Raw genomic sequence first — 57,671 nt, 5'->3', positions numbered from 1 at the left:
GATCGTTCAGTTGATGCCAGTCTTTATAAGGCTTGCTCTCGGTGGTCAGGATGCCGAGCACTTCGGTATTCACCGGATCGGTGAAGTCCACCACTTTCATGCGATCGGCATTGCGCGTCATGCCGCCCATCACCGCGTCAATCTTGTCCGACAAAATAAACGGAATGCGATCGTTTGAACCGATAGCCACCAGCTCCAGCTTCACCCCCAGCGAATCGGCAATCTTGTGCGCCACGCTGGCGTCAAACCCGGAAATTTCGTTCTTTTCGTCATAAACCCCCAGCGGCGGCAAGTTGGGATTCACGCCAATGATGATTTTCTTTGAATCAAGTATCTGCTCCAGCGAGCGCGCATTGGCCTGCGTGGCGCCAAACAGGGCGCAGGCAATGCAGCTAACGGCCATTAACCGGCTGAACGTTCCGGATCGCTTCATGTGTGTAATCCCCAGTCAAAGTGTGAAGTGTGGCAAGACCGCGATAAGGCGAGACAAATATCGCCGTTCTTTCGCATACTTTACGTATACGATTCGTATATGATACTATGCTGAAAAACTTGTCAAGCATCATTGGTCAGTTTTCACACCGTTTAGAGGACGTGCCCATGCCAAATTCCACACCCAAAGTCGTCGGCTTCTCTTTTGAAGGGAAGCCCTACTCCGCCCTGCCGGGCCAGAGTATCGCCGCCGCCCTGTTTTCGCAGGGTGTCAGAACATTGCGCTTCAGCCCGCAGCAACGGCAGCCACGCGGCATGTTCTGCATGATGGGGTCGTGCCAGGAATGCCTGGTCATGGTTAACGGTAGCCGAGTACTGGCTTGCAAGACCGAGGCCAAAGCGGGGCTGACCATCTCTCAGGTACCGGATGTGAACCGCCATGAATGACTTTGACATCATCGTAATCGGCGCGGGCCCGGCCGGTATCAATGCCGCCCTGACAGCCGCCGACGCCGGGCTGCGCGTGGGCTTGTTTGATGAAAACGGTGCGGCGGGCGGCCAGGTTTACCGTGCCCCGGTAGTCGCTGCCGATAATGAACGCAACGCCGATTTTCTGGCAGGGGAAAGTTTGCGCCATCAACTGGCAAAAAGCCCGGTGCGGGTGTTTATGGGGCACCAAATTTGGGCAATCACCGAAGACTACCGCATCGATGCCCTCGGCCCGCAGGGGCCAGCCAGCTATCGGGCGCGTATTTTGATTGTCGCCGCCGGCACCACCGAGCGGGTCGTGCCGTTTGAAGGCTGGACGCTGCCGGGCGTCATCGGGCTGGCTTCCGCCACTATCCTGTTGAAATCGCAGAAAACCCTGCCGGGTAAAACCACGCTGGTGGCCGGCTGCGGCCCGCTGCTGGCGGCAGTGGCCGGCGGCACATTAAAAGCCGGCGGCGAAGTGACAGGCATCGTGGATATCGCCGGCATCGGCGACTGGCTGCGCACCGCGCCGGCGATGCTGGCACGGCCGGACATCCTGCGCCAGGGCGCCGGCTATGCCTGGGCGATCAAAAAAGCCGGCGTGCCGATCTTTTCACGCCACACGCTGGTGCGCGTCAGCAGCGCCGGGGAGCAACTGTGTGCGGAACTGGCCCCCTGCGATGCGGCCGGCCGGCCGATTGCCGGTGAGAGAAAACGCATCCTGGCGGACTGCGTGGCCGTGGGCCACGGGCTCACCCCGTCGACCGATATTACGCGCCTGCTGCACGCGCAGCATCGCTATTCCCGCCGGGCCGGCGGCTGGATTGCCGTTACCGACGCCAACGGGCAAACCTCGCGCGAACGTCTGTTTGTGGTCGGCGATGCCGCCGGCATTGCCGGCGCCGGCGCCGCAGGGATTCACGGCACGCTGGCGGCACTGGCCTGCATCCAGCAATTAAAACCCGGTGCGCCTTCGGCTGGGCTGGCGGCATCCGCGCGAGCGGCCGGCAAGCAATACGCGCGCGCCGCCCGCTTCGGCCGCACCATGGCGGGGCTGATGGCGCTGCGTGAAGGCCACGTGGACAGCATTGAACCGGCAACCGTAGTCTGCCGCTGCGAAGACGTCACCCGCGCCGATATCGAAGCGGCTTGCAACGCGGGCGCCCGGGATGTCAACCAGTTGAAAGCCTGGACGCGCTGCGGCATGGGGCCGTGCCAGGGCCGCACCTGCGGCGATGTGGCGGCCGAACTGCTGGCACGCCAGCAGCAGGCGCCGCGTGAAAAAGTCGGGGTGTTCTCCGCGCGCACGCCGCTGCGCCCACTGACGATCAAAGCCCTGACCGGCGACTTCGACTATGACGACATCCCGATTCCCAAGGCGGCCCCACTGTGAATATTTCAGTCAATAACAGCCAAAACGTCGACGTGTGCGTCGTCGGCGGTGGCGTCATGGGGTGCAGCACCGCCCTGTTTCTCGCCAAAGCCGGCATGCGCGTAACCCTGCTCGAGCGCCACGCGCTGTGCCGCAGCGCCTCGGGCGTCAACGCCGGGACGCTCACGCTGCATATGACGCGCGCCGCCCTGGTGCCCTACGCCATCAAGGCCTGGGATATGTGGATGAACCCCGGCGCCTGGCTGGGCAACGGCGTGCTGGCAACCGCCGCCCCCGGCCTGTCGCTGGCGTTCACGGAGAACGAACGGGAAATGCTGGCGGCTCGCGCCGCCGCCCGCCGCGAATATGGCGCCGATATCAAGCTGCTCACGCCGCAGGCCGCGCGGGCCATTGAACCCGGCCTGAATCCGGCGGTGCTGGAAGCCGCCTACTGCGAGATCGACGGCTTCGCCAGTTCCTACCTCACCGGGCGGGCGTTCCATGCCGCGCTGCGCGCCGCGGGCGTCACGATTGCGGAACACACGCCGGTCAGCCATATCGCCCGGCACGGCAGCGGCTATCAGATCCGCTCGCAGGACAACCAATACAGCATTAACGCCGCGCGCCTGGTATTGGCCGGCGGCGTGTGGCTGGAGCCGATGCTGGCGATGCTGGGCGTGACCATCCCGGTGAAAACGCTGATTAACCAGTTGATCGTCACCGAAAGAATCCCGCCGGCGATGCGTTCCGTACTGAGCATCGCCAACGGCCTGCTGTCGATGAAGCAGTTCGCCAACGGCACGGTGGTGATCGGCGGCGGCTGGCAGGGCCGCGGCGACCGCGAGCGCGGCGGGGTGGAGACCATCCCGGACAACCTGATCGGCAATCTGCGGCTGGGCCAGCATGTGATTCCGGCGCTGGGCGATGCCCGCGTCGCCCGTATCTGGCTGGGGCTGGAATCGGAAACCGCCGATGCGATGCCGATGATCGGCGAACTGCCGGATCACCCCAACGCCTGGGTCATCGGCTGTGTTCATTCCGGTTACACCAGCGGCCCTTATATGGGCAAGCTGCTGGCGCAGCAGATACTCGGCCAGCAGCCTGAAATGCCACTCTTCGATCCGGCCCGGCTGTATCCATCCGGGGCAAATGGTCAACATACCAAGACAGAGGCCAAGACATGTTAACAGCACATCCTTTTCATGGCGTCTATGCGGCGACGCTGTGCCCAATGGACGCCACCGGGCGCAACATCGACGAAGAGAGCCTGGCGACGCATATGCAGGAAATCTCACAGGTTGAAGGCATCCGCGGCCTGTTGATTAACGGCCATGCCGGGGAAAACTTTGCCCTGACGCGGGCGGAGAAACGCCGCGTAGTGGACATTGCCCGCCAGGTGTGCCCAGCGCACAGCATCCTGATTGCCGGGATCAACGCCGAAGACAGCTTCGATGCCCAGGCCCAGGCCGACGACGCCAAACAGGCCGGCGCCAACGCCCTGCTGCTGTTCCCGCCGTACTCCTGGACGCTGTCCACCGACGCCGCCACGGTGCTCAATCACCACCGCATCACCAACGCCAACGCCCAAATGCCGATGATGCTTTACCAGTCCGGCGTCGGCACCGGCGGCATGGCCTATACGCCGGACATCCTGCGGGCGCTGGTGCAGTTGCCGAACATCGTCGCGGTGAAGGAAGGCAGTTGGGAAACCGCCGCCTACGACGCCAACCGCCGCCTGATGCAGCATATCGCCCCGCACGTGGCCGTGATGGCTTCGGGCGACGAGCACCTGTTCACCTGCTTTGCGCTCGGCACCGACGGCAGCCTGGTCAGCCTGGCCGCGGTGATCCCGGATCTGGTGGTGGCGCTCTACCGCGCCGTCCAGGCGATGGATCTTGGCGAAGCGCGCCGGCTGCATGAATACATCTACCCGCTGGCCAAGGCGATTTACGGCACCCAGCCCGGCACCCATGCCAATGCCCGCCTGAAGGCCTGTTTGCATATGCTTGGGCGCTTTCCCTGCGCCACCACGCGCGCGCCGATCCCGCCCCTCGATCGCGCACAGTACCAACACCTTGAAGCGGCACTGGCCCACGCCGGTGCTTACCAACGCCCCAACACCCCAGAACGGAGGTTATAATGTCTTTGACCCTGATACGCGGTGGCCGCATCGTTACCGCCGTAGACGACTATGAAGCGGATATCCTGATCGACGGCGAACGGATCGCCTGCATCGGCCTTAATCTTCCCGCCGCTGAAGGCACCAAGGTGATTGACGCCGCCGGCATGCTAATCTTCCCCGGCGGGGTTGACTGCCATACCCATATGGAAAACACCTTCGGCCCATCGACCACCGCCGATAATTTCGATTCCGGCACCCGTTCGGCCGCCTGGGGCGGCACCACCACCATCATCGATTTTGCGTTGCAGAACCCCGGCACCACGCCGCTGCAGGCGATTGAACGCGCACAGTCGAAGGCCGACTGCGTGGCCAATATCGACTACGGCTTTCATGTCATCGTCACCCACGTTGACCATCAGGTGCTGGAAGATATGCGCTACGCGATCCGCCACGAAGGCGTCTCCAGCTTCAAAATGTTCATGGCTTATCCGGGAACGGTAATGTCCGACGACGCGGCGATCTTCCAGGCGATGCGGATGGTCGGCCAGCACGGCGGCATGGTCGCCCTGCATGCGGAAAACGGCACCGTGGTGGAACTGCTGATCAAAGAAGCGCTGGCGCAGGGGCACACCTCACCGCGCTACCACGCCCTGACGCGCCCGGCGATCCTTGAAGGCGAGGCCACCCACCGCGGCATCAAGCTGGCCGAACTGGCGGAAGCGCCGGTCTATTTTGTTCACCTTTCGGCGAAAGAAGCACTGAAACACGTGATCGAAGCCCGCGATTTGGGTATCCCGGTGTTTGCCGAAACCTGCCCGCACTATCTGTTCTTCGATGAATCGGCCTATGCCGACAGCGACGACGAAGACAGCTTCGACAACGCCCGCTTTGTCATGAGCCCGCCTCTGCGTTCGAAAGAGTCGCAGAACGCGCTGTGGACGGCGCTGAAAACCGACGATCTGCAGCTGATCTCCACCGATCACTGCCCCTACTGCATGAAAGAGGGGCACCAGGGCAAAATCAACCAAAAACCGTTCGGCGCGGACGACTTTTCCAAAATCCCGAACGGCATCCCGGGGGTGGAAACCCGCATGACCGTGGTGTATGACGGCGGGGTACGCACCGGGCGCATCTCGTTGAACCGCTTTGTGGAGCTGATGTCCACCGCGCCGGCGAAACTGTTTGGGCTGTTCCCGCGCAAAGGCACCATCGCCGTTGGCAGCGACGCCGATATCGTGATCTTCGATCCTAACGAAACCCAGACCATCAGCGCCGAAACCCAGCACAGCGACTGCGATTTCACGCTGTTCGAGGGCCGCCAGGTGCAGGGGAAAGTGAAACAGGTGCTGCTGCGCGGCCAGTTGCTGATCGACGGCGGTCTGTGGCTGGGCAAAAACGGCCAGGGGCGCTTTGTGCCTCGTGGCGAGCTGGGGAAATACTGGTGAGGTAACGACGATGCCGTTCTATGAATATGCCTGCGAATGCTGCGGCCTGTTTGAATGCCGGCGCCCGGTGGCCGAACGGGATGCGCCGCTGGCCTGCCCACAGTGCCAACGCCCCGCACAGCGCAAGGCCAACTATCAACCGGTGCTGCTGCGCCGGCAAACGGCGCCCACGCCGCCGCCGGCCATCAACCCGCATGGCGCAGGCTGCAGCTGCTGCGCGCCGGCCTACCGGGTGAATAAAACGCCCAGCCGCTAAACCAAGCGGCGCGGCCAGAAAAAAGGCGGCATCGTAGGAGGCCGCCTTTTTCATCGCCATAAAAACCTGCGTTACAGACCGCCGCTCAGGCGGTTTAACACAAAGCTGCTCAGGTTCTTCAGGTGAGTACGCACCGCCTCACGGGCGGCTTCCGTATCACCGGCCAGATAAGCCTGCAGGATAGCCAAATGCTCCTGGCGATCCTCTTCAATGCGGTTAAACGGGCTAACCAGCTCGAACAGCCGGCTGTGAGTGCGCGCCTGGGCGATCATGCGGGCCAAAACCGGGTTGCCGGAGGCGTCGGCAAACAAGGTGTGCACCTGATCGTCCACCTGCCAGTGGGCGTTTTCCTGCTGCCCCTGGCTCAACCCGTTGATCTTTTCAATCAACGCGTCGATCTCGCTTTTATCAATTTTATGCATCGCCATCGCGATGGCTTCCGGCTCCAGCAGTTCGCGTACTTTCATCAGTTGAAAATATTCCTGCGCACTGACGAAACGCACGGAATAAGAACGCGCGCCGGAGCGAACCAGCAAACCTTCGCCTTCCAGGCGCAGCAATGCCTCACGCAGCGGCGTTCTTGAAATATTCAACTCTTCGACCAGCCGCCCTTCCACCACCGGGCCACCGCTACGCAAAGTTTTTTCCAGAATCATTCTGTGCAAGGCCTGATAGGCCAATTCCCCAAGTTTTTCCGGGGGGTTAGTGTTGTTAGCAGCCACCTGATTACCAACCTTTATGGAAACGTTCGGGGAAGTATACATAATGTGTACAGAAATGAAAACTGAACCGAGCCATAGCAAAGCGGCTCCCCCACCCCTGTTGGTTTGGGGTGGGGGAGCCGCAGGCAACGGTTAAAGCGCTTCGCCGTTGGAGGCGATCACACCTTTATACCAATAGAAGGATTTTTTCGGCGTGCGGTTCAAGGTGCCGGTGCCGTCATCGTGCTTATCCACATAGATAAAGCCGTAGCGCTTCGCCATTTCACCGGTGGTAAACGACACCAGATCGATACAGCCCCAAGGGGTGTAGCCCATCAGATCCACACCGTCGATCGCCACCGCCTTTTTCATTTGCTCAATGTGCGCGCGCAGGTAATCAATGCGGTAATCATCTTGGCAATAGCCGTTGGCATCCGGCTTATCGGCGGCACCCAGACCGTTTTCCACGATGAACAGCGGCACTTCATAGCGTTCATACAGCGTCGCCAGCGCATAGCGCAGGCCGGTTGGGTCAATCTGCCAGCCCCAATCGCTGGCCTGCAAATAGGGGTTTTTCACCGAATACGGCGAGCTGCCATCCATACTTTCCGCCGTATTGGTGTTGGCCACATCCGCCTTCACCACATTCGACATGTAGTAGCTAAAGCCGAGGTAATCCGCCTTGCCTTCACGCAGGATCTGCTCGTCTTCCGGTTCCATCTGGATATGGTAGCCCTTGGCCGCCCACTCTTTTTTCGCGTAGGAAGGATAGTAGCCGCGGATGTGTACGTCGGAAAAATAGAACCGATCGCGCATCGCGACTTCGGCCAGCATCACATCGTCGGGATTACAGGAGTACGGGTAGTAAGGCACGAACGAACACATACAGCCGATGCGTAGATCGGGATTGATTTCATGGCCCTTTTTCACCACCAGCGCGCTGGCGAGGAACTGATGATGCACCGCCTGATACATCGCCTCTTCCGGCTTCGGCTTTTGGGTAAACTTCACGCCCGAGCACATCCAGCCAAAAATATCGGCATCAACGTTTTTCTGATTGTTGATTTCATTAAACGTCATCCAGTATTTCACTTTGTGTTTGTAGCGCTCAATCACCGTTAGCGAGAACTTCACAAAGAAATCGATGGTTTTGCGGCTCATCCAGCCGTCGTAGTGGGTTGCCAGGTGGTACGGCATTTCAAAATGGCTGAGGGTGATCACCGGCTCGATATTGTATTTCAGCAGCTCGTCGATCAGATCGTCATAAAACTGCAGCCCGGCTTCGCAAGGCGCATTTTCATCACCGTTGGGGAAAATACGCGTCCAGGCGATGCTGGTACGAAAGCATTTGAACCCCATTTCCGCGAATAGCTTAATGTCCTCTTTATAGCGGTGGTAAAAATCGATCGCCTGCTGGTTCGGGTAGGCTTCACCGTCGAGCACACCATCCGTGATCTTTCTCAGCTTGCCGTGGGCGCCGGCGGTCAGCACGTCCACCACGCTCACTCCTTTGCCCGCCTGATCCCAACCGCCCTCCAACTGGTGCGCGGCCACGGCGCCGCCCCACAAGAAATTATCCGGTAATTGGCTTTTCATCTTTTTTCTCCCTTACTTAGAGCCTATCCCAGTAGGCGTTATTGTCGCAGCCAGTTTGGACACGGACAGCGCGCAGACAACATGCCGCGCATGTTGAACGGACTTCAGTCCGGCCCGTAGGGCGAGCGCAGCGAGTAAACCGGAACGTACACGGAGTACGTGAGGATTTCGAGCACTGCCCAGGGCCAAAATGGCAAGTAAAATAGCCCTAATGGTAAGGCTCTTAGATAACATTCATTAATGGCTGCCCACAACTAACCGGCCCCTGTGGCCGTTCCTGGGTCAGCGTGAAATCATCGCTGTTGACCACCAGCACCGGCGTGGTCAGGTCGTAGCCTTCACGCGCGATCGCCGCCAGATCAAAGGCCAGCAGCGGCGTGCCCGCCTGCACGCGATCGCCGGCTTTCACCAGCGGACGGAAATATTTTCCCTGCAACGCCACCGTATTCAGCCCAACGTGGATCAGCAGCTCCGCGCCGTTATCGCACGCCAGGCCAATGGCATGGTGTGATTCAATCAACGTCATGACGGTGGCATCGCACGGGGCGGTTATCGTGCCCTGGGTGGGCTTGATCGCCACGCCGTCGCCCAACAGTTTCTGGGAAAAGGTTTCATCCGCCACGCTTTCCAGCGCCACCAGTTCGCCGCTGACCGGGCTTAACAGTGAAATACGCTGGTGGCTAAGCGGTGCCGCAGCGGGCGCCGTTGGCGCGCCAACCGCCGGGCCGGCTTCGTTTTCGTTTTCGTTTTGCGGATCGTCAAAGCCGACGATTTGGATCAAGCCGATGCTGACCACCATCGCCACCGCGCTGCCGGCAAGCTCGCCGATAAACGACATCGGCGCCGCCGGGCTAATGGCATTCACCAACGTAAACAGGCCAGGCAAGGCGGCATAGGCGTAGTACAGCGAGCCAAAGAAGCTGGCGACGACGGCGCCGATCGCCCCGCCGATACAGCCGCAGATAAAGGGTTTTTTCAACCGCAGCGTCACGCCGTAAATCGCCGGTTCGGTAATACCGAATATCGCCGTTACCCCAGCCGACAGCGAGGTGGTTTTCAACTGCCGGTTTTTGGTTTTGATAAAGCAGCCGAACACCGCCGCCATTTGCGCCACCACCGCAATGGTCTGGTAGGCCTGGAACGAGTCATAGCCCTGGGTATCAAAGTTGGCCATCACCACCGGCGTAATGCCCCAGTGCACGCCAAAGATCACAATGATCTGCCATACGCCGCCAATCACCGCCGCTGCCAGCGCCGGGAAGGCGTTAAACAGCGCGTTGTAGCCGCTGGCGATGCCCAGCGCGGCATAGGTGGTTATCGGGCCGATCACCAACAGCGTCAGCGGCACGATAATCAGGAAACAGATAAGCGGGGTAAACAGGGCGCTGACCACTTCCGGAATGGCTTTTTCCACCCGCCGTTCCACCCAGGATAACGCCCATACCAGGAACAGCGGCGGCAACACGGACGAGGTGTAAACGGTTTCCGCCAGCGGGAAAAACAGAAAGTGAATACTCTCTCCCTGCGCAATCCGCCCGGCCATCGCCGTCCATTCCGGGTTGATCAGGGCGCAGCAGCACAGCACGGCAATATAGGGGTTGCACTTGAAATGGCGCGCCGCGGTGATGGCAATAAACACCGGCAAAAAAGCGAACGGAGTCCAGGACATAAAGTTCAGCACGCCGTAGGTGCCGGTGTCTTTGAAGGTTTCGGCAAACAGCGTAATCACAATCAGCACGCCCTGCAGAATACCTGCGGCGGCCAGGATATACACAATGGGGGCGAACACGGCGGACATGGTGCCGATCACCGCGTCCAACCAGCGCTGTTTAGGCGCCGCTTGCTGTTGGCGCTGCGGATCAACCAAACCGGACATGGCGTTGAACACATCGGCAACGTGGGTGCCGATCACCACCTGGAACTGCCCGCCGCTTTCCACCACGGCGATCACGCCCGGCAGGCTCTGGATCGCCTGTTTGGCGCTGGCCGGGGTTTCATTCAGTACCAACCGCAGCCGGGTTGCACATCGGGAAAAACCAGCAATATTTTTTTCACCTCCGACTTCCCGGAGGATATCTGCCGCCAACTGAACGTAATCCCTGATTGCCGCCATCATGTCACCTCTGAGTGGTTACGATGCATCCCCAATGGGTATCAATCACAAATGAAACCGGTTTCAGTAACAGGATTGCGCAAAGCGCACCGCGTCTGCAACCGGTTTCAATCAGCAATGCGGGCTAGATCACAACGTGGCAAGCAGGCTAAAAAATGGGATGAAAGTCGCCGTTTTTGTACGGCAGACAATATATTTTGTTAGCAGATAATATTATTATCGGCCAAGATGAGATCGCAATCACACTTAATGGCCAGAAAAGTGTGATCCAACCGAAATTAATCCCCTACAGCCGCCAACCTTTTAATCTTGTCCCAACCACGGGACAGTTTTTAGTATTGTTGTTATTTACGCCAACTTCTATATTCATTATTACGGAAAAGCGGTAAGCAAGAGCGAATGGACATTTAATGAATAATAATTAACATCTTGTATATACCCAAAATAATTCGAGTTGCAGGACAAAAACGCAAAAGCGTTTTTGAACAGCGCTAGCGCTGGCCCCGTAGGGGTGAGGCCGAATGGCCGAATCACGCGGCAACGCAGCGAATCCCCAGGAGCTTACTGAAGTAAGTGACTGGGGTGAGCGAGGAAAGCCAACACACCTGCAGCTTGAAGTATGACGGGTATAGCGAAGCATAAAAGGGTTATATTATGCACCCACTTACCTCGCGACAGAATAGATTATTGAAATATTTGCTGCGACACCAAACGCATATACCGGTTAAAAATATTGCACAGTATCTGGCTGTCTCAGAAAAGACCATTCACCGCGACATGCAGTTTATTGAAGATTTCCTGGCGGCCTGGAATATTTATCCGGAAAAGAAGGTGGGCGCAGGGATTTTGCTGATCGCCGAAGATGCGAAAAACCTGATTCAACTGGAGCAGCAACTCGCCGCTGACGATGGCTATTCAGACGCGCTGGCCAACAATGCGCGCCGGGTGAAAATCGCCTCGCAGTTGCTCAGCGACACGCCGATGGAAACCTCCATCAGCAAGTTAGCCGAGCGCTACTTTATCAGCAATGCCTCGATCGTCAACGATTTAAAGATTATCGAAAGCTGGATCCAGCCGCTGGGGTTAACCCTGATCCGCAGCCAGAGCGGCACCCATATCGAAGGAAACGAAAACCAGGTGCGCCAGGCGATGGCAACGCTGATTAATGAAGTGATGAACCACAAAGAACCGGGCAGCCTTAACCACTCGCGCCTTGATCCCGGCAGCTACCATGCGCTCATTCACTATTTTGGCGAGCCAGACGTGGTGTTTGTTCAGCAGCTACTGCAGGAAATGGAACAGCAGCTCTCTTACCCGCTGGGGGAGCCTTATTATATTAATATCTTCACCCATATATTAATTATGATGCACCGTATGGCGTTGGGGAATTCCCTGCCGCTGGGCGAAGAAACGCTGAAAAACCAGGTTGACCGCCCTATATTCAATATTGCGGAAAACATGGTTCAACAAATAGAGCAGCGTATTAATAACCGACTGCCCAGTGATGAAGTCTGGTTTATTTATCAATATATTGTTTCTTCCGGCATCGTTATTGAAGAGCATGGCGATCATTCCGCCGCCAGGCAGCAATTATCCAATGGTGAATCGCGGCGCATGACGCTGAGCTTGATTGATATCTTCTCCGATATGATAAATATCGATCTGCGCTCAGACACATTATTGTATGACGGCCTGCTGATTCATATTAAGCCTCTGCTTAACCGCCTGAAATACCATATTCGCATCCGCAATCCGCTGCTGGAAGATATAAAAAACGAGCTGCACGACATTTATCACATTACCGAACGGGTGACGCAGCAGCTGTGCCAACGTTTTCAACTCCAGCCGATCGCCGAAGACGAGGTGGGCTATCTGACGGTGCATTTCCAGGCGGCGCTGGAGCGGCAAATCGCCCACCGGCGCATTCTGGTGGTGTGTTCCAGCGGCGTGGGCACCTCGCACTTGTTGAAAAGCCGCATCCTGCGCGCCTTCCCGGACTGGATCATCGTCGGCGTGGTTTCGGCCAGCAATATGGCGGCGTTTTGCCTGCAGGAACAGGTGGATTTAGTGATATCCACCATCCACCTGAAAGAGCAGCAAACGCCCATTGTCTATGTCTCGGCGTTTTTTAATGACGACGACATCAAGCGCGTCACGGAAAAGGTGATTACCAGCCAACTGCATCAGGCGGTGAATTTACTCCCGGCGGCTGAATACTAGTTCCTTTAATTGTTTGAGGTGAAGTGGATGGACATTAACAAGATTCTCAATGCCAATCGCGTCAAATTAGCCATGACGGCGAAGAATAAAGAAGAAGTTATTCAGGAACTGACCGAACTGCTGTATCAGGACGGCGCCATTACCTGCAAAGACGCCTTTATCCGCGATGTTTGGCTGCGCGAAGCCGAAGGCTCCACCGGTTTTGAAAATCATATCGCCATCCCGCACGGAAAATCCGCAGCGGTGACTCAAACCACGCTGGCCATCGGCCGTACCCGCCAGGACATTCCCTGGGAAACGCTGGACGGCAGCAACGTCCGCTGCATCATTCTTTTCGCCGTGCGCCTGGAAGACCAGAACACCACGCATATCCGCCTGCTGTCGCAGGTTGCCAGTGCGCTGGCCGATGAGCAGGTCATTGCCCGGCTGCTAGACGAGCCCGACCCGGAAAAAATTATTCAACTGTTCAGCCTGTACGCGGAAACAGACCTCTGCTAACCCGGAAAAGACGAGGCATAACATGAAAATAGTTTGTGTAGCCGCCTGCACGGCAGGCATCGCGCATACCTATATCGCGCGCGAAAAACTGATCAAGGGCGCCAGAGCGCTGAATCACGACATCAAGGTGGAAACCCAGGGCACCATCGGCACGGAAAACGCGTTATCCGCCGAGGATATCGCCGCAGCCGACGTGGTGATCCTGGCCATCGACATCAAAATCAACGGGGAAGAAAGGTTCAAAGACAAACCTGTCGTGCGGGTAAAAACCGACGTGGTGATTAAGTCACCGGTGAAGTTTCTGGAAAAAGTGGCAGGCTCGCTGGAGCGGGCCTGAAAATTAACTTTTCAGGATATATAGCCAAAATAATTCGAGTTGCAGGAAGGCGGCAACGCAGCGAATTCCCAGGAGCTTACTCCAGTAAGTGACTGGGATGAGCGAGGAGAGCCAACGCACCTGCAACTTGAAGTATGAAGGATAAACATATTATGAAAGGCAATAATAAACTAGGCCAGGAAATAAAGGGGCACCTGCTCACCGGTATTTCCTGGATGATCCCGCTGATCGTCGCCGCCGGTATCTGTATCGCCCTCGGTCAGGTGATTGGCGGCACCAACGTGGCGGAAAAAACCGGCAGCTTCGCCTGGATGCTCAACCAGATCGGCGGTTGGGGCATGGGGCTGATCGTGCCGCTGATCTGCGCGGCGATCGCCTACTCGATCGCCGATCGCCCCGGCTTTGCTCCCGGGCTAATCGTCGGCTTTATCTGCGGGCAGATCCAAACCGGCTTTATCGGCGGCATCCTCGGCGGCTTTCTGGTGGGCTACACCGTGCTGCTGCTGCGCCGCTATATCAAACTGCCGGCCTCGATGCAGGGGCTGATGCCGGTGATGATCCTGCCGGTGCTCAGCACCATCATCGCCGGCTTGTTGATGATGACGTTTATCGGCCAGCCGATCGTCTGGCTGCAAAAGGCGCTGATCCACCTGCTGGAATCCATGCAGGGCGGATCGAAGTTCCTGATGGGCGCGATCCTCGGCGCCATGGCCACCTTTGATTTTGGCGGCCCGGTGAACAAGACCATGTCGCTGTTCGCCGACGGCATGCTGGTGGACGGCATCTACGGCCCGGAAGCGGTGAAGTTTGTCGGTTCGATCATCCCGCCGTTCGGCATCACCCTCTCCTTCCTGCTGACGCGCCATAAATACACCAAAGCGGAGAAAGAAGCGCTCAAGGCCGCCTTCCCGATGGGGATCTGCATGATCACCGAAGGGGTGATCCCGATCGCCGCGCGCGATCTGCTGCGCGTCGTCGCCAGCTGCGTGGTCGCTTCGGCCATCGCCGGTGGCCTGATCATGGTCTGGGGGGTGGAAGCGCCAGTGCCGCACGGCGGCATGTTCGTGGTGCCGTTGTTCACCAAACCGCTGATGTTCTGCCTGGCGTTGGGCATCGGCACGGCGATCTGCGGCGTGATGCTGTCGCTGCTGAAAAAACGCGTCACGCAGGCGGACGAAGAGTTCGACGATACCGATGACAGCAGCGTGCGCGATGAAGACATCAAATTCACCCTCGAATAACAGGAGTGGCTATGTACGCCTCAATGAAAGCTGTTATTGCCGACGCCTATCAACGGCGGTATGCCGTGCTGGCGATCAACTGTTTCAACCTGGAAACCGCGCGGGCCGCCATCAGCGCCGCCGAGCAACAACGGGCGCCGCTGATCCTCAACGTTTACCAGGGGCACAGCGCGCACTTTCCGCCTCCGGTCGCGGTGGCGGTGGTCAGCGCGCTGGCGCAGCAGGCCACGGTGCCGGTGGCGCTTAGCCTGGATCACGGCAACGCGTTTGATCTGATCGGCCAGGCATTCCGCGCCGGTTTCAGCGGCCTGATGATCGATGCCTCCAGTCACCCGTTGGCGGAAAACATTCGCCAGACCCGCCAGGTGGTGCAGATCGCCGCCACCGCCGAGGTGTGCGTGGAAGGCGAACTGGGCCATATCGCCGATGCGCCGGTTTACGATCTGGCCGATGCCGCCGTGAAGATGACGCAGGTGGCGGACGTGCAGCCGTTTATCAGCCAGACCGGTATCGATCTGCTGGCGGTTTCGGTCGGCACCGCGCACGGGCTGTATCCGCCGAACGTCACGCCGCAGATTAACTTTGAGCGCCTGGCCGCGCTGCATGAGGCCTCGTCGGTGCCACTGGCGCTGCACGGCGGCAGCGGCACCCGCGCCGAAGATATTCGCCGCGTCAGCCAGCACGGCGTGGCGAAGATCAACGTCGGCGCCGCGGTGTTCGCCGCCGGCAAAAGCGCGCTGCAACAGGCCCTGCAACAACACCCGGCCAGCGAACTGGCCGATCTGATGGCGGTAATGGAATCCGCCTGCCGCGAAGTGGTGTTCGAGTACCTAAGCTGGTCCGGCTCCGCCCAACAAGCCTAAGCCGCGTTTCACACGTTCACGCAAGACCATCGGTGCCCCGCACCGGTGCGGGAAAGCTTTACCCTTAATCAGACACTGAAGGAGAGTAACATGTTGATTTCAATGCACGAAATGCTAAAACCCACCCGCGAGCACCATTTCGCCATTGGGGCTTTCAACGTGGCGGACAGCTGCTTTATCCGTGCGGTGGTGGAAGAAGCGGAATCCACCCATACCCCAGCGATTATTTCGATCCACCCCAGCGAACTGGAATTTGTTACCGACGAATTCTTTGCCTACGTTCGCGAGCGCACGCTGCGCAGCCCAGTGCCCTTTGTGATCCACCTGGATCACGGCGCGTCGATCGCCCATGTACTGCGTGCCATCCAGTGCGGCTTCACCTCGGTGATGATCGACGGCTCACTGTTGCCCTATGAGGAAAACGTGGCGCTGACGCGCCAGGTGGTGGAGCTGGCGCACGCTGTGGGCGTTTCCGTGGAAGGTGAACTGGGCACCATCGGCGATACCGGCACCACGATCGAAGGCGGCGTCACCAAGGTGATCTATACCGAGCCGGCGCAGGCGGAAGATTTCGTCAAACGCACCGGCGTGGATACGCTGGCGGTGGCGATCGGCACTGCACACGGCATCTACCCGAAAGATCTGAAGCCGGCGTTGCAAATGCACATTCTGCGCGACATTGCCGAACGGCTGTCGATCCCGCTGGTGCTGCACGGCGGCTCCGCCAACCCGGACGCTGAAATTGCCGAAGCAGTCACGCTGGGCGTGGGCAAAATCAACATTTCCAGCGACATGAAGTACGCTTACTTCCAGAAGGCGCGCGAAATCTTAAGCCGTGAAACCTGGTGGGATCCCAACGCCATCTACCCGGAACCGATCAAGGCGGCCAAAGCGGTGATCCGCCACAAAATGGCGCTGTTCGGCTCCACCGGCAAAGCCAGCCTATACTAAGCCAGCGAAACCCTGGGCAGGCAATCCGCCGCCTGCCCTCTACAGGAGGAAAAAATGCTGCATTTAGGCCTGGATATCGGCGGCACCAAAATCGCCGCCGCGGTGCTGGATGGGGATGGCGCGCTGTTGCTGCAACAACGCACCGCTACCCGCAAAGAGAGTTACGCGCAGTTCCTGCACGACGTTTGCCAGTTAATCACCACGCTGCAGGGCAAGTTTAACGTTCCGTTATCGATCGGCATTGCCTTGCCGGGCAGCATTTCGCCGCAAAGCGGTTTGATCAGGAATTCCAACATCCTGCCGCTCAACGGCCAGCCGCTGCAGCAGGATTTGCAGCAGCGGCTAAAGCAGCGCGTCGCTATCGCCAACGATGCCAACTGCTTCGCCCTGTCTGAAGCCACCGACGGCGCCGGCAAGGGCCACAATAGCGTATTCGGTGTGACGCTCGGCACCGGCTGCGGCGGCGGGCTGGTGATCAACCAGCAGTTGATTACCGGCGGCTACGGCAACGCGGCGGAATGCGGGCACAACCCGCTGCCGGGGTACGATCCGGCCAACGATGGACCGCCCGTCCGCTGCTATTGCGGGCAGTTCAACTGCGTGGAGTCTTTTGTTTCCGGCACCGGACTGGCCGAACGCTATAAGCTGGCGACCGGCCGGCAAGCCACGCCGCAGGAAATTATCGCGCTGGCGGAAAGCGGCGAAGCCGAAGCGGTACAACAATGTGCGCACTATCGCGATCGCCTGGCCAGAATGCTGGCGACGATCGTCAACCTGATCGATCCCGGGGTGATCGTCATCGGCGGCGGGCTTTCCAACGCGCCGGCACTGTATCAGGATCTCGCCCCTTGCGTCGGCGCCTATGCCTTTACCGACCGGTTTTGCACCCCGATCGTACCGGCACGGCATGGCGACAGCAGCGGCATGCGCGGCGCCGCGTGGATCGGCGCGCAGACGGGCCAATGAACTCACGCAGTAGATGTTGCGGCCACCGATGACGGCGGCCGCAGCAGCCTCGATCAACGGGATGCCAACGACAAAATGGTTTCCTGATCCGCCTCTTCCCGGTCAAGAATGCCAGTGATACGCCCTTCATGCATGACCATCACACGGTCGCTCATTCCCAAAATCTCGGGTAATTCAGAAGACACCATAATGATGGCGACGCCGCGGTTCGCCAGTTCACTGATCAGGTGATAAATTTCCGCCTTTGCCCCTACGTCAATGCCACGGGTTGGTTCATCCAGGATCAGGATTTTCGGCTGCGCCAATAGCCAACGGGAAATTAACACCTTCTGCTGGTTACCGCCGCTCAGGTTATTAATGATCTGATCCATGGTCGGGGTTTTTATATTCAGCCGATGGATTTGGTTCATGCAGTCCTGGGCCATTTTCACGTGTTTGATAAACCCGCTCTTGCCGACATATTCCGGCATATTGACGATACTCATGTTCTCTAATACCGACAGCACCAGGAATAAACCGGACTTTTTACGATCCTCCGTCAGCAACGCCATGCCGTTATCAATCGCCACCGAAGGGGAATCAATATTGACCGGAACACCATCAATCAGCACCTCGCCGCTGTCAAAGCGCTCCATGCCAAACAGGCTTTCCATCACCTCAGTACGGCCGGCCCCCACCAGGCCGGCGACGCCGAGGATCTCCCCGCGCCGGACGCTGAAGTTGATATTCTGGAAATGCTCTTGGCGGCAAAGATTACGTACCGTCAGCACCTCTTCGCCAATGGTGTTATTAAATTTGGGGAACAGCTGGGTTAATTCACGGCCGACCATTTGGGTGATCAGCGACTGGCGAGTGAACTCCGAAGTCTGCCTACTGCCGAGCCAGGCGCCATCGCGAAAAACGCTGATTTCATCGGTAATGGTAAATATTTCATCCATTTTATGGCTGATATAGATAATGGCTTTTCCCTGCTTGCGTAAATCACGAATAATATTGAAAAGGTGAACAACCTCGCTTTCCGTTAATGCAGAGGTGGGTTCATCCATAATAACCACGTCCGCATCCCATGACATCGCTTTGGCAATTTCCACCATTTGCTGGGCGGCGATACTCAGCTCGCCCACCATCTTCTGCGGCGATAAACGGATATTCAGCTTATCCAGCAGTTCCTTGGTCTGCTGATTGAGTTTGCGGTGATCGACAAAACCATACTTCGTGGGCTCACGCCCCAGCCAGATATTCTCCGCCACCGTCATATGGGTGACCAGGTTTAACTCTTGGTGAATCATCGAGATACCGGAACGCAGGGCGTCCATCGTATCCTGGAACTTCACCGGTTCGCCCTTGACACGAATAGAACCGGTGTCGGGATGGTATATCCCGATCAGGCATTTCATTAACGTGGATTTACCCGCACCGTTTTCGCCCATCAGGGCATGCACCGTTCCGGGGCGCACGCGTAATGACACATTATCAAGCGCCTTCACGCCGGGGAAAAATTTACTGATGCCTTCAGCTTCAAGGGCAAAAACGTTCATGGTTCAACCTCCGCATAAATCAATGAGCAATGATGATTCTGGTCGAGGTAACTAAACTGAAATCGGTAATCGCCAATAACATCGTGAGAATAAATGCCGAGAATACAAATTGCAGTTACACGGCCCTATTGCCCATCCGTTGATAAGACAGCGGTGCTGCGGGATATTTTTCTCACTGTCAAAGAAACATAAGCAATCAACCCGTAACGCAGGCTGATAACATCAACCTCAGAGCGGCACCGCGGGCGCCGCCGCCTGATCGTATCCGCCCCAGACCGACTGATCGAACTCCACCACCGAGCCGGTCATCAAACCGGACTCGTCGCTCGCCAGGAATGCCACGGCGCGCGCCACCTCTTCTGGCTGGATCAACCGGCCAAACGGCTGCGCCGCCGCCGCTTTCTCCAACCAGTTATCCTCGGCATTGTGATACGTCTTCATGATGCGGTCTTCGCCTTCCGACGCCATCCAGCCGATATTCAACCCATTGACACGGATGCGGTTGCGCAGCAGCGCATAGGCCGTATTGCGCGTTAGCGTCGCCAGCGCCCCCTTCGAAGAGCAATAGGCGGCAATAAACGGCTGGCCGGCGAGCGCGGACATCGAGCAGATATTCACGATGCTGCCGGTAATCTTTTCGCGCCGCATGACCTTAATCGTTTCCTGCATCAGGAAAAAAGGGCCGCGCACGTTAGTGGCGAAAATGCTATCAAACAGCTCAGGTTCGGTATCAAGAATCGTGCCGCGGTCGGTCATACCGCCGGCGTTAACCAAAATATCCACCCTGCCATACCGCTCATCTGCCGTGGCGATCACCCTGCGGCAATCTTCAACCTTGGACAAATCCGCACGGACGAAAGCGACGCTGCCGGCGTTTTCATTATTCAGCCGTTGCGCGATCTGTTCGCCCTTCTCCTGATTACGCCCGCAAACGATCACTGCGGCCGCACCCTGTTGTGCAAAATGGCGCGCTATCGCGGCGCCGAGTCCCTGCGTGCCGCCGGTGACGACAGCGACTTTACCGTGCAACTGCCCCATTAGAATGCTCCTTTAATCAGGGTGTACCCTGCTTTGTCCAACGCAGAACAAAGCGTCTTATAACCGATTTGCGCATACTCCAGCGGCGGCGCCTTGGCCGGATCCTGCTCCGCTTCCACCACGAACCAGCCCTCATAGCCTATTTGCGCCAGCTTGTTGATAATGGCGCTGAAATCAATCATGCCGTCGCCGGGCACGGTGTAAACGCCTTTTAAGACGGCATCCAGGAAGGAGTCACGCTGCCAGTTCAACGCTTGCAACACCGCCGCGCGCACATCTTTGGTGTGGACGTGATTAATACGCGCGCCGTGTTTTGCCAGAATGGCTAGCGGATCTACACCGGCAAACACCAAGTGGCCGGCATCAAACAGCAGCCCCACCTCCGCCGAGGTGGCCGCCATTAAACGATCGATGTCGTGTTCGTCTTCAATGGCAGTGCCCATATGGTGATGGAACGCCAGCGGGACGCCAAAATCACGACAAAATGCGGCAAAGCGCGACAATTTTTCCGCATATGCCTGCATCTGTTCATCGTTAAGACGACGGCGCTTCGCCAACGGCACATCCTGCCGATTCTGTATGGTTCCGGCGGTTTCGCCGTAAACCAGGCACGCCGCGCCGCAATCGCGGAATAACTGCAATTGCGGCAACGCCTTTTCAATCTCTTCTTCGACGGTATTGTCCAACAGCGTGCCGGAGTACCAGCCAGAGACCAGCTCAAGCTGATATTCGCGCAATACGGCGGACAGTTCGGCCGTGGTTTTGGGGAATTTCCCGCCCGTCTCAACGCCCTGGAAACCGGCCTGGCGACTCTCCGCCAGACAGGTGATCAGCGGCGTGTCGCCGCCCAGTTGCGGGAGATCGTCGTTAGACCAGGCGATAGGGGCGATACCCAGTTTTGCTTTAAGCACCATATGAGGCTCTCCCGATTAAATACCTATACGTTGTTTTTGGCGGCCTTGAAGATGTTCCGCATACGCCTGACTCACGCTTTCGCGGGCGCTGACCTCAGGTACGCCGACATCCCACCACGCGTCGCCCGGCGTCCAGTCGGCCGGATGGGTGGCAATCGCAATCACCGTCGTGCGATCGTTGCCTTTCGCCCAGCGGATCGCCGCCTCCAGCTCATCCAGTGAGGTGACTTTCCGCGCCAGCGCCCCCATGGCCTGCGCATGGGCGACAAAATCAACGTGGAACGGCTCCTTCACGCGGCAATCTTTCAGCAAGTTGTTGAACGACGCGCCGCCTTTGGCGTTCTGCAGGCGGTTAATCACGGCAAAGCCGCCGTTATCGCACACCAGCAGAATGAATTTATGGCCGGCCAGCACGCTGGAATAGATATCGGAATTCATCATCATGTAGGTGCCATCGCCAATCATCACGAAAACATCCCGATCCTGCCGCGCCATGGCCGCCCCCCAGCCAGCGGAAAGCTCATAGCCCATGCAGGAAAAACCGAATTCGCAATCGAAGGTGCCGGCATTTTTCACCCGCCAGCCTTTCACCAGCTCCCCCGGCAGGCCGCCTGCCGCGCTGATGATGTAGTCTTCCGGCGCGGCGACTGCATTCACCACGCCAATCACCTGCGCATAGGTAGGATCGCCTTCCGTCACCGTGCGCGCCTGCCTTTGCGCAATCAGCGCATTCCATTTGGCGAATTCCTCACGCCCCTTATCCAGCCAGCCATCGCCGGCCTGCCACTGCCCTAACGCCTGGTTCAACTCGGCAATCCCTTCGCGGGCATCGCACACCAGGGGGATGGCAAAGTGTTTATGCGCGTCAAAACGGGCCGCATTCAGCGAGATAAATTGTGCTTTATGATCAAAGACCGTCCAGGAACCGGTCACGAAGTCCATCAGCCGCGTCCCCACGGCGATCACCACATCCGCGCTGGCCGCCAGGGCGTTGGCCGAGGTGGAGCCCAGAATGCCGATCGGCCCGATATGCACCGGGTTATCGTGCGAAAACGTCCCCTTTCCGGCGATGGTTTCCGCCACCGGAATGCCGTGGGCGACAGCGAACTGTTCCAGTTCAGCCTCGGCCTGCGAATAACGCACGCCGCCGCCGGCAATAACCAGCGGCCGCTTGGCGCGCTTCAGGCATTCCACCGCGCGGGCAAGCAGTAAACGGTCAGGCCGTGGGCGCGGCATCAGGTGCTGGCGCGGTGCGAAGAACGCTTCCGGGAAATCCCATGCCATCTCCTGCACATCCTGGCAAACGCCGATAAAGGCCGGGCCGCAATTCCCCGGATCCAACAGGGTTGCCACCCCCTGCGGCAGGGAAGAGAGAATTTGCTCGGGATAAGTGATGCGATCCCAATAGCGCGAAACGCTTTTAAACGCATCGTTGACGGTTTGCGTCGGATCGCTGAAGTGCTCCACCTGCTGCATAACCGGATCGGGATGACGGCGGGCAAAGCTGTCGCCGCAAATCATCAGCAACGGCAGGCGGCTGGTGTGCGCGACGCCTGCTGCGGTCAACAGGTTGGTGGTTCCAGGGCCGATTGACGCCGTCACCACCATAATCTGCCGGCGAACCATCGCTTTGGCGAACCCCACCGCCGCGAATGCCATCGACTGTTCATTCTGGCCACGCCAGGTCGGCAACTTGTCCTGCGCGGCTTCCAGCGCTTCACCCAAACAGGTCACATTACCGTGGCCAAAAATGGCGTAAACACCGGGAAATAGCGGCACTCGCTTGCCGTCTATTTCGGTAAACTGGTTGCTCAGATAGCGAACTATTGCCTGAGCCGTCGTGCAACGAATCGTAGCCATATCTTCACTCACTCTTAGTAGATGCCATGCAGCAGCATCGCGTTTCGATCGGCAACATAAATTGCCGAATACTAGACACGGCAATAAAAGTTGCAATTTCTGGCGATAAAGCTCCCGCATGAGCGCGGGCGGGAGCGGTTAAGACGGATTACTACGTTTGCGTTTGCGCTGGGTTTCCGCGCGTTTTTCGCGTTCCGTAATGGTTTCAATGCGCGGCTGCGTGCCCGCAGGCTGCAGCACCGCCGCCAATGCCATCGCAATGCTTTGCACCAAACAAACCGGCGCCGCCAGCGAACGTGAGAAGCTGTACTCCTCTTCCGGGATGGTGAACAGCACCTTGGCGTTCTTCGCCAATGGCGATAACGGGCTGTCGGTGATCGCCACCACCGGTATGTGGCGGCCGCCGGCATCATCGGCAATGGCGACCACCTCTTTGGCATAATGACGAAACGCAATGGCGATCAGCACATCGTTGTCGCGCATACATTTCGCCATCTGCGGCGCCAACCCGCCGGCGGAATCCAGCAGGATCACCTGGCGATTGAGCATCGTCAGCAGATAGCGCAACAACGAGGCGATCGGCTCAGAACGCAGTTGGCCAGCGATATAGATAGTCCCTGCCGCCTTCAGCAAGGCGGCGGTGGTATCCAGATCGGCCTGCGTCACGCTACCCAGCAGTTCCTGCAACGTTGCGATATCGCGGATCACCAGGCTTTGCAGAAAACCATGGCTTCCCTTTTGTTCATTCTTGCGCAGGTCATTTTCCAGCGCGGTAATCCGCTCGTTATACCCTGGCGCGGCGGTTGCAAGGCGCGTCTGAAAGACGCTTTGCATCTGCTTAAATCCGCTGTAGCCAAACACCTGTGCAAAACGCACCAGCACCGAAGGGTGCACGCCGCATTTCGCGGCAACGGCATTGATCGACTCCAGCGCCACGGTGTTCGGGTTCTGGGTGATGTACCGCGCGGCCTGCTGATGGCGTACCGACAGCTGTGGATAGCGCTGAGTAATTTCATCCACAATCTGCTCGTAGTTTTCATGGGGCAGTGATTTCGCTACGGCCTCACGCTTCTCGCTTTTACTCATCAATCATTCCTTTGCAGCTCAACTGCTCAACTCACCGGCCCGCAAACGCAATAAAAATTGCAATTTAAAGTTTTATGCAATTAGTTCTAACGCATTTGCAACAACCTGGGAAAAACTCTTCGCGATATTTGTGATTCGCTTCTAAAAATTAACATTTCATTATCATTTTTATGCCAAATCGGGCCAATAAAAATGACGTTATCTATTGATTATTAAAGGTAAAAAATCAAAACACCTCAATTTGACCTCATCGACCACACCACGTTGCAATTTTTATTGCCAAGAAACTAGTATTGCAACTATTGATGCTTTTGCGGTTTTTTTGCTCAGTCGGCGAACCCCAACAGCGAACCCGTAGTCAGGTTTACCGCATATCGGCTACGCCTGAAACAGATGCCGGAGGATCGAAACATCATGTATCAAGATTTTGGACAATTCATCAATGGTCAGTGGTGTACAGGCAGCAGCCAAGAAGCCGTGATCGTGACCGATCCGGGCAATGGCAAATCGCTGGGAGAGATTCCGGCGGCCACCGCTGCGGATACACTGAAAGCGCTTGCCAGCGCGGAACACGCCCTGGGCCGTTGGAAGGCGACCCAGCACTGGGCGCGCGCCGATTTACTGCAAGACGTGGCGCGCCACATGGCGCTTTGCACCAACGATGCTATTGAGGTGATATCGAAAGAGAGCGGAAAACCGCTGGCACAGGCCAAACGCGAGTGGGAATTATCCATCGATCAGTTCGTTTGGTACGCCGAAGAGGCTCGCCGCATTTATGGCCGCATAGTTGAAAGCCGCGCGCCCGGCGGGCGTTGCGAGGTGCTACACGAACCGGTCGGCGTTGTCGCCGCCTTCACCGCCTGGAATTTCCCGGTGGTGCTGGTGGCGCGCAAGCTTGCCCCCGCGTTGGCGGCCGGCTGCACGGTGGTGCTGCGCCCGTCCAGTGAAGTGCCCGGCTCCGCCATGATGATTTTTGAATGCCTGCGCAAAGCCGGCCTGCCCGCCGGCGTGGCGAACCTGGTGGTCGGCGCCACGGCGGACACCTATGAACCGCTGATCGCCTCCCCGATCGTCAAAAAAGTTTCATTAACCGGTTCCACGCAGCTAGGCCAACAGATGATCCGCGATTCGGCGGCCACCATTAAGCGCCTAAGCATGGAGTTAGGCGGCAACGCACCGGTCATCATCTATGAAGATGCCGATCTGGAAACGGCGCTGGATCTCTCCGTCGCAACCAAATTTGCCAACTGCGGCCAGGTTTGCGTCACCTGCGATCGCTTTTATGTCCATGCAAGCCGTTATGACGACTTTGTGCAGGGCTTTGCCGAACGTGCCAGCAAGCTGAAAGTGGGTTACGGCCTGAAAGAAGACACGCAGGTGGGGCCGCTTATCAATCTGCGACGCCTCAAGGCCATTGAAGCCATCGTCGAAGATGCCCGCAGCAAGGGGGGCCGCATCGTCACCGGCGGCCAGCGCATCGCCCTGGAGGGAGGGTTCTTCTATGCCCCCACGGTGATTACCGACGTGCCGGACGACGCGCTGGCCATCGCGGCGGAAAACTTCGGCCCTATCGCCGCCATCACCTCATTCAGCGACAGTGAAGATTTATGGCGCCGGGTGAACAACTCCGAGTTTGCCCTCGCCGCCTACGCCTTCACCCGCGATCCGGCCCGCATCCGCGAAACGGTCGCACGCCTGGAATCCGGCATGGTAGGCATCAACAGCTATGCATTGGCCGCCGCCGAAGTGCCTTTTGGCGGCATCAAAGCCAGTGGCATGGGGCGCGAAGGCGGCAGTGAAGGCATTCATGACTATATGAACGTCAAGCTGGCCCAAATCGTGGTGTAAGGAGCGGGTGATGAAACAGAACAACATCAAAACATGCTGGAATGACGGGCGCACAGTGCTCAACGGCTGGTTGAGTATCGCCAGCGCCTTCACGGCAGAGATCATGGCGGAACAGGGTTACGACGCGCTCACCATTGATTTGCAACACGGTTTCGTCGGCTACGAGCAGGCGACGCATATGCTGCAAGCCATGCGCGCCAGCGGCGTGGCGCCAATGGTGCGCGTGCCATGGCTGGAGCCGGGCATCATCATGAAAGCGCTCGACGCGGGCGCCTGGGGCATCATCTGCCCGATGGTGAACACTGCGCAACAAGCCCAAACGCTGGTTTCCTGCGTGCGCTATCCGCCCACCGGCAGCCGCAGCTTCGGGCCAACGCGCGTCAGTTTCTCCGCCGGCCAGGATTACGGCCAACACGCCGACGATCAGGTGGTGTGTTTCGCCATGATTGAAACCGCCGAAGCAGTGGCAAACCTTGACGAGATCGTCGCCACGCCCGGCCTTGACGGCGTGTATATCGGCCCTGCCGATTTAACACTGGGACTGACCGGGCGGAAATACCGCACGGGGTTTGACCGCACGGAGCCGGAAATCGTCGAAACCATCAAACATATCCTGCACACCGCGCACCGCGCCGGCAAAAAGGCCGGCCTGCACAACGGTTCGGCGGCCTACGCCGCGCAGGCGGCGGAATGGGGGTTCGATCTGGTCACGCTCTCTAACGATGTGCAACTGCTGCGTTCCGCCGCCGCGGCCAGCGTACAGCAATTTCGCGAACGCAACGGCAACGGGCCTGTGGCCGGCCGGCATGACCAGCCGGGAGGATACTGAGATGGCTAATATTCTGGTCGCCGGCAAAATCCATCAGGCCGGCCTTGAGATTCTGCACAATGCCGCGGGCTTCCACATAAAACAGGTTTCAGAAATCAGCGTGGATAGCTACACGCCGTTCCTCAACGACGCCGATGCGTTACTGATTCGCACCCAGCCGTTAACCGCGCGCGAAGTCAACGCCGCGCCCAAGCTGCGCATCGTTTCCCGCCACGGTGTGGGCTACGACTCGGTGGATGTTGACGCCTTAACCGCCCGCAATATTCCGCTGACCATCGTCGGCGACGTCAATTCGCTTTCGGTGGCCGAACATACCCTGTCGCTGCTGCTGGCGCTGGCAAAACGCGTCTGCTATTTCGATCGCAGTGTCCGCGAGGGGCATTGGAATCGCCGCAACAGTTTTTCCGCCGTTGAACTGGCGGGAAGAACGCTGTTTATCCTCGGCTTTGGCCGCATCGGCCGGGAGGTAGCGAACCTGGCAAAAAATTTCCGCATGCAGATCATCGCTTACGATCCCTTCCTGCCTGACTCGGTGTTCGCCGAGCACGGCGTAAGGCGGATAACCGAGATCGCGGCCGGCTTGCAGCAGGCCGACGCCGTGACGGTGCATCTGCCGCTGAGCGGCGATAAACCCCTTATCGGCGCGGCGGAACTGTTGCAGATGAAGCACGGCGCGCTGCTGATCAACACCGCACGCGGCGGGATTGTGGATGAAGAGGCGCTCGCCAGGGCGTTGCAAAATGGCGCGCTTGGCGGCGCAGGGCTGGACGTATTGCAGGACGAACCGCCCCGCCTGCACTCAGCCCTACTGGCGCAAACCGATCGCCTAATACTCAGCCCGCATTCGGCGGGCCTGACCGAAGAAGCGGCGATCCGTATGTCGGTGTGTGCGGCGACAAACATCGTCACGTATTTCAACGGCCAACTGGATACTGAACTGGTGGTGAATAAGCAGGTTCTGCAGCTTAACAAGCTGATGAGTCAACAGCCCTGAGAACAATAACGCCTCTTACCGGAGAATATCATGCTCAAGATTGCCATCCTCGGCGCCGGCCGCATCGGCCAGGTACATGCAGCGAACGTTGCACGCCATCGCGATGCTCAACTGGCGCTGGTTGCCGATCCCTTGATCGACAACGCCAGAGCCCTCGCCGCGCACTATGGCGGGACGGCGGTGAACAACCCGCTTGATGCGATCAACCATCCCGATATTGATGCGGTGGTGATCTGCTCCCCTACCGATACCCACGTCGAACTCATGTTGGCGGCCGCCAGCGCCGGCAAAGCCGTGCTGTGCGAAAAGCCGGTCGATCTCGACATCGGCAAAGCCCTGGAAGCCGAACGTGCGCTTGGCCAGCACGCCCGGCGTGTCATGCTGGGGTTCAACCGCCGCTTTGATCCCGGTTTTAACGAAATCCATCGGCGTATCCGCAACGGCGACATCGGCGATCTGCATCAGGTGATCATCACCAGCCGCGATCCGGGCCTTGCGCCGATGAACTACCTGAAACACTCCGGCGGCATCTTCCGCGACATGGTGATTCATGATTTCGATCTGGCGCGCTGGATACTCGGCGAGGAACCGGTAGAGGTATTCGCCACCGGCAGCCGCCTGTTCGAGCCGGCGCTGGAAGCATTAGGCGACTACGACACGGTGATGGTGCAGTTGCGCACCGCCTCCGGGAAACAGTGCCAGATCAACTGTAGCCGCCGGGCGGCGTATGGTTATGACCAACGCCTGGAGGTTTTTGGCGCCGGCGGCATGATGCTGAACGACAATCAGCGCGAAACCACCGTGCGCCACTTCGGCGCACAGACGACGGAAGCCCGCGGCCCGCTGCTTAACTTCTTTATGCAGCGCTATAGCGAGGCTTATCAGCTTGAAATGGAATCATTCATTTCTGCCATCGGCAACGATGGCGCGGTACCGATAACCGTCCACGACGGTTGTCAGGCGTTAAAACTGGCGGATGCCGCGCAGCGCTCTGCGGACACGCTTACGGTTGTCAACGTGAATTGAGGAACACCACGATGCGCAAGTTAGGTATTGGCCTGATTGGCACGGGCTTTATGGGGCGTTCACACGCCATGGCATGGAAATCGGCCGCTTCGTTTTCGGGCGATGTGCAACCGGTGCTGGTCAGCGTGGCGGACATTGATAGCGACGCGGCACAGCGCGCCCAGCAACAGTTCGGCTTCCAGCGTTGGACGAATAACTGGCAGGATCTGATTCACGATCCGGAGATTGACGTCATCTCCATCACCACGCCCAACCGTTTCCACGCCGAACAGTCTCTCGCCGCGATTGCCGCAGGCAAACATGTGCACTGCGAAAAGCCGCTGGCGCCGGACAGCACCACCGCGGAACGCATGTACCGCGCCGCCGAGCAGGCCGGCGTGGTCACCCAGGTGGGGTTTAACTACATCAAAAACCCGCTGCTGAAGCTGGCCAGGAAGATGATCGCCGAGGGCGAGCTGGGTGAGATTACCGGCTTCAGGGGCATTCATGCCGAAGATTTTATGGCAAGCCCGGCGGTTCCGTGGTCGTGGCGGGTCGATCCGGCCGGCGGCGCAGGCGCGGTTGCCGATCTGGGCAGTCATATTCTCAGCATGGCGCGTTTTCTGCTCGGCCCGGTGACGGAACTGTTCGCCGATCTGGAAACGGTGATCACATCGCGCCCGGAAAGCCCCGGCGCCACGGTGCGCAAAGCGGTGGAAGTGGATGACATCGCCCGGCTGACGGTGAAATTCGCCCGCGGTTGCGGCGGCCATATCGAAGCGAACTGGATCGCATCCGGGCATAAAATGCAGTTGGGCTTTGAAATCACCGGCACCCAAGGCGCGCTGATCTTCAATCAGGAACGCTTCAATGAATTGCAATATTTCCGCTTCTCAGAAACGGAAAATACAAACGGCTTTATCACGCTGGTTGCCGGGCCGGAGCATTATCCTTACGGCCTGTTCTGCCCGGCACCGGGGCATCAGCTTGGCTTTAACGATCTTAAAACGATTGAAATGCTGGAATTTATTCACGCTATCACCGATGGCAATATCGCCGGCCCGGACTTCAAAGAAGCCTTTGAAATTCAGAAACTGGTTGATGCCGCGATTGCTTCTTACCGAGAAAGAAGCTGGATAACCCTCTAATTCACGCATCACGTCAGGCAGGGAGGTCTGGCTCTGGCTTTATGCTTCTGCGTACTGAAAGAAATACGAGGAGAATGTTATGTCTGACAGTAATTCAACTGAAGTCAATGAAGTAAAACCTTCATTTAACTGGCAGTCTTTGCGCCGTAGCCTGCCGAAAGATACCGGCATATTTGTTGTTATGGTATTAATCGCTCTCGTATTTGAATGTGCGGGATGGTATTTACGCGATCAATCTTTTCTGCTGAATACCAACAGATTGCTCCTGATTATTTTGCAGGTCGCCATCATCGGCATTATCGCCGTCGGGGTGACTCAGGTCATTATTACCGCCGGCATCGATTTATCCTCAGGCTCATTGATTGCGTTAACGGCAGTTATTTCCGCCAGCCTGGCGCAAACCTCTGACAGTATTTCTCCGGTTTATCCTTCACTGGTGGACTTACCCGCTATCGTTCCGATCGCGGCCGGTATTGGCGTTGGGATTATATGCGGATTTATCAATGGAATATTAATTACCCGAACGGGCATTCCTCCCTTTATCGCCACCCTGGGGATGATGGTTTCCGCCCGCGGCCTGGCGCAATATTATACCCAGGGCAACCCGGTCAGTTTTCTTTCCGACAGTTTTACCGCCATTGGTCAGGGTGCGATGCCGGTGGTGATATTTCTGCTGGTGGCTTTCGTATTCCATGTGGCGCTGCGCTCCACACGTTACGGGAAATACATCTATGCCATCGGCGGGAATATTGTTTCGGCACAGGTTTCCGGCATCAACGTGAAGAAATACCTGGTGCTGGTGTATACCATTGCCGGCGGGTTAGCTGGTTTAGCCGGCGTAGTGCTTGCCGCACGCGTCAGCAGCGGGCAATCCAGCATGGGGGTTTCCTACGAGCTTGATGCGATCGCCGCCGCGGTGATCGGCGGCAGTAGCCTGATGGGCGGCGTTGGGCGCATCACGGGGACGCTGATTGGCGCGTGCATATTGGGTTTAATTAAGAGCGGTTTCACATTTATTGGTATTGATGCTTATATTCAGGACATTATTAAGGGGATGATTATTGTGAGTGCAGTCTCTGTTGATATGTATCGTAACAAGAAAAATCGCTAAGTCGTCGGCATTGTAATCAAAGCAGTAAACCCTACTAAACGTATTTTGATAATAAAACCTGAGACGTCAGATCTATTCTGGCCTCCATAATCACGGTAGATAACCATCATGAAAAGATCAATTTTATTTTGTCTTATTCTCTTATCTCTCAGCCCTGCTGTATTTGCAGTACAAGTCGGCGTCAGTATTGCGCAAATGGATGATGTGTTCCTTTCCCGCCTGCGTGGTTACATTATCGAGCAAGGGAAAACATATCCTGACATGAAAATTCAGTTTGAAGATGCACAGGGCGCCGTCGATAAACAGCTAAGCCAGGTACAAAACTTTATTAATGGCAAGGTGGACGTGATTATTGTTAATCCAGTTGATACCCAAGGCACCAAAAATATGACCGATGCAGCGCGTGCGGCCAAAATCCCGCTGATATATCTCAACAGGATGCCCTCCGATTCGAAAATGGGCAATGGCGTAAGCTACATCGGTAGCGATGAAATTGAAGCCGGGCGCCTACAGATGCAGTACCTGGCCGATAAAGTGAAAGACCGAAAAAGTGTGAATGTCGCCATCATGAAAGGGTTGTTAAGTAATGATGCAACCCGCTTCAGAACCCAAGGCGCAAAAGAAGTGATTGCCAAACACCCGAATATGCACGTGATTGTTGAAGATACGGCGAAATGGATGCGTGAAGACGGGATGAACCTGATGAATAACTGGATTTTATCAGGCGACAAAATCGACATTCTTTCCGCAAACGCCGATGAAATGGCTATCGGCGCAGCCATGGCGATAAAAAGCAACGGCATAAAAATCGGCACGGATATTTTAGTCGGCGGTACCGATGGCGGCCCGAACGGTCTGCAGGCGATAAAAACCGGGCTATTAACCGTTACCGTGTTCCAGGACGCCAAATCACAAGCTTATGGCGCGGTGGATATGGCGGAGAAAGCCGCCAAGGGCGAAAGCATACAGGATATCCACTTTATTCCGTTCCAACTGGTAACACCGGAAAACTACCAGAAGTTTATGACCAATTAACCAAGGTGCGTTCTGCGGCCTGCGCAACAGCGTGGGTTGCAGCACCTGTTTTGACTTAGGAGAGGTTATGAAAACGGTTAAAGGCCCGGCGGTTTTCCTGGCGCAGTTTGCCGGCGACGAAGCGCCGTTTAATACCCTAAGCGGCATGGCCGCCTGGGCGGCGGAAAAAGGCTTTAAAGGCGTGGAAATCCCCAGTTGGGATACGCGGCTAATCGATCTGAAAAAAGCGGCGGAAAGCCAGAGTTACGCCGATGAAATTATTGGCACGCTGCGGGAACACGGGCTGGCGCTCACCGATCTCGCCAGCCATCTGCAGGGGCAACTGGTGGCCCTGCACCCGGCGTTTGATTTGCCGGCGGATAGCTTCGCGCCGGCCTTCATGCGCGCTAACCCGCAGGCGCGCCAGCAGTGGGCAACGGAACAACTGTATCTCGCCGCGCGGGCATCGCGCCGCCTGGGGCTGGCAAAGCACGTCACCTTTTCCGGTACGCTGCTCTGGCCGTATCTTTATCCCTATCCGCAATGGCCAGAGGGCTTAATTGATGAAGGCTTCAATGAGCTGGCACGCCGCTGGACACCGCTCCTGAACGCCTTTGATGAACAGGGGATCGATCTGTGCTACGAAATTCATCCCACCGAGGATCTGCATGACGGCCTGACGTTTGAGCGTTTCCTGGAAAAAACCGGCAATCATACACGCTGCCAGATTATGTATGATCCGAGCCACCTGGTACTGCAGGGCATTGATTATCTGGCCTATATCGATCACTACCACGAGCGCATCAAAGCCTTTCACGTGAAAGACGCCGAATTCCGCCCGAACGGCAAGACCGGCGCCTATGGCGGCTATCAACCCTGGAGCAGCCGTGCCGGCCGCTTCCGTTCGCCCGGTGACGGGCAGACCGACTTCACCGGCATTTTCTCAAAACTCACCGGCTACGGCTTTGATGGTTGGGCGGTGCTCGAATGGGAATGCTGCTTTAAAAATCCGGAAGATGGCGCGCGTGAAGGCGCGCAATTCATCAGCGATCACATTATTCGCGTTACGGATAAGTCCTTTGACGATTTTTGTAAATCCTATGCGGATCGCTCGCTCAACAGAAAAATATTGGGTATTGAAGGAGGCAGCAATGAGTAAGTCATCACTGAAAGGCCGGCGTATCCGGCTGGGGATGGTCGGCGGCGGTACTGGCGCTTATATTGGCGGGATCCACCGCTTCGCCGCCCGCCTGGACGATCAGTTCGAGCTGGTGGCGGGCGCATTCGATGTTGACGCCGAGCGCGGCCACCGTTTCGCCGCGCAGAACTTTATCGCGCCGGAACGCGCCTACGATGATTACACCGCCATGATCGCGGGCGAAGCCGCGCGCGACGATGGCATTGACGTGGTCGCCATCTGTACCCCCAATTTCACCCACTACCCTATCGCCCGCGCCTTCCTTGCGGCGGGTATTGATGTGATTTGCGAAAAACCGCTCACCACCACCTTACAAGATGCTGAAGCCATGGCGGAAATGGTGAGCCAGACGGGGCGTTTTCTTGGCGTAACCTACACCTACTCCGGCTATCCGCTGATCATGGAGGCCCGTTCACGCGTTCAGGCGGGCCTGATCGGCAAGGTGCGCACCGTGCAGGTAGAGTATCCGCTGGAATGGATGGCGACCGGCGTTGAACTGAAGAACAATCAACAAGCCGCCTGGCGCGTTGATCCTAAAAAGAGCGGGCGCGGCGGCGCTATTGGCGACATCGGCACCCATGCGTTTCATCTTGCCGGCTTTGTCACCGGCCTGAAAGTGGACAGCGTGATGGCGGATCTGGCCACTTTTGTCGAAGGGCGGGCACTGGATGACAACGCGCATGTTCTTATTCGCTATGAAGGCGGCGCCCGCGGCATGCTGTGGGCATCGCAGGTGGCGATCGGTTGTTCGAATTCGCTGCGGCTGCGCGTGTTCGGTGAAACCGGCAGCCTGACCTGGGCGCAGGAACAGCCCAACGAATTGCTCTACACGCCACTGGAAGGCTACACGCAAATCATCAAGCGCGGCCGCGACGATCTTGATGCGCTGACCCAAGCGCGAACCCGCACGCCGCCGGGCCATCCTGAAGGCTATATCGAGGCGTTCAGCAATCTCTACAACGGCTTCGCCGCGGCGCTCCGCGCACGCGATGCGAACCAGGCTCCGCAAGGCATCGGCGCGGTGATCCCGCAAATCGCCGATGGGTTGAAAGGCGTTGCTTTCGTGGATGCAGTCGTCGACAGCCACGAACAAGGGGCGGTGTGGATCAAACCCAAGTATGGCTAAATGCCGGCAACAGCATAATAAAGCCTGATTTATCAGGCTTTTTCATTCAGGCATACATATTAAAGCGCATGATGATGTTAATGCGGGAATACGAAGCATGGTTGCTCTCGGCAGGCAAAAAACCATGAAACTCCAGCAGGGTTTTAAACGCGTGCTGTGCATCAAGCTGCAGATTATGGTCGATCAGCGCATCGATTTTCCCCGCCTGCATTAATGCTCTATTTTCACGATCGAGATCGTGGCCGATAACGGCTTTTAGCTGAATATTCCGCTCGCTAAAGGCACGCAAGATACCACTGTTGCCGCCGCCGACGGTGTATACCGCATCAATCTGGGGGTGCTCACGCAGGAACGTTTTTAAGCACGCGTACATCAGGTGATCGATGCCAAATCCATCGGCAATGATCTTGATTTCACTCTGTGGCGCAAATGTCTTCATCCCTTCCACAAAGCCCTGGATCCTTTCCTGCTCGCCGATGAAATTCTGGCTGCCGGTAATGGCGGCAATTGTGCACTTATCGTTCGCCAGCCATTTGGCCATCAGAAACGCGGAAGATTTCCCTGCGTTAAAATTATCCATACCGATATAACGCAGCCGGGCGCTGCCGATGATATCCGTCACGATAGTCACAACCGGGATGCGTTGTTTAATCAGGTTATTAATCACCGGGATGAGCTTTTCCGAATTCATCGCCTTCAAGATGATACCGTGCGTATTTAACGAGCATTTTTTTAATAACTGCTCGGCCTCGTCCACCGACATATGTTCACTGCAGTGAAAACGCAGCTGAATTTTAAATGAATTAAAACTGGATATCTGGCTGCTGAACGCCGCTCTCACCAGTTCGCTGAACCGCTCGGGGGCGTGAATGATCACATCAAAATAGAGGGTTCTTCCCTGCGCCAAGCTGATTTTTTGCTGCAATTCAAGATCGACTATTGCTTGCTGAATGCGGTGCAACGTTTGTGGATGCACGTGCCCGCGGTTGTGCAACGCGCGATCTATGGTCGCCAGGCTTAAGCCTGACTGAGCGGAAATCTGTTTCTGCGTAAATTTAGGCATAGATCACATGACGTATTGATGAGGTTTTTTTGATTTAATGTTAAAAGAATGTAACTGCTAATGTTGTAGACATCAATCCTGTCATGCCGCTGAAACAGCCTTCCACGGCGCATGATAAATTTCATTTTATCTAATAAATATCAAAAGGATGAGGTCATTATGACAGCGCTCTACTTTATGCATGAAGACCAGATCTCTATTGAAGATTTCAAAGCCTTTTGTGATCAAAGTGTCAATATTTCAGAGTATCCTTTGGCGAGCGAAGCCGTATCCGATGTCCTTATTTATAATCAGCTAACGTTGGCGGCGGCGGCTAAGCGGGATAAAAAAGCGGTCTTAAGCGAACTTCACCGAGCGCTCTCTTATGGCCCAGGCGTTTTTATTGTGCGCGGGTTGTACGGTGATGAAGAAAGCGTTGATCGCACTTCACGCGTCTTTGAAGAGATTATGCGGGCGGAAGCAAAAGCGAAAATTCGGGCCAATCGTTTCCCGCAGGCTGGTAATAGCCAACGCATCTTGCAGGCGCTGCAAAAACTGGCCGCAGCCAGCCCCGAAGCCTTCGTCGACTATTATGCCAACCCGATGTTGAACTTGATTTGCCAAGCATGGCTCGGCCCCACCTGGCTCATGGCCTCGCAGGTGCATCAGGTTCGCCCTGGGAGCGCGGTGCAACTGCCGCAGCGCGATGCTCACCTCAGCATTCAGCAAAGCGCATTTGCCGCGGAATTCCCCATTCCCGTGCAGCTTCTGTCGCAGTATCTGACGCTACGGGGCGTGATTGCGCATACTGATGTACCGCTCGCCTGCGGCCCTATGCGGTTGCTGCCCTGGTCGCATCAATACGAACTGATCTATATGGCGTATCACCGCGCAGATTTTAGTGAATATTTCACCGAACATTTCGTACAAGTGCCGCTCAATAAAGGTGACGGTCTGTTTTTCAACCCGGCGCTATTTCATACCGAGGGCAATAATGCCACTACCGATCGGGTGAGAACGGCCAACCTGTTGCAAGTGTCTTCTGCCTTTTGCGTTCCGCGGGAAGAAATTGACCATGAGCAAATCCTGCACAACATCTACCCGCTGTTAAAAAACAGCACGCTGACCGCAGATGCGCTCGATAGCGTGATCAACACTGCGGCGCGCGGATATGCCTTCCCCTCCAACTTCGACGCCGAGCCGTCGTTAGGCACCCGAGAGCCTAAAAACCAGCAGGCGTTGGTACGCGAAGCCCTCAGTAATGCGTGGAGCCTGGAAAAATTCCAGCACAAGCTGGCGGAAAACAGCGAAAAAAGGGCCATGTAAACTCACTGCCTGAAAGCCACCGGCCCGAGACAAGCCAGCACACAGAAAGCAATAATCGATGCAGTTCGATGTTTACAAGCGTAATGAGAGAGATACGAACATCCTTCTGGCCAACGCGTGATACTTGCGTAGCCTACTTCTTAATTTCCTGGATTTGTTGATGGCCGGCATTTAATAGACGCCCTCTCGGTATTTTCCGGGCCTGCCCGCTCCCTGGCATAGGGCTAACGACACGATGCTATCATTTTGAGCAGTTCAACGCGGTTGCGCAGGCCTAATTTCCGCCCGGCGCTGCCCAAATGGGCATAGACCGTTTTTGGGTTCAGGTTTAATCGCCGCGCCACGGTGGCGACATTGGCACTACGGGATACTTCAGAAAGCACCAGCGCTTCGCCACGGGTGATGGCAGCGGGCTTCGGCATCCCCCATAACCGGCCGCCGCCCGCCGGTTTCCTCTGCTGCAACAGCCCAAGGCAGGCATCGCGTACCGTCGGCAATTTTTCCCCCTTGTGCAACAGGGCGTCCGGTGAGGTTCTGGCAATCAGCGACAGCGCCAGTGGAGAGGCATTATCGATAAAAAATAACGTTTTAAGATTCGGATTACAGCAACGGAGATAATTTAAAAATAGAACATACTCATTGAAAAGATAAATTTTCCGAGGGAAATCCATAATCACCAATTCGGGTAATAAACCCAGAGAGTTTAACTGATTAACACTGGGGAATGGCAAGGAAAATACTCTTCGCGGCAATAACGATTTTATTCCATACCAACATAACGGCGATTGATCAACATAAATAACGCTCATATTGGATCTCCTATCCAAATATTTAAAACACTCCTTCATAACCCATTATTATGCTTTCTGTCATGGCTCATTTTTGGGGACATTATCCTGAACACAAAACATTAACAATCACCTTTAAAATTATCATTTTTTTAACAACCAGAGCACCGATAAAATCGGACCTAAAATAGTACGAATGTTTCAAAATATTTCACATCGATAAACACAGAGCCCAATAAAAACGTAACGTAGTGATATAGATCTATTTTTTCCATTCACAACACCAGTGCAAATGTAACAAAATGTTACATTGGTTTGTGTTGATTTCACATGCTAAAAAAATCAAGTTTTGGGAAAATTCTCATTCTGCTAAGATGCTCCTGCATTCCGCATGAACAAACATATACGTAACATGCTTTATATAAATGCATACACGACAGTATAAAAACACTGTCAGGACTGCTTTCACAAAAAGTAAATTAAAGGGTATTTCTCATGAAACTGAAATTAGTTGCACTCACCTTGATCGCGTTCTCTGGCGCCGCTTTTGCAGACTCTGCAAACACGGTTCAATTTAAAGGCGAGGTCAGCACTCAGACCTGTTCTGTTAATATTAATGGCAATGAATCTAACCCAGTAGTATTACTGCCAACGGTTGCCGCAAGCACTCTGGCTACCGCAGGTACATCGAATGGTGATACTACTTTCACGGTAAACGTAACGGGTTGTACTGCTAATGCAACTAGCAGCACGGCGATTAAAACGGTATTTGCCGGCAACAACGTCACCAGCAACGGCAACCTGGGCAACACCGGTACCGCCTCGAACGTATCTATCCAACTGCTGGATAGTGACGCCTCCACACCGTTGTCCTTCTCCTCTGGTTCCGTTGCAACCAGCAGCGCCATGACGCTGGCTTCAGGTACGGATACGTCCACCTCACAGAACCTGGTTGCCCGTTATTACGCGGAAAGCACCGGCGTGACCGCGGGTTCAGTTATTGCGACAGCGCAATACGCCATCACCTATCAATAATACGCAAATTAATAATAACGCCAGCGCTGCCTGCCCCCTGTGGGCAGCGTTGATTCATTAGCTTCACCAATCGGTTTATTTTATGGCGCACACAGCACGCACAGCTACTCATCTGGTGGTACTTCTGTTATGCCTGCTATTTACCACTTTAAATACCGCTTCCGCCAGCGTAACCCTGCTCGGCAACCGGGTGATTTACCCTGCCCAGGCACGTGAGAAAACGCTGCAATTCAGCAATGACGACGCCACGCCGGCGTTGATCCAGATCTGGCTGGACATCAACAACCCGAAGTCCACGCCGGAAACCGCAGACGCCCCTTTTATTGCCTCGCCGCAGATCTTCCGTATGGAACCGCACAGTGGGCAGATGGCTCGCCTGGTGTTTAGCGGGCAAAAGACGCTGCCCACCGATCGCGAATCGCTGTTCCATCTTAATTTTCTACAGGTGCCGGCAGTGAAGCAAACAGACAGCGATAAAAACAAGCTGATGCTGCTGCTGACCAACCGGCTGAAAGTTTTTTATCGCCCTGAAGGGCTGGCCGGAGAAGCCAATCACGTCGTTGACCAATTAACTATCCAACGTGCCGGCAAGGCGCTGCGGGTCAGCAACCCGACGCCGTATTACGCCAACATCAGCTATGCCGCGGCCGAAATGGGCGGCAAGCACGCCAAGATCCCGCAGGCGGAGATGATCGCGCCCTTTTCAGAAGCCACTTGGCCGCTGGCGCAGTTTCCGGCGGGGGAAGTAAAGATCACGCTGCGCGTGGTCAACGATTACGGAGTTGAGGTTACGCGCACGCTTACACCATCACACTAAACAAGGACAGGGACGTTCTAATGATTATGCTTAACACAAGGTTATCGTTGCTTGCCCGCAGCCTGTTTTTAGCATTGCCTTTCAGTTGCCTGGCGCAGGCCGCCGATGACGGTTACACATTCGACGCTTCATTGCTGCGCGGCAGTGTACTCAGCAACAGTGAACTCAGCCAATTTAACCAACAAGATACGGTAAAACCGGGCCACTACCTGGTCGATCTGTTTATCAATGGCGTTTTCATTGAACGCACCCGGGTGCAGTTGGTGCGCGGAAAGGAAGAAAAAGTTCAGCCCTGTTTTGATCCCAGCCAGTTGGCGCGCTTCGGGCTGAAAAAGCAGCCCGAGGCGGCGGAGAACACCTGCCTGCAACCCGGGCTGGATTTGAAAGACATCACCGCGCAGGTGAATATTGCCCAACTCCGCCTGGATCTGAGCATCCCGCAGGCGATGATGAACCGCCCGCCGCGCGGCAGCGTTAGCGCCGATAGCCTGGACAGCGGCGAAACCATGGGTTTTTTCAACTATAACGCCAGCCAGTATCACGTCAGCTACCGGCAAACCCAGGCCAGCGATCTGGACTCCACTTACGCCAGCCTTAACGGCGGCCTCAACCTGGGGCTATGGCGCTACCGCCAGCAATCCAGCTTCCGTTATGACAAGGAAAACGGCAACCACTGGGACACCAGCCGCCGCTATGTACAGCGCGCCATTCTGCCCTTGCGCAGCGAAATCCTGCTGGGTGAAGGCTTTACCAGCGGCCGTTTCTTCTCTGGGCTTGGGTTTCGCGGCCTGCAGCTAAGCTCGGACGATCGCATGCTGCCGGACTCCCTGCGCGGCTATGCGCCAGTGGTGCGCGGCATCGCCAAAAGCAACGCCCGGGTAACGGTGTTGCAGGGCAAAAACACCTTGTATGAAACCACCGTGGCACCCGGCCCTTTCAGCATCAACGATCTGTACGCCACCAACTATGCCGGCGATCTGACGGTGGTGGTCACCGAAGCCGACGGCAGCAGCAGCACCTTTACCGTGCCTTTCGCCGCCGTGCCGGAATCCATTCGCCCTGGCCTTTCGCGCTATGCTGCCACCCTTGGCCGCTCTCGCTACGTCGGGGATAACGATTTGTTCAGCGAAATCACCTGGCAACAGGGGCTGACCAACGCGCTAACCTTCAACGCCGGCAACCAACTGGCCGACGGCTACCAGGCTTTCATGCTGGGCGGCGTTTATAGCAGTTGGCTGGGGGCGTTTGGCATGAACACCACCTATTCGCACGCCAGCCTGCCGGATGGCAGCACCAGCGGCTGGATGATGCACCTGTCCTACAGCCGGACGTTCACGCCAACCAACACCACGCTCTCTATCGCCGGCTACCGTTATTCCACTGAAGGGTTCCGCGATCTGAACGACGTGCTGGGCGTACGCCATGCCGCCGCCTACGGCAAGAGCTGGACATCCGATACCTATCGCCAGCGCTCGCGCTTTGAAGTGGCGTTCAACCAGGGGATCGGCCCGCTGGGCAACCTGATGCTATCCGGCTCGACCCAGGATTACCGCGACAAGCGCGGCCGCGATAACCAGTTACAGTTCGGCTGGAGCAAAACCTTCAGCAATGGCATGGCACTTAACCTGTCCGTGACCAAAACGCGCACGCTGAGCAACAGCTACAACACGGGTGCCTATAGCTATGACAACATCTATGGCAATTCGCAGACCAGCACCACGAAACAGACCGTTACCGCGCTGACGTTCAGCTTCCCGCTGGGGCGTTCATCCTCGGCGCCAAATGTTTCGCTGCTGGCTAACCATAGCCAGGGGCAAAGCAGCAACTACCAGGCCGTGCTTTCCGGCAGCGTTGGCGAGGAACAGCCCGTCAGCTATGGGCTTAACTTTTCCACCGACGACGATACCCGGCAAAACCTGTGGGGCGGTAACCTGCAAACCCGCCTGCCATACGCCAACGTGACCGGTTCCGCTTCCACCTCGCGCCAATACTGGCAGGGCTCGGCATCGCTACAAGGCGCCGTGGTGGCGCACCGTGGCGGCGTAACGCTTGGGCCGTACGTGGGCGACAGCTTCGCGCTGATCGAAGCGCCGGGCGCCAACGGTGCGAAGGTGATGGATGGCCAGGGTGCACGAATCGATCGTTTCGGCTATGCGTTGGCGCCGGCATTAACCCCTTATCACTACAATACCGTGGCCCTGAACCCAGAAGGGATGAACAGCAAAGCAGAGCTGGCAGACGGGCAAAAACGCGTGGCGCCCTATGCCGGCGCTACGGTAAGGCTCCACTTCAACACCGTGCGCGGCCAGGCGCTGCTGATTACCGCGCAGCGCCCCGACAACGGCACCATCCCAATGGGAACCGCCGTGTTAGATCCCACTGGCGAGAACATCGGTATGGTGGGCCAGGCCAATCAGCTCTATCTGCGCAGTGACAAAGCCGAGGATACGTTGACGCTGCAATGGGGCAAACAGGCAAACCAGCAGTGCAGCCTGCATTACCACGCACCTGCGGCGGAAGATGCGCCGATCCAACGGTTGAGCGCGCCATGCCGATAAACCGTCAATACCAGGAGAGATTGATCATGAAAATTATTGCCTACCTGCGGGCGGGGTTATTGTTTCTGCTTCCTTTCGCTGCGGCGCCTACCTTTGCCACCTGCACCCGCGTCTCGCCGGCGATCGACGCTGGGTGCGACGCCTGCGGTGTGGGTATCGGGCTTGGCCGGGTGAACCTGACCAGCACCTATCTGCAGCCGGTGGGGACGCCGCTCGGTAGCAGCGTGTTCAACTTTACCACCGGCGTGCGCTATCCCGATCCGGAAAAAGTGCTGTACGAGTGCGACGCCAGTGACGCCGGCGATATCTATGAAGTGTTCGCCACCAACGGTGACGATCGGGTGGGCGGCTATTACGATCTTGGCGCGTTGGACGGCTACCCTAACTATTTCGCCACCTATTTTCCTTATGTCGGCATCAAGCTGACCCATTTGAATTCGGGCCTGGAGTTCACGCGCTACTGGCAACAAACACCGATCACCAGCTACGTGACCACCGACGCCGGCAAGATCCAGATCCGGGTAAAAGACCTCAGCCCGATCCGCGCCGATCTGATCAGGATCAGTTCCCTGCCGGGCCAAGGTGCCAGCTATTATTGCGGCTACAGCGCATCCGATCCCACCTACGGCATGGCCTCTACCAGCGCGGCAGCCAGCTATAGCTGCACCCAGCCAAACGGCTATGTCCTGTTTAAAGGCCCCGGCATCGCTGCAGAAACGATCGGCAGCGATTCGGCCACCAACTTCACTACCTGGGGCACTGGCCGCTGGAACGCCATGGGAATGGGCACCTCACCGGTCTCAACGCTTTCCTATACCGCCACCTGCGTGGCGCGCAACGTCACGCCTCTGGTACTGCTGCCCACAATTTCCGTCAGCCGGTTGAACGCAGGCGAGACGTCTCAGGCGCCGTTCACCATCAATATTGAATGCGATAACGCTGCGGTTTCCGGCGTCGCTTCCGATGGCACCGCCCTCGGCCTGCAAGTGCCTTATGACGCCTATACCAAAGCGCAAGAGCTTGGCCTGGTTAACGCCAGCGGCGGGGTGAGCTACCTGCTCTCTACCGGCTATGGCACCGACAGCAGCGTCGCCACCGGCGTTGGCATTGCGCTTTCCAACGCCAGTACCGGCTCTGCGATGAATTTTGTCGGCTGGCTGGCCAGCAATCCCGCCAGCCCAAGCGGCAACGCCGGGGGCTGGTATTCGGTGCTCGACGGCGCCAGCAGCAACGGCAGCACCACCTCCGGATACACTCACTACACCACCCAACTGACGGCCACCCTGACCCGCCTGCCGGGGGAAACCGTTACCGCAGGGAGGGTGGATGCCAAAGCCTATGTTTGGGTTAAGGTGCAATAAACGATGGGTATGATGAAAAAAATAAGCGCACTGCTGCTGTGCGCGCTGTGCGTAATCAGCGCCGGGGCCAAAGCGGGGATTATCGCTTCGGCAACACGGGTGGTGTTCAACCAGGGTGAAAACGAAAAAAGCCTGATGCTGGTTAACACCAATGCGTATCCGATCATGGTGCAAACCTGGGTGGACAACGGCGACGTTAACGCAGCGCCGGAGCTGTCGAACGCACCGTTTGTTTCTCTCCCCAGCGTGTTTAGCATGCAGCCCGGCACCTTGCGCGGGCTGCGGCTCATTTACGGCGGCCAGGCGCTCCCCACCGACAGGGAATCGGTTTTCTGGCTGAACCTGTACGAGATCCCCCCGAGCCAGCCGATTACGCCGCCGCAGAAAACGCGCGTAACTCTGGCCATGAATACGCAAATGAAGATCTTCTACCGGCCGAAAACGCTGGCAGGCCAGGCCGCCAGCGCGCCGGACAAGATCACCTTTACGCTAAGGCAAGCCGGCAAGCATTATGAATTAATCTGTAAAAACGCCTCTGCATTTTATCTTTCTTTCGCGCAGCTTAGCGTGCGCCTGGGGAACAAAGATTATCCGGTGCGCCAAGAGAGCGACATGATGACCGCGCCGTTTAGCAGCAAACGTTACGTTATTGATAACGTCAACGGCGCTGCCGCCTTGCCGGGCACCACCGTGAAAGCGGCGATCATTAACGATCTCGGCCACCAAATAAAAAGGCAATATTTCACCCTTTAGCCACTATAAGAAGTATCATAGGAATTTTCTTACTATGGATAGGGTAAATAATGAGTCAGAGCCGATTTAAAATACAACGTTATCTCGAACAGTCCGCCAATGACATTAGAGAGTCAGCGCTATTTCACTCTGCGATTATTAACCATGGTAAACTAATAAAAGATGCTTATAAAAAACACCCATTATTCTATAAAGTTATTTTCAGGAATAGCAGATTCATTATCTGCTCAAGCATTCTTTCAATCTATTTCACCTGCCCCAATGCCAGGCTGAAAGATATCAAGGAATTTTTTAAAGGCAAAGACATCGTCAGTGAGAATTCACTGGATTCTTTTCTGTTGTTTTTGCGTGTCGGCCGGCGGTTGGAAGTCAGCCGCATCGCTCAGGACAAGCGCCAACTGTACTTCAAACCAACGGACAGCGCACTGCGCGAAACCCACGCACTGATAAGCTCAGTGGCGCGGCCCTACCAGATGATATTTCCTGATATCCCGGTCGCCGAGCTGCTCGAGCTACCGGATTTTATCCCGGTATTTTTTGGCACTTATGGTCAACTGATGATTAAAGAAATTTATTTGATCGAACTGGTGCCACAAGCGGCGCTTTTCATCAGTAAAGATGCCGGCCATATGGTATTGCTGATGCTGTTAACAGAAAGCATAAAGCAGAATTCACATACGCTGCTGCTTTCCTCCGCGACGATTGCAAAATTCTGCGCCGTTTCCCGTGCGCATATCAACCGCATGCTGCTGGCGGCAGAAAAATGCGGCCTGCTGGTGACCACCAATAATGTGATGATAGAGTTGAACAGTTCGTTCTTTATTATGGTAGAGCGTTATTTTAGTTTGTACTTCGCCATGGTGGGGTTTGGTTTGAATGCCGTTTGGCAGCACTACGTGGCCGCAGACAGCAAACCAGAGGCCTGCACGCCAGGCCTGTGACCAGTCCAGGCAGCGTACCCACCGGCTTTGACATAAACAATAAGTTAATTTCAAAGACAATATCATTGGTGAGTGGAGCACTGGGGTTGAAGCCATTGAAGGCGCCGAACGGCGGAACGCAGCATAGGCGAAACCGCCAGGACGGCGGTTTCAGGCGAGACAGGCAGGGACGCCTGTCGTAGCCGGCCGTGATGCGAAGTGACACAGTGAGGGCAGCCGCGCAGCGGCCGCCTGATATGGCGCAGGCGCGGGGTCGTTAGGGGCCGCGCCCACGGCCCCTAACTCGGGCGCGGGCTACGGTGCTACAAAAAACGACCGAGTTATAGCGACCGAAACCCTCCCCGAATCCAACAAAAAACGTTGATAAAACCATACTCTGTAGCCCACTGTGCAAGTGGAATTGCCTTAATCGTACTGTGTTTCTTTGCAGCCATTGCACACGGCAATTGTCAGGGCCGAAGGCCCGGCCCCGACACCCCGGCCTGCGCTTAACATGGCCTGCCCGCTACGCGGGTACCCTCGCCGCGTCCCCGTCGCCGGGCGGGTCGGCTACGACAAACATCCCTGTTTGTCTCGCCTCAATCGGCCTTCCGTGGCCGATTGCCCCTGGCAACGGTGCCTTGCTCGGCAGCCCAAGATGCGCGCTAAACGTCAACACCCCAATCTATCGCCACCGGGCAACCTAACCTTCGGCGTTGACATAAGTTAATCCCAAAGACAATGCCATTGGTGAGTGGGGCACGGGTGTTGAAGCCATTGAAGGCGCCGAACGGCGGAACGTAGCATAGGCGAAACCGCCAGGACGGCGGTTTCAGGCGAGACAGGCAGGGACGCCTGTCGTAGCCGGCCGTGATGCGCAGTGACACAGTGAGGGCAGCCGCGCAGCGGCCGCCTGATATGGCGCAGGCGCGGGGTCGTTAGGGGCCGCGCCCTGTATGAACCGGGCACATAGGTTACAGATCTGACCAGCCTCATAGGTAACGCATTTATTCTTTAATCAGCCCGGATTATACGATGGTTCTGTCTATCGTACCGGGCCAATACCAACTCCCCGAACCCTATTTCGTCCGTGTCATCGTCAACTTCTTTCATCCACACCCATTCATACCTGAGGGCCTCCGATAGGAAGATTCGTCGGCCGTTGAACCATAAATCACCTTTCACTTCCACACGCAGTAACTTCGCCCCCTTTGGTACCGGCATCTCCTTTTGTGCCCCAGTATAAATCCGGGGGGAAGGACACCAGACTGATTGGGGCGTTTTTCCTCCCAGAGCCTTATGTGGCCGAACTTCATTAAATTCTTTTCTCCATGTGTTTAGCCATGTCTGTTGTTCCTCCAGAGAGGCAAATTTATGACACTGTTTCATTCCCTCTTTCATTGTTCTGTGCATTCTTTCATGACGTCCATTCTCTGTCGGTTTCCCTGGGCGAATTCGCTCGGGAGTAACACCACATTTGATTAGCCAGATAGACATCTGGCTTAATCCCCACAGCCCGGCACCGGCAAAAGGTGGACCGTTATCGGTGCGTAGAACCTGGGGCAAACCACATTCGTGGAAGACTCGCTCGAGGCAGGGAATGACAAATTTCCCATCGGGTAAATACGTGGCATCACAGGCAAGTACCATTCTGCTGTAGTTATCCGTCAGTGTGAAAGGATGACACCAACGTCCGGTTGTATGGGTGAACTTGCCTTTGAAATCCGCGCTCCAGACATCATTTGGCTGGTTTATCTTATGGAGCACATAAGACCGTTTGGGTTTGTATTTCAATCGATTACGTTTTTTTGTCAGGCCATGGATCTTAAATATGCCCCCAATAGTACTGGCAGCGGGCACATCCGAAACATCCATATTCAAAAGTAATTGTCTTATCTTTTCCGGGCCCCATGTAGGGTGCTGCTGTTTCTTCTCAAGAAGCAATTCCACCGTTGGCAGCGGTATGGAAAGTTGATGATGGCGAGCTCGGGAATGGTCAGAAAGAGAGGAAATATCATCAGGAGAAAATCGGGACAGCCACTTATAGCCAGTTTTGCGACTAATGTTGAAACGGCGGCATAGCTCAGCGACAGAAGTATCGCCCTTCAGACAAGCGGTGACAAATTGCAAACGTTGCATGGTAACACTCTCAGGCCAAGGCACAGTAAACCTCCCTATCTCGTTAACTGTGCCAGTTATAACCTGTTACCCATGTGCCCGGTGTAAAGTGTTACCCATGTGCCCGGTTCATACAGCCCACGGCCCCTAACTCGGGCGCGGGCTACAGTGCCGCAAAAAGCCACGATATGATGGCGACCGAAACCCTCCCCAAACTCAGCAAAGAACGTTGACGAAACCGTACTCTGTAACCCGCCGTGCAAGTGGAATTGCCCTAATCACTCCGCGTTTCTTTGCGGCAATCGCGCACGGCAATTGTCAGGGCCGAAGGCCCGGCCCCGACACCCCGGCCTGCGCTTAACATGGCCTGCCCGCTGCGCGGGTCCCCTCGCGGCGAGCCCGTCGCCGGACGGGTCGGCTACGACAAACATCCCTGTTTGTCTCGCCTCAATCGGCCTTATATGGACGCTCCGATAATGCCAATGTTTTTTTCTGAAAACGTGAACAGGTATTGCAGCCATATATCCGGTTTCTTTCGGGGTCTTACTGTGACCCGAACCATGATGAAATCCGCCAGGTGAGCGCCTAACCATCCCTACGGGCTACATTGCCCTGGCCGATTACGGTATGTCTCACCTGCGGTCTTACCTGTTTCGCCATCTTCTTGATTACACGAGCAACTACCGGACTGCGTTTACGCTTGCTGCCCCGACGCACTCATTGAGCTAGCCTCAATGGGCGCAGCGGGGCGATATTCTGTTCCCTTCACCAGCATCGACCACAGAATGCGGGCCGTTTTGCTCGCCTGGGCCACCACTGCCACGTTGTAGTTTTTCTTCTGTAGCAAGGCGAACAACCACGGCATCGTTTCCTTGTGCCGTTCAATCACCGCCGCAACGGCACGCGCACCATGCACAAGCAGATAACGGAAGTATCTGTCCCCCCGTTTGCTTATACGCCCCAGGCGTTGCTTCCCGCCGCTGGAATGCTCGCGCGGCGTCAGCCCCAGCCAGGCAGCAAACTGCTTCGCACAATGAAATTGCTGCCCATTGCCTACCGACGCCACCAGGTAGGTCGCGGTCATCAGTCCCACTCCCGGCACTTTCATCACCCGCTGACAGGCTGGCTGGCTTTTCGCCCACTGACTGAGTTCTTGCTCAATCAGGGTAACCTGGTCTTCGAGCGCAAGAATATGCTCAAACTGGCGCGCAACGCTGCGGCGAACAAAGGGGGACAGGGTAATATCTCCGTTTTCCAGGATATCGGGAATGCCCTGATGAAAAGCACAATGTCCGGTTGGCATGATGAGACCAAACTCGGCCAACATGGCGCGTAGACTGTTTACACACGCCCCCCGTTCCCGAACCAGCATGTCACGCTCGGAATGCAGAGCGAGTATCGCCTGCTGTTCGGCCGTCTTGACCTGCACAAAACGCATGTTGGGGCGAGTGACTGCCTCGCAAATGGCTTCGGCGTCAGCCGCATCGGTCTTGTTGGTTTTCACGTAGGGCTTGACGTATTGCGGCGGCATCAGTTTGACCTGATGACCATACTGGCTGAAAAGCCGGGCAAAGTGATGGCTGGATGCGCAGGCCTCCATCCCAATCAGGCAGGGGCTGAGTTGCATAATGAAAGGCACCAGTTTGTCCCGGTTCAGTTTTATCCTGAGCACCGTGTGGCCGGTGTGATCGATGCCATGAAGTTGGAAAACATTTTTTGCCAGGTCGATACCCAAAGTAGATACTTGCATTTGGACGCTCCTTCTGCTGAGTTTACGCTCGTATTTTGGCACTTAGATGCCGTCAACGTTGGAGCGTCCATCTCATTATCCGTGGCCGATTGCCCCTGGCAACGGTGCCTTGCTCGGCAGGCCAAGATGCGCGCTAAACGTCAACACCCCAATCTATCGCCACCGGGCAACCTAACCTTCAGTTTTGACACAATCAAAGACAATGCCATAGGTGAGTGGAGCACGGGTGTGGAAGCCATTGCTGGCGCCGAACGACGGAACGTAACGATGATAGACGCTGGCGTGCTGTCACACTTTGTCCAATTTTACGTAATGCGGATGAGTATGATTTACGTTTCCTTTACACTTTTGGAGACGCACAGCACATGATCCCTCGCTTCCACCGCCGAACCCTGGCCGCCGTCATCAAACTGGCGTTGATCTGCCCCACCAGCGCCGTTGTCTTTGCCGAAGAACAAACCGACGATCGCACCCGATCTCAGGATACATTGGTGGTCACCGCCGCCGGGTTTGAGCAAAATCAGGAAGATGCGCCGGCTTCAATCACGGTCATCAGCGGCGAAGAGCTGCGTAAACGCTCCGTCCAGAACCTGGCGGATGCCGTGCGCGATGTCGAAGGCGTTGTGGTCAATGGCAGCGCCAATGAAACCGATATCTCAATTCGCGGCATGCCAGGGGATTACACGCTGCTGATGGTCGATGGCAAACGGCAAAGCGGGCGCGAATCTCGCGTTAACGGCAACACGGGCTACGAACAGAGCTTTATGCCGCCCGCCGCGGCCATTGAGCGCATCGAAATCATCCGTGGCCCAATGTCCTCGCTGTACGGCTCAGACGCCATCGGCGGCGTTATCAACGTGATCACCCGCAAGGTATCCCCGAAGTGGGGCGGCTCGGTTTCTTATGATTACTCCGCCCGCCAGCACAGCGATCAGGGCAACGCCGGCCAGACGCAGTTTTACCTCAACGGCCCACTGGTGCCGGCGCGGCTTGGGCTGCAACTGTGGGGCCGCTACCTGGATCGTCAGGCCGATGATAATGTGCAGACCACCAACGGCTTCACCAAGGCCAAACATAAAAGCCTGACGGCGCGCCTGGCTTTCACCCCCAATGCCAACCATGACATCTTACTGGAGGGCGGCATTACACGCCTGAAAAACGGCGAAGGCACCAGCCCCAACTGGGCCACCCGCGAGCAAAAAAATAACCGCGATCACGGATCGCTGTCACACGAAGGGCGCTGGGGCTGGGCCACTTCAACGTTGGTGTTGTCGCAGGAAAGAACCAGCCGCGAAGGCGTTGCGAGCGCCAGCCAGACCGACGTGCTGGGGCGCAAACCGCAAATCAAGAACACCGTATTTGACGCCAAACTGGTCGCGCCGACCGATTACCACATCACCACCGTTGGCGCACAGTGGAACCAAAGCACGCTCAATGACTGGAACCAGGGGCTGAACGACCAAAAAAACTATAAGTTCGAAGTGGTGCAAAAAGCGCTGTTCGCGGAAGACGAATGGCGCATGACCGAGAGCTTTGCGCTCACCGGCGGCCTGCGGCTGGATCACCACCAGCAGTACGGCAGCCACATCAACCCACGTCTGTATGGCGTCTGGCACCTGAACGATGAGTGGACCCTCAAAGGCGGTATTGCCCGCGGCTTCAAGGCGCCCGAACTGCGCGCCGTGATCGATGATTACGCGGTGCTGCGGCGCAACACGTATGTCATGTTCGGCAATTCCAGGCTCAAACCGGAAAGCAGCACCAACTATGAGCTTTCCGCACTGTGGTCTGACCGTGACACCCTCTCCGCCGGCGCCACCGTGTTCTACAACGACTTCAAAGACAAGCTTTCCACGGTCACCACCAGCGAGCGCTGGAATGGCTATATCATCATGGACCGCGTCAACATCGACGAAGCGGTGATCAAAGGTATTGAGTTGAACGGCCGTTGGCAGATCACCCCGGCATTGGCCCTGAAAGGTAACTTCACCTATACCGACTCAGAGCAGAAAAGCGGCGCCAACGCCGGCGCGCCGTTGGCCCTCACGCCCGAAAGCAAAGCCAACCTGCGGGCCGACTGGGCGATCAGCGATCGCGCCCAGGCCTGGGCTGCCGTCAACTACTACGGCAAAGAGTTTGGCACCACGGTCAATGCCGAACCCGCCCCTGCTTACACCACGGCGGATATCGGCGGCTCTTACCAGCTGACCCGCGCCGTGGCGCTTAATGCCGCAGTTTACAACCTGAACGACAAACGCCTGGACGACGAAACCTACGGCACGGTCAACTACGGGCGCACGTTCTGGCTCGGCAGCACGGTCAACTTCTAGGTCGATCTATCTTCGCCCGCCGGCAACAGCACGATGGCGCACAGGCCGGCCGGCGGGCGGTTCTCCAACAGCAGTTCACCGCCATGGGCATGGATGCAAGCGCGGGCAATGGACAGCCCCAACCCCAGCCCGGCCCCTTTCCCCTCGCGCCGCCCCTTGAACGGCAATTGCACAAAAGGTTCAAACACCTGCTCCAGGCACGCCGGCGGGATGCCGGGGCCACTATCGCAGATTTCAATACGCACCCCAGCCGGATCGCGCTGCAGGTGGATCCGCGCTTCCCCGCCGTAGATCAGGGCGTTGTCGATCAGGTTGGTCAATGCGCGCTTGAGCGCCAGCGGCCGGCAACGGAGCGTCATCGCCCCCGCATCTGTGCCCTGCCATTGAACCCGCTGGCCCAACGTGCGGTAACGCCGCGCCAGCTCGTCAAGCAGCGCCGCCATCGCGATAGTATCGGTCGTTTCCTGCATCGCATCGCCGCGTATAAAATTCAGCGTTTCACTCACCATCGCGCTCAGCTCCGCCAGGCTTTCCAGCATGTCATCACGGGCCTGCCCCTCCTCCAGCAGTTCCACCTGCAGCCGCAGTTCGGTAATCGGGGTGTTGAGATCGTGGCTGATCGCCGCCAGCATCCGGGTGCGGCCTTCAATATGGCGGGCGATGCGCTCTTGCATCACGTTAAACGCCTGTGTCAGCTCGCGCGCTTCCAGCGGGCCGGCCAGCGGCAGGGGCGCTACCCGTTCGCCGCGGCTGATCCGCTCTGTCGCCGTGGCCAGCGTCTTCACCGGGCGCACCACGCGGCGCATGAAAAAGATAACAATCAGCAGCACCGGCACGCTGGTCACCGGCAGCGAATAGGAGAGCAAACGACTCCATTCATACGCCTGCAGCGGGTGCTGCACCGCGTTGAGATAGCGCCCGTCGGCCAGGGCGATACTGGTGCGCAACCGCAGCGGATCCCACCGCACAGCGCTGAACAGGTGCCCGCGCGCCAACCCGCCGTCGGTGCGCTCAAGCTGCATGGCAATCTGCTGGCTGGCGACCTGCGGCAGATGCGCCGCCAGATCGGCGATCAGGCGTTGCTCTTCGGCGCGCATCGCAAAAGGCCGCACTTCAGGCTCGGCGGCCACCCAGAACCGGGCACCGTTGGCATCCATCGTGGCCAGCAGGCGCTGATGCGCGGCTGCCGGCAGGCTATCGGCGGCCTGATAGGCAATCATCAGCCGCTCCAGCGCCAACGTGCGCGACACCGGGTGCAGCAGCGCGCCCGTTAGCTGCACATAGACCATCGCAATCGCATTGGCCGCCACCAGAGCCAAAACCAGCAGCAGCGCCAGCTGGTTGGACATCCGCTTAGGCAACAGCGCAGCGGCTCTTCTCATAGCGGCTCGCTGCTCACGCTGGTGGCCAGGCGATAACCGCTGCCCCAGACCGTCACCAATAATCCCGAGCCCTGCTGGAAGAGGCTCAGCTTGCCGCGCAGGCGGCTGACCTGCCGATCGATAGCCCGATCGAAAACGTCGTTGCCGGGGCGGGCGCACAGATCGATCAGGCGATCGCGGCTCAATACTTCATTGGGGTGCTGCAAAAACGCCAGCAGCAGACGCCCTTCCATGGTGCTCAGCGGCATGCTGGCGCCGTCGTCCCTGCCAAGCACGCCGGTCGCCGGCACAAACTGCAGATTGGCGAAGCGGTACTTCAGCAACGCGGCGGTGGCCTGGGGCGGGGGGGCGACATACGCGCTGCTCGCCCGGCTGCGGCGCAGCACGCTATGGATGCGCGCCACCACTTCACGGGGTTCGAACGGCTTAACGATGTAGTCATCCGCCCCCAGATCCAGCCCGCGAATGCGATCGGCCGCGGCATCGCGCGCCGTCAGCAGGATCACCGGTGCAACCGTGCGGCGGTGCAGTTGATGGCACAGCGCCATACCATCGCCGTCCGGTAGCATAACGTCCAGCAGCACGATATCGAACGCTTGCTGTTTGAGCAGCAGCCACATGCCTGCCGCATTCTCGGCCGTGCGCACGTCAAAAGCGTGGCGCCGCAGGTACTCCGCCAACGGCTCGCGGATCTTACGGTGATCGTCCACTATCAGTACGCGCTGAGCCGCTGCGTTCATTCGCCCCCCTTCATCCACCACGCCCAAAAAGTGATCGTACCGATCCCGCCGATCGCCACCGACGGCGGACGATCGTGCCCCGCAGAGACTGTAACAAATTTTGTCATTGATTATCTGCTGCGCAGTGAGGATGAAGCAAGACGGCTGGTTTATATGGAACACATTTGCGTCATCCCCGCTTCATAAAACTGACATCTGCGCCGCATAGGCTGATGCGCAATGAGATCGATCTCATTGGCGAACAAGAGACAACGGATGACCGATTTACTGAGCGTTGCCCGCCTGGCGGGCGTATCACGAGCCACCGCCGCACGCACCTTCTCCACACCGGAAAAAGTGCGCGAGGCCACGCGCAACAAAGTGTATGCCGCATCGAAGACGCTGGGCTTCCGCCCCAACTATGTAGCGCGCCAACTGCGCACCCAGTCCACCCGCATTATCGGCGTGATGCTGCCCACTCTCAGCAACCCGGTATTTAGCGAACAACTGCAGGCGATGGAAAACATTGCCCGCACCGGCGGCTATTCGCTGATGGTGGCGACCACCCATTACGATCCGGCGCGCGAATCCGCCGTGCTGGAAAACCTGCTGCGCCAACGGGTTGACGGGCTGGTGTTGACCGTCGCCAACGCCCAGGCCAGCCAATGCCTGGAAAAGTTGGAACAGGAAGCCCTGCCGGTGGTGCTGGTGCATAACCCAGCCGCCGGCCGCCGCTTTGTCACCGTTAGCGTGGATAACCAGCAGGCGATGCACCAGGCAACGCGCCATTTGCTCACCCTCGGCCACACCCGCATCGGCATGGCCGCCGGGCCGGTTCAACAATCCGACCGCGCCCAACTGCGCTACCAGGGTTACTGCCAGGCGATGGCGGATGCCGGGTTGGCGCCGCTGCCGCTGATTGAAATGGCGCACCACACCCGCGTGGATATCGACACGTTGCGCCCGTGGCTCGGTGCGCCGCAAGGGCTGACCGCCCTGCTCTGCTCGAACGATCTGCTGGCTTTGAGCGCCATCGGCAACCTGCAACGCCTTGGCTACCGCATCCCGGAACAGCTTTCCGTGGTGGGCTTTGACGGCATCGCGCTGGGCGAGATGGTCTGCCCGGCGCTGTGCTCCGTGGTGCAGCCGCAGCGCGAACTGGGCACCGTGGCGATGGAAAGCATGCTGGGGCTGCTCGCCGGCGAAGACGTGTGCTCCCAAACATTGGATATTGCGCTGCGCCACGGCGAAAGCACCGCCGCGGCGCAGATTTTCTGTTGTACCACTACCAGGGAAACATCATGAAAAAATCGATCTTCTCCGCGCTGTGCCTGAGCGGCACGCTACTGCTCTCGGCGCAAACCCAGGCGGCCACCGCCATCTGTTACAACTGCCCGCCGGAATGGGCAGACTGGGGCACCCAGTTGAAAGCCATCGCCAGGGACACCGGCATTGTGGTGCCGCAGGATAATAAAAACTCCGGCCAGTCGCTGGCCCAGTTGGTGGCGGAAAAAGCCAGTCCGGTTGCCGACGTGGTTTACCTCGGCGTGACGTTCGGCATCCAGGCGGCCAAATCGGACGTGCTGGCACCCTATCAACCCGCCGGCTGGGATGAGATACCGGCAGACATGAAAGATCCGGCGGGCAAATGGGTGGCGCTGCATTCCGGCACCATCGGCTTTATGGTGAATGTGGATGCCCTGAACGGCGCGCCGGTGCCGCAATCCTGGGACGATCTGCTCAAACCGGAATACAAGGGCATGGTCGGCTATCTGGATCCTGCCAGCGCGTTCGTCGGCTACGCCGCCGCCGTTGCCGCCAACCTGGCGAAAGGCGGCACGCTGGATGACTTTACGCCAGGCATCAACTACTTCAAACAGCTGATCAAGAACCAGCCGATTGTGCCGAAGCAAACCGCCTATGCCCGCGTGCTCTCCGGCGAGATCCCGATTCTGCTGGATTATGATTTCAACGCTTACCGCGCCAAATATAAAGATCACGCCAACGTGGCGTTCGTCATCCCCAAAGAGGGCAGCATCAAAGTGCCTTACGTTATCAGCCTGGTGAAAAACGCCCCACACAGCAGCGACGGGAAAAAAGTGATCGACTACGTGCTCTCGGACCGCGGCCAAGCGATTTGGGCCAACGCCTGGCTGCGGCCGGTGCGTGAAAGCGCGATGTCTGCCACCGCCAAGGCGCAGTTCCTGCCGGACAGCGACTACGCACGCGCTCGCACGGTCAATTACCAGCACATGGCTGATGTGCAAAAAGCCTTCTCCGCCCGTTACCTGAGCGAGGTTAAGTAATGGCGACAACCTGGCAAAACGCTGCGCCGCGCCCCCAAACCGGGGGGCGGCCGGCCCGGCGCCTGCCGCGCGCCGTTGGCTTTGCCCTGGCGCCGGTGCTCACGGTGTTCTGCGCCTTTTGGCTGATCCCCTTCGGCTACCTGGTGGTGCTGGGCAGCACGCCGGATAACAGCACGGGGCTGAACGCCTACTGGACGGTGCTGACCCATCCAACCTATTTGCAAAGCCTTGGCATCACCCTGCTGCTTTCGGCCAGCGTCGCGTTGGCCGCAGTGGCGATCGCTACCGTGGTGGCGTGTTTCCTGGCACGCCAATGCTTCGCCGGCAAGGGGCTGCTGCTGGCACTGCTCACCTTTCCGCTCGCCTTCCCCGGCGTGGTGGTCGGCTTTTTGATTATCATGCTCGGCGGGCGCCAGGGGCTGTTTGCCCAGTTGGGCGCCGCCACGGTAGGCGAGCGCTGGAGCTTCGCCTACAGCCTGAGCGGGCTGTTCCTCGGCTATCTCTATTTTTCCATCCCGCGCGTGATCATGACGTTGATGGCCGCCTGCGAAAAGCTGGATCGCAGCCTGGAAGAAGCCGCCCGCTCACTGGGCGCCGGCAACGGGCGCATCGTCCGTGATGTGATCCTGCCCGGCCTGGCGCCGGCGCTGCTTTCAAGCCTGGCGCTGTGCTTTGCCACCAGCATGGGGGCTTTTGGCACCGCCTTTACGCTAGGAACCGATCTGAACGTCTTGCCGTTAAGCATTTACGGTGAATTCACCAACTACGCCAACTTTGCCACCGCCGCTGCACTCTCGGTGCTGCTGGGGCTGGTGACCTGGGCCGCCCTGTTACTGGCGCGCCGCCTCTCTGGCGCCACTCTGGAGGCCCCGCTATGAAACGCCCGCTGCTGTTTAGCCTACAGTTCGCCTTCACGCTGCTGGTGTGCCTGTTTTTGATCGTGCCGATCGGCATGTCGGTGATGGCGGGCTTTACCGAAAACTACTTTATCGGCATCAAAAGCGGCCTGACCCTGCGCTGGATTGCCGAAGTATGGGCGTTGTATGCCCCCACTTTCTGGCTTTCGCTGCTGATTGCGCTGGCGTGCCTGGCGTGCACGCTGTTGCTGGGGGTACCGGCCGCCTGGGGGCTGCTGAAAAGTTCTTCGCGCACCGCCGCCTGGATTGAGGAGTGCCTGATGCTGCCGGTCGCCATTCCGGGGCTGGCGACCGCGCTCGGGCTGTTGTTGGTTTACGGCGGCATCCCGGCGCTGCGCGCAAGCTGGGTGTTTATTTTGATCGGCCACGTGCTCTTTACCCTGCCCTTTATGGTGCGCCCGGTGCTGGCAGTGATGAAGGCCGCGGGTCTGCAACAGATGGAAGAGGCCGCCGCCAGCCTGGGGGCGGGCAGCCTGCGCCGTTTTTTCACGGTGGTGGTGCCCAACTGCCTTTCCGGCATTGTGGCCGGCGCGTTTATGGTGGTCACCTTGTCGATCGGTGAATTCAATATCACCTGGATGTTGCATACCCCGCTGACCAAAACCCTGCCGGTCGGGCTGGCCGATAGCTACGCCTCGATGCGGCTGGAGATTGGCTCGGCCTACACGACACTGTTTTTACTGATGATTATCCCGCTGCTGGTGGCGCTGCATTTTCTTGGCCGCCCGCGCAGCCAGCCGATGAAAAAGAAAGAGGTATCCTCATGAGCCATCCTGTCGGCATCCGCCTGCACCGCTGCGCCCGCACCTTCGGGCGCGATCACACCGCGCTTCATCCGCTGGATCTGACTATCCACCCCGGCGAAACCCTGGTGCTGCTCGGCCCTTCCGGCTGCGGCAAAACCACCACCTTGCGCATTATCAGCGGCCTGGAGCACAGCGACGCCGGCGGCGAAGTGTGGTTTGACGAGCGCAACGTCACCGCACTGCCGATTGAAAAACGCAACGTCGGCATGGTGTTCCAGAACTATGCCCTGTTCCCCAACCTGAACGTGGCGGGCAACGTGGCCTATGGCCTGCGGATTATGCGGCTGCCGGAAGCGGAGATCCGCTCGCGGGTGGCCGAGATGCTGGCGATGGTGGATCTGGGCGATGTGGCCGAACGGCCGATCCAGGCGCTTTCCGGCGGGCAGAAACAGCGCGTTTCGCTGGCCCGGGCGTTGGCGGCCCGCCCCAAAGTGCTGCTGTTTGATGAAC

The 57,671-nt window shown here is 57.4% G+C and carries 50 protein-coding genes (2 of these 50 only partly in view); 35 read left to right on the top strand and 15 right to left on the bottom strand.

What is annotated here, in order from left to right; genetic code table 11:
• A protein-coding gene (locus tag ACN28Q_RS14895; protein WP_095847054.1) for a transporter substrate-binding domain-containing protein crosses the window boundary here: on the bottom strand, positions 1 to 433 show its 5' portion. The gene continues 386 nt to the left of window position 1, outside the view; the window shows 433 of its 819 coding nt (coding positions 1-433); it begins with the start codon at positions 431 to 433; the stop codon falls past the left edge of the window.
• 167 nt (positions 434 to 600) lie between these two features.
• On the opposite strand from ACN28Q_RS14895, the gene ACN28Q_RS14890 reads away from it, so the two are divergent.
• Genes ACN28Q_RS14890 through ACN28Q_RS14865 form a run of 6 tightly spaced genes read left to right on the top strand, consistent with a single transcriptional unit; the run spans position 601 to position 6,098 of the window.
• A complete protein-coding gene (locus ACN28Q_RS14890; protein WP_095849040.1) occupies positions 601 to 879 on the top strand; it encodes a (2Fe-2S)-binding protein in 279 nt (92 codons plus the stop codon).
• Positions 872 to 2,296 carry an NAD(P)/FAD-dependent oxidoreductase gene (locus tag ACN28Q_RS14885; RefSeq protein WP_095847053.1) on the top strand — a complete coding sequence of 475 codons (1,425 nt, stop codon included), beginning with the start codon at positions 872 to 874 and terminating at the stop codon, positions 2,294 to 2,296. The genes ACN28Q_RS14890 and ACN28Q_RS14885 overlap by 8 nt, the downstream gene beginning before the upstream one ends.
• Positions 2,293 to 3,462 carry an NAD(P)/FAD-dependent oxidoreductase gene (locus ACN28Q_RS14880; RefSeq protein WP_095847052.1) on the top strand — a complete coding sequence of 390 codons (1,170 nt, stop codon included), beginning with the start codon at positions 2,293 to 2,295 and terminating at the stop codon, positions 3,460 to 3,462. The genes ACN28Q_RS14885 and ACN28Q_RS14880 overlap by 4 nt, the downstream gene beginning before the upstream one ends.
• On the top strand, positions 3,456 to 4,415 hold the full coding sequence (locus tag ACN28Q_RS14875; protein WP_095847051.1) for a dihydrodipicolinate synthase family protein: 960 nt from the start codon (positions 3,456 to 3,458) through the stop codon (positions 4,413 to 4,415). Before ACN28Q_RS14880 ends, ACN28Q_RS14875 begins: the two co-directional genes overlap by 7 nt.
• Positions 4,415 to 5,842 (top strand): dihydropyrimidinase, encoded by a 1,428-nt coding sequence (gene hydA / locus ACN28Q_RS14870; protein WP_095847050.1) that lies wholly within the window; start codon positions 4,415 to 4,417, stop codon positions 5,840 to 5,842. Before ACN28Q_RS14875 ends, hydA begins: the two co-directional genes overlap by 1 nt.
• 10 nt (positions 5,843 to 5,852) lie before the next feature.
• The gene (locus ACN28Q_RS14865; protein ID WP_095847049.1) at positions 5,853 to 6,098 is read left to right on the top strand and encodes an FmdB family zinc ribbon protein; all 246 of its coding nucleotides are present in this window, start codon (positions 5,853 to 5,855) and stop codon (positions 6,096 to 6,098) included.
• Between the two features lie 71 nt (positions 6,099 to 6,169).
• Here ACN28Q_RS14865 and ACN28Q_RS14860 read toward each other — a convergent pair whose 3' ends face one another.
• The 3 genes from ACN28Q_RS14860 to ACN28Q_RS14850 form a co-directional block, all read right to left on the bottom strand.
• Positions 6,170 to 6,820, bottom strand: a complete 651-nt coding sequence (locus ACN28Q_RS14860; RefSeq protein WP_230469497.1) for a GntR family transcriptional regulator — start codon at positions 6,818 to 6,820, stop codon at positions 6,170 to 6,172.
• A gap of 132 nt (positions 6,821 to 6,952) precedes the next feature.
• On the bottom strand, positions 6,953 to 8,395 hold the full coding sequence (locus ACN28Q_RS14855; protein ID WP_095847047.1) for a 6-phospho-beta-glucosidase: 1,443 nt from the start codon (positions 8,393 to 8,395) through the stop codon (positions 6,953 to 6,955).
• Positions 8,396 to 8,618: 223 nt separating this feature from the next.
• Entirely contained in the window at positions 8,619 to 10,508 is a 1,890-nt protein-coding gene (locus ACN28Q_RS14850) for a beta-glucoside-specific PTS transporter subunit IIABC (RefSeq protein WP_095847046.1), read from the bottom strand.
• 654 nt (positions 10,509 to 11,162) lie between these two features.
• Between ACN28Q_RS14850 and ACN28Q_RS14845 the strand changes: the two genes are divergently transcribed.
• From ACN28Q_RS14845 to ACN28Q_RS14815, 7 genes are all read left to right on the top strand, one after another.
• Positions 11,163 to 12,728, top strand: a complete 1,566-nt coding sequence (locus ACN28Q_RS14845; RefSeq protein ID WP_165907046.1) for a BglG family transcription antiterminator — start codon at positions 11,163 to 11,165, stop codon at positions 12,726 to 12,728.
• Between the two features lie 27 nt (positions 12,729 to 12,755).
• On the top strand, positions 12,756 to 13,226 hold the full coding sequence (locus ACN28Q_RS14840) for a PTS sugar transporter subunit IIA (protein WP_095847044.1): 471 nt from the start codon (positions 12,756 to 12,758) through the stop codon (positions 13,224 to 13,226).
• A 22-nt stretch (positions 13,227 to 13,248) separates the two neighbouring features.
• Positions 13,249 to 13,563 carry a PTS fructose transporter subunit IIB gene (locus ACN28Q_RS14835; protein ID WP_095847043.1) on the top strand — a complete coding sequence of 105 codons (315 nt, stop codon included), beginning with the start codon at positions 13,249 to 13,251 and terminating at the stop codon, positions 13,561 to 13,563.
• A gap of 152 nt (positions 13,564 to 13,715) precedes the next feature.
• On the top strand, positions 13,716 to 14,804 hold the full coding sequence (locus ACN28Q_RS14830) for a PTS fructose transporter subunit IIC (protein WP_095849039.1): 1,089 nt from the start codon (positions 13,716 to 13,718) through the stop codon (positions 14,802 to 14,804).
• Positions 14,805 to 14,815: 11 nt separating this feature from the next.
• Positions 14,816 to 15,667, top strand: coding sequence for a class II fructose-bisphosphate aldolase (locus ACN28Q_RS14825; RefSeq protein ID WP_095847042.1), 852 nt, complete (start codon positions 14,816 to 14,818; stop codon positions 15,665 to 15,667).
• A 90-nt stretch (positions 15,668 to 15,757) separates the two neighbouring features.
• Positions 15,758 to 16,618 carry a ketose-bisphosphate aldolase gene (locus ACN28Q_RS14820; RefSeq protein ID WP_095847041.1) on the top strand — a complete coding sequence of 287 codons (861 nt, stop codon included), beginning with the start codon at positions 15,758 to 15,760 and terminating at the stop codon, positions 16,616 to 16,618.
• A 54-nt stretch (positions 16,619 to 16,672) separates the two neighbouring features.
• Positions 16,673 to 17,584 (top strand): ROK family protein, encoded by a 912-nt coding sequence (locus tag ACN28Q_RS14815; protein WP_095847040.1) that lies wholly within the window; start codon positions 16,673 to 16,675, stop codon positions 17,582 to 17,584.
• A 53-nt stretch (positions 17,585 to 17,637) separates the two neighbouring features.
• On the opposite strand, the gene ACN28Q_RS14810 is transcribed toward ACN28Q_RS14815, so the two are convergent.
• The 5 genes from ACN28Q_RS14810 to ACN28Q_RS14790 all read right to left on the bottom strand — a co-directional run bounded on the left by ACN28Q_RS14810 (position 17,638) and on the right by ACN28Q_RS14790 (position 24,020).
• Positions 17,638 to 19,122 carry a sugar ABC transporter ATP-binding protein gene (locus ACN28Q_RS14810; protein WP_095847039.1) on the bottom strand — a complete coding sequence of 495 codons (1,485 nt, stop codon included), beginning with the start codon at positions 19,120 to 19,122 and terminating at the stop codon, positions 17,638 to 17,640.
• A 228-nt stretch (positions 19,123 to 19,350) separates the two neighbouring features.
• On the bottom strand, positions 19,351 to 20,160 hold the full coding sequence (locus tag ACN28Q_RS14805; protein ID WP_095847038.1) for an SDR family oxidoreductase: 810 nt from the start codon (positions 20,158 to 20,160) through the stop codon (positions 19,351 to 19,353).
• The gene (gene iolE, locus ACN28Q_RS14800; protein WP_095847037.1) at positions 20,160 to 21,074 is read right to left on the bottom strand and encodes a myo-inosose-2 dehydratase; all 915 of its coding nucleotides are present in this window, start codon (positions 21,072 to 21,074) and stop codon (positions 20,160 to 20,162) included. Before iolE ends, ACN28Q_RS14805 begins: the two co-directional genes overlap by 1 nt.
• Before the next feature lie 15 nt (positions 21,075 to 21,089).
• A complete protein-coding gene (gene iolD / locus ACN28Q_RS14795) occupies positions 21,090 to 22,934 on the bottom strand; it encodes a 3D-(3,5/4)-trihydroxycyclohexane-1,2-dione acylhydrolase (decyclizing) (RefSeq protein WP_095847036.1) in 1,845 nt (614 codons plus the stop codon).
• A gap of 138 nt (positions 22,935 to 23,072) precedes the next feature.
• Positions 23,073 to 24,020: a MurR/RpiR family transcriptional regulator gene (locus tag ACN28Q_RS14790; protein WP_095847035.1), complete on the bottom strand. Its 948-nt coding sequence runs from the start codon at positions 24,018 to 24,020 to the stop codon at positions 23,073 to 23,075.
• A gap of 414 nt (positions 24,021 to 24,434) precedes the next feature.
• On the opposite strand from ACN28Q_RS14790, the gene ACN28Q_RS14785 reads away from it, so the two are divergent.
• From ACN28Q_RS14785 to ACN28Q_RS14745, 9 genes are all read left to right on the top strand, one after another.
• Positions 24,435 to 25,868: an NAD-dependent succinate-semialdehyde dehydrogenase gene (locus ACN28Q_RS14785; protein ID WP_095847034.1), complete on the top strand. Its 1,434-nt coding sequence runs from the start codon at positions 24,435 to 24,437 to the stop codon at positions 25,866 to 25,868.
• 10 nt (positions 25,869 to 25,878) lie between these two features.
• A complete protein-coding gene (locus ACN28Q_RS14780) occupies positions 25,879 to 26,697 on the top strand; it encodes an HpcH/HpaI aldolase family protein (RefSeq protein ID WP_095847033.1) in 819 nt (272 codons plus the stop codon).
• A 1-nt stretch (position 26,698) separates the two neighbouring features.
• A complete protein-coding gene (locus tag ACN28Q_RS14775) occupies positions 26,699 to 27,691 on the top strand; it encodes a hydroxyacid dehydrogenase (protein WP_095847032.1) in 993 nt (330 codons plus the stop codon).
• Between the two features lie 30 nt (positions 27,692 to 27,721).
• Entirely contained in the window at positions 27,722 to 28,717 is a 996-nt protein-coding gene (gene iolG / locus ACN28Q_RS14770) for an inositol 2-dehydrogenase (protein ID WP_095847031.1), read from the top strand.
• Positions 28,718 to 28,728: 11 nt separating this feature from the next.
• Positions 28,729 to 29,844: a Gfo/Idh/MocA family protein gene (locus ACN28Q_RS14765; protein ID WP_095847030.1), complete on the top strand. Its 1,116-nt coding sequence runs from the start codon at positions 28,729 to 28,731 to the stop codon at positions 29,842 to 29,844.
• A gap of 79 nt (positions 29,845 to 29,923) precedes the next feature.
• Positions 29,924 to 30,955 carry an ABC transporter permease gene (locus tag ACN28Q_RS14760; protein ID WP_095847029.1) on the top strand — a complete coding sequence of 344 codons (1,032 nt, stop codon included), beginning with the start codon at positions 29,924 to 29,926 and terminating at the stop codon, positions 30,953 to 30,955.
• A gap of 195 nt (positions 30,956 to 31,150) precedes the next feature.
• Positions 31,151 to 31,990: a substrate-binding domain-containing protein gene (locus ACN28Q_RS14755; RefSeq protein ID WP_230469495.1), complete on the top strand. Its 840-nt coding sequence runs from the start codon at positions 31,151 to 31,153 to the stop codon at positions 31,988 to 31,990.
• 67 nt (positions 31,991 to 32,057) lie between these two features.
• Positions 32,058 to 33,128: a sugar phosphate isomerase/epimerase family protein gene (locus tag ACN28Q_RS14750; RefSeq protein ID WP_095847027.1), complete on the top strand. Its 1,071-nt coding sequence runs from the start codon at positions 32,058 to 32,060 to the stop codon at positions 33,126 to 33,128.
• Positions 33,121 to 34,293, top strand: a complete 1,173-nt coding sequence (locus tag ACN28Q_RS14745) for a Gfo/Idh/MocA family protein (RefSeq protein ID WP_230469494.1) — start codon at positions 33,121 to 33,123, stop codon at positions 34,291 to 34,293. The genes ACN28Q_RS14750 and ACN28Q_RS14745 overlap by 8 nt, the downstream gene beginning before the upstream one ends.
• 46 nt (positions 34,294 to 34,339) lie before the next feature.
• Here the strand turns inward: ACN28Q_RS14745 and ACN28Q_RS14740 are convergent, their stop codons facing one another.
• Complete coding sequence (locus tag ACN28Q_RS14740) at positions 34,340 to 35,356, bottom strand: substrate-binding domain-containing protein (protein WP_095847026.1); 1,017 nt, start codon at positions 35,354 to 35,356, stop codon at positions 34,340 to 34,342.
• Positions 35,357 to 35,467: 111 nt separating this feature from the next.
• Between ACN28Q_RS14740 and ACN28Q_RS14735 the strand changes: the two genes are divergently transcribed.
• Complete coding sequence (locus ACN28Q_RS14735; protein ID WP_095847025.1) at positions 35,468 to 36,661, top strand: phytanoyl-CoA dioxygenase family protein; 1,194 nt, start codon at positions 35,468 to 35,470, stop codon at positions 36,659 to 36,661.
• Positions 36,662 to 36,885: 224 nt separating this feature from the next.
• Here ACN28Q_RS14735 and ACN28Q_RS14730 read toward each other — a convergent pair whose 3' ends face one another.
• Positions 36,886 to 37,470, bottom strand: a complete 585-nt coding sequence (locus ACN28Q_RS14730) for a helix-turn-helix transcriptional regulator (RefSeq protein WP_230469493.1) — start codon at positions 37,468 to 37,470, stop codon at positions 36,886 to 36,888.
• Between the two features lie 474 nt (positions 37,471 to 37,944).
• Here ACN28Q_RS14730 and ACN28Q_RS14725 point away from each other — a divergent pair, with 474 nt between their 5' ends.
• The 6 genes from ACN28Q_RS14725 to ACN28Q_RS14700 all read left to right on the top strand — a co-directional run bounded on the left by ACN28Q_RS14725 (position 37,945) and on the right by ACN28Q_RS14700 (position 44,914).
• Complete coding sequence (locus ACN28Q_RS14725; protein WP_095847024.1) at positions 37,945 to 38,484, top strand: fimbrial protein; 540 nt, start codon at positions 37,945 to 37,947, stop codon at positions 38,482 to 38,484.
• Positions 38,485 to 38,566: 82 nt separating this feature from the next.
• On the top strand, positions 38,567 to 39,301 hold the full coding sequence (locus ACN28Q_RS14720; protein ID WP_095847023.1) for a fimbrial biogenesis chaperone: 735 nt from the start codon (positions 38,567 to 38,569) through the stop codon (positions 39,299 to 39,301).
• Between the two features lie 20 nt (positions 39,302 to 39,321).
• Entirely contained in the window at positions 39,322 to 41,859 is a 2,538-nt protein-coding gene (locus ACN28Q_RS14715; RefSeq protein ID WP_095847022.1) for a fimbria/pilus outer membrane usher protein, read from the top strand.
• A 26-nt stretch (positions 41,860 to 41,885) separates the two neighbouring features.
• Positions 41,886 to 43,220, top strand: coding sequence for a fimbrial protein (locus tag ACN28Q_RS14710; RefSeq protein ID WP_095847021.1), 1,335 nt, complete (start codon positions 41,886 to 41,888; stop codon positions 43,218 to 43,220).
• A 9-nt stretch (positions 43,221 to 43,229) separates the two neighbouring features.
• Complete coding sequence (locus tag ACN28Q_RS14705) at positions 43,230 to 43,973, top strand: fimbrial biogenesis chaperone (RefSeq protein WP_230469492.1); 744 nt, start codon at positions 43,230 to 43,232, stop codon at positions 43,971 to 43,973.
• A gap of 50 nt (positions 43,974 to 44,023) precedes the next feature.
• Complete coding sequence (locus ACN28Q_RS14700) at positions 44,024 to 44,914, top strand: hypothetical protein (RefSeq protein ID WP_095847020.1); 891 nt, start codon at positions 44,024 to 44,026, stop codon at positions 44,912 to 44,914.
• Between the two features lie 993 nt (positions 44,915 to 45,907).
• Here the strand turns inward: ACN28Q_RS14700 and ACN28Q_RS14695 are convergent.
• Together ACN28Q_RS14695 and ACN28Q_RS14690 are read right to left on the bottom strand one after the other, a co-directional pair.
• Positions 45,908 to 47,056, bottom strand: coding sequence for an integrase core domain-containing protein (locus tag ACN28Q_RS14695; RefSeq protein WP_095845103.1), 1,149 nt, complete (start codon positions 47,054 to 47,056; stop codon positions 45,908 to 45,910).
• A gap of 649 nt (positions 47,057 to 47,705) precedes the next feature.
• Positions 47,706 to 48,761 (bottom strand): IS110 family RNA-guided transposase, encoded by a 1,056-nt coding sequence (locus ACN28Q_RS14690; protein ID WP_095847019.1) that lies wholly within the window; start codon positions 48,759 to 48,761, stop codon positions 47,706 to 47,708.
• Positions 48,762 to 49,126: 365 nt separating this feature from the next.
• On the opposite strand from ACN28Q_RS14690, the gene ACN28Q_RS14685 reads away from it, so the two are divergent.
• Complete coding sequence (locus ACN28Q_RS14685) at positions 49,127 to 51,091, top strand: TonB-dependent receptor domain-containing protein (protein WP_095847017.1); 1,965 nt, start codon at positions 49,127 to 49,129, stop codon at positions 51,089 to 51,091.
• Here ACN28Q_RS14685 and ACN28Q_RS14680 read toward each other — a convergent pair.
• Together ACN28Q_RS14680 and ACN28Q_RS14675 are read right to left on the bottom strand one after the other, a co-directional pair.
• A complete protein-coding gene (locus ACN28Q_RS14680; RefSeq protein WP_230474289.1) occupies positions 51,088 to 52,473 on the bottom strand; it encodes an ATP-binding protein in 1,386 nt (461 codons plus the stop codon). The genes ACN28Q_RS14685 and ACN28Q_RS14680 overlap by 4 nt on opposite strands.
• A complete protein-coding gene (locus ACN28Q_RS14675) occupies positions 52,470 to 53,213 on the bottom strand; it encodes a response regulator transcription factor (RefSeq protein WP_095847015.1) in 744 nt (247 codons plus the stop codon). Before ACN28Q_RS14675 ends, ACN28Q_RS14680 begins: the two co-directional genes overlap by 4 nt.
• 255 nt (positions 53,214 to 53,468) lie before the next feature.
• Here ACN28Q_RS14675 and ACN28Q_RS14670 point away from each other — a divergent pair, with 255 nt between their 5' ends.
• The 5 genes in view from ACN28Q_RS14670 to ACN28Q_RS14650 are tightly spaced (each overlapping or abutting the next) and all read left to right on the top strand, a layout consistent with a single transcriptional unit that may run on beyond the window.
• Entirely contained in the window at positions 53,469 to 54,497 is a 1,029-nt protein-coding gene (locus ACN28Q_RS14670; protein WP_095847014.1) for a LacI family DNA-binding transcriptional regulator, read from the top strand.
• Positions 54,494 to 55,498, top strand: a complete 1,005-nt coding sequence (locus ACN28Q_RS14665) for an ABC transporter substrate-binding protein (protein WP_095847013.1) — start codon at positions 54,494 to 54,496, stop codon at positions 55,496 to 55,498. The genes ACN28Q_RS14670 and ACN28Q_RS14665 overlap by 4 nt, the downstream gene beginning before the upstream one ends.
• The gene (locus ACN28Q_RS14660; protein ID WP_095847012.1) at positions 55,498 to 56,376 is read left to right on the top strand and encodes an ABC transporter permease; all 879 of its coding nucleotides are present in this window, start codon (positions 55,498 to 55,500) and stop codon (positions 56,374 to 56,376) included. The genes ACN28Q_RS14665 and ACN28Q_RS14660 overlap by 1 nt, the downstream gene beginning before the upstream one ends.
• A complete protein-coding gene (locus ACN28Q_RS14655) occupies positions 56,373 to 57,182 on the top strand; it encodes an ABC transporter permease (RefSeq protein WP_095847011.1) in 810 nt (269 codons plus the stop codon). Before ACN28Q_RS14660 ends, ACN28Q_RS14655 begins: the two co-directional genes overlap by 4 nt.
• Positions 57,179 to 57,671, top strand: partial view of an ABC transporter ATP-binding protein gene (locus ACN28Q_RS14650; RefSeq protein WP_095847010.1) — the 5' portion only. 491 nt of this gene lie beyond the right edge of the window; the window shows 493 of its 984 coding nt (coding positions 1-493); the start codon lies at positions 57,179 to 57,181; the stop codon falls past the right edge of the window. The genes ACN28Q_RS14655 and ACN28Q_RS14650 overlap by 4 nt, the downstream gene beginning before the upstream one ends.

This window comes from Gibbsiella quercinecans (assembly GCF_002291425.1).
In the GTDB taxonomy this organism is placed as follows: Bacteria; Pseudomonadota; Gammaproteobacteria; order Enterobacterales; family Enterobacteriaceae; genus Gibbsiella; species Gibbsiella quercinecans.
This window is presented reverse-complemented; position numbering and strand designations above follow the sequence as displayed.

Coding starts and splice junctions, on each gene's coding strand:
- ACN28Q_RS14890 (WP_095849040.1), top strand. CDS start 601: ATGCCAAATTCCACACCCAAAGTCGTCGGCTTCTCTTTTGAAGGGAAG.
- ACN28Q_RS14885 (WP_095847053.1), top strand. CDS start 872: ATGAATGACTTTGACATCATCGTAATCGGCGCGGGCCCGGCCGGTATC.
- ACN28Q_RS14875 (WP_095847051.1), top strand. CDS start 3,456: ATGTTAACAGCACATCCTTTTCATGGCGTCTATGCGGCGACGCTGTGC.
- hydA (WP_095847050.1), top strand. CDS start 4,415: ATGTCTTTGACCCTGATACGCGGTGGCCGCATCGTTACCGCCGTAGAC.
- ACN28Q_RS14865 (WP_095847049.1), top strand. CDS start 5,853: ATGCCGTTCTATGAATATGCCTGCGAATGCTGCGGCCTGTTTGAATGC.
- ACN28Q_RS14855 (WP_095847047.1), bottom strand. CDS start 8,395: ATGAAAAGCCAATTACCGGATAATTTCTTGTGGGGCGGCGCCGTGGCC.
- ACN28Q_RS14850 (WP_095847046.1), bottom strand. CDS start 10,508: ATGGCGGCAATCAGGGATTACGTTCAGTTGGCGGCAGATATCCTCCGG.
- ACN28Q_RS14845 (WP_165907046.1), top strand. CDS start 11,163: ATGCACCCACTTACCTCGCGACAGAATAGATTATTGAAATATTTGCTG.
- ACN28Q_RS14840 (WP_095847044.1), top strand. CDS start 12,756: ATGGACATTAACAAGATTCTCAATGCCAATCGCGTCAAATTAGCCATG.
- ACN28Q_RS14835 (WP_095847043.1), top strand. CDS start 13,249: ATGAAAATAGTTTGTGTAGCCGCCTGCACGGCAGGCATCGCGCATACC.
- ACN28Q_RS14830 (WP_095849039.1), top strand. CDS start 13,716: ATGAAAGGCAATAATAAACTAGGCCAGGAAATAAAGGGGCACCTGCTC.
- ACN28Q_RS14825 (WP_095847042.1), top strand. CDS start 14,816: ATGTACGCCTCAATGAAAGCTGTTATTGCCGACGCCTATCAACGGCGG.
- ACN28Q_RS14820 (WP_095847041.1), top strand. CDS start 15,758: ATGTTGATTTCAATGCACGAAATGCTAAAACCCACCCGCGAGCACCAT.
- ACN28Q_RS14815 (WP_095847040.1), top strand. CDS start 16,673: ATGCTGCATTTAGGCCTGGATATCGGCGGCACCAAAATCGCCGCCGCG.
- ACN28Q_RS14810 (WP_095847039.1), bottom strand. CDS start 19,122: ATGAACGTTTTTGCCCTTGAAGCTGAAGGCATCAGTAAATTTTTCCCC.
- ACN28Q_RS14805 (WP_095847038.1), bottom strand. CDS start 20,160: ATGGGGCAGTTGCACGGTAAAGTCGCTGTCGTCACCGGCGGCACGCAG.
- iolE (WP_095847037.1), bottom strand. CDS start 21,074: ATGGTGCTTAAAGCAAAACTGGGTATCGCCCCTATCGCCTGGTCTAAC.
- iolD (WP_095847036.1), bottom strand. CDS start 22,934: ATGGCTACGATTCGTTGCACGACGGCTCAGGCAATAGTTCGCTATCTG.
- ACN28Q_RS14790 (WP_095847035.1), bottom strand. CDS start 24,020: ATGAGTAAAAGCGAGAAGCGTGAGGCCGTAGCGAAATCACTGCCCCAT.
- ACN28Q_RS14785 (WP_095847034.1), top strand. CDS start 24,435: ATGTATCAAGATTTTGGACAATTCATCAATGGTCAGTGGTGTACAGGC.
- ACN28Q_RS14780 (WP_095847033.1), top strand. CDS start 25,879: ATGAAACAGAACAACATCAAAACATGCTGGAATGACGGGCGCACAGTG.
- ACN28Q_RS14775 (WP_095847032.1), top strand. CDS start 26,699: ATGGCTAATATTCTGGTCGCCGGCAAAATCCATCAGGCCGGCCTTGAG.
- iolG (WP_095847031.1), top strand. CDS start 27,722: ATGCTCAAGATTGCCATCCTCGGCGCCGGCCGCATCGGCCAGGTACAT.
- ACN28Q_RS14765 (WP_095847030.1), top strand. CDS start 28,729: ATGCGCAAGTTAGGTATTGGCCTGATTGGCACGGGCTTTATGGGGCGT.
- ACN28Q_RS14760 (WP_095847029.1), top strand. CDS start 29,924: ATGTCTGACAGTAATTCAACTGAAGTCAATGAAGTAAAACCTTCATTT.
- ACN28Q_RS14755 (WP_230469495.1), top strand. CDS start 31,151: ATGGATGATGTGTTCCTTTCCCGCCTGCGTGGTTACATTATCGAGCAA.
- ACN28Q_RS14750 (WP_095847027.1), top strand. CDS start 32,058: ATGAAAACGGTTAAAGGCCCGGCGGTTTTCCTGGCGCAGTTTGCCGGC.
- ACN28Q_RS14745 (WP_230469494.1), top strand. CDS start 33,121: ATGAGTAAGTCATCACTGAAAGGCCGGCGTATCCGGCTGGGGATGGTC.
- ACN28Q_RS14740 (WP_095847026.1), bottom strand. CDS start 35,356: ATGCCTAAATTTACGCAGAAACAGATTTCCGCTCAGTCAGGCTTAAGC.
- ACN28Q_RS14735 (WP_095847025.1), top strand. CDS start 35,468: ATGATAAATTTCATTTTATCTAATAAATATCAAAAGGATGAGGTCATT.
- ACN28Q_RS14730 (WP_230469493.1), bottom strand. CDS start 37,470: ATGAGCGTTATTTATGTTGATCAATCGCCGTTATGTTGGTATGGAATA.
- ACN28Q_RS14725 (WP_095847024.1), top strand. CDS start 37,945: ATGAAACTGAAATTAGTTGCACTCACCTTGATCGCGTTCTCTGGCGCC.
- ACN28Q_RS14720 (WP_095847023.1), top strand. CDS start 38,567: ATGGCGCACACAGCACGCACAGCTACTCATCTGGTGGTACTTCTGTTA.
- ACN28Q_RS14715 (WP_095847022.1), top strand. CDS start 39,322: ATGATTATGCTTAACACAAGGTTATCGTTGCTTGCCCGCAGCCTGTTT.
- ACN28Q_RS14710 (WP_095847021.1), top strand. CDS start 41,886: ATGAAAATTATTGCCTACCTGCGGGCGGGGTTATTGTTTCTGCTTCCT.
- ACN28Q_RS14705 (WP_230469492.1), top strand. CDS start 43,230: ATGATGAAAAAAATAAGCGCACTGCTGCTGTGCGCGCTGTGCGTAATC.
- ACN28Q_RS14700 (WP_095847020.1), top strand. CDS start 44,024: ATGAGTCAGAGCCGATTTAAAATACAACGTTATCTCGAACAGTCCGCC.
- ACN28Q_RS14690 (WP_095847019.1), bottom strand. CDS start 48,761: ATGCAAGTATCTACTTTGGGTATCGACCTGGCAAAAAATGTTTTCCAA.
- ACN28Q_RS14685 (WP_095847017.1), top strand. CDS start 49,127: ATGATCCCTCGCTTCCACCGCCGAACCCTGGCCGCCGTCATCAAACTG.
- ACN28Q_RS14680 (WP_230474289.1), bottom strand. CDS start 52,473: ATGAGAAGAGCCGCTGCGCTGTTGCCTAAGCGGATGTCCAACCAGCTG.
- ACN28Q_RS14675 (WP_095847015.1), bottom strand. CDS start 53,213: ATGAACGCAGCGGCTCAGCGCGTACTGATAGTGGACGATCACCGTAAG.
- ACN28Q_RS14670 (WP_095847014.1), top strand. CDS start 53,469: ATGACCGATTTACTGAGCGTTGCCCGCCTGGCGGGCGTATCACGAGCC.
- ACN28Q_RS14665 (WP_095847013.1), top strand. CDS start 54,494: ATGAAAAAATCGATCTTCTCCGCGCTGTGCCTGAGCGGCACGCTACTG.
- ACN28Q_RS14660 (WP_095847012.1), top strand. CDS start 55,498: ATGGCGACAACCTGGCAAAACGCTGCGCCGCGCCCCCAAACCGGGGGG.
- ACN28Q_RS14655 (WP_095847011.1), top strand. CDS start 56,373: ATGAAACGCCCGCTGCTGTTTAGCCTACAGTTCGCCTTCACGCTGCTG.